This is a genomic window from Vibrio sp. S11_S32, assembly GCF_014694465.1.
GTDB classification, from domain to species: domain Bacteria; phylum Pseudomonadota; class Gammaproteobacteria; order Enterobacterales; family Vibrionaceae; genus Vibrio; species Vibrio algicola.
Genome location: NZ_JAAUWS010000004.1, coordinates 57,672 through 115,342, shown reverse-complemented (window position 1 = coordinate 115,342; position 57,671 = coordinate 57,672). Strand labels below are relative to the sequence as shown.

The 57,671-nt window shown below is 41.4% G+C and carries 47 protein-coding genes and 2 pseudogenes (2 of these 49 cut by a window edge); 38 read left to right on the top strand and 11 right to left on the bottom strand.

Going from position 1 to position 57,671, the window contains the following annotated elements; translation table 11 throughout:
- The 3 genes and pseudogenes from HC723_RS04210 to HC723_RS04200 all read left to right on the top strand — a co-directional run.
- Positions 1–124 carry the 3' end of a GNAT family N-acetyltransferase gene (locus tag HC723_RS04210; protein ID WP_190338313.1) on the top strand. It extends 323 nt beyond the left edge of the window, so the window shows 124 of its 447 coding nt (coding positions 324–447); its start codon lies beyond the left edge, outside the window; it ends in the stop codon at positions 122–124.
- 173 nt (positions 125–297) lie between these two features.
- A complete protein-coding gene (locus tag HC723_RS04205) occupies positions 298–555 on the top strand; it encodes a type II toxin-antitoxin system Phd/YefM family antitoxin (protein ID WP_190338312.1) in 258 nt (85 codons plus the stop codon).
- Positions 543–850, top strand: a pseudogene (locus HC723_RS04200) (type II toxin-antitoxin system RelE/ParE family toxin). The gene HC723_RS04205 and the pseudogene HC723_RS04200 overlap by 13 nt, the downstream one beginning before the upstream one ends.
- A gap of 79 nt (positions 851–929) precedes the next feature.
- Here the strand turns inward: HC723_RS04200 and HC723_RS04195 are convergent.
- Positions 930–1,379 (bottom strand): tellurite resistance TerB family protein, encoded by a 450-nt coding sequence (locus HC723_RS04195; protein WP_190338311.1) that lies wholly within the window; start codon positions 1,377–1,379, stop codon positions 930–932.
- Between the two features lie 241 nt (positions 1,380–1,620).
- Between HC723_RS04195 and HC723_RS04190 the strand changes: the two genes are divergently transcribed.
- The 9 genes and pseudogenes from HC723_RS04190 to HC723_RS04150 all read left to right on the top strand — a co-directional run bounded on the left by HC723_RS04190 (position 1,621) and on the right by HC723_RS04150 (position 9,856).
- Complete coding sequence (locus tag HC723_RS04190) at positions 1,621–2,310, top strand: sulfite exporter TauE/SafE family protein (protein WP_190338345.1); 690 nt, start codon at positions 1,621–1,623, stop codon at positions 2,308–2,310.
- Positions 2,311–2,464: 154 nt separating this feature from the next.
- Entirely contained in the window at positions 2,465–6,487 is a 4,023-nt protein-coding gene (hrpA, locus tag HC723_RS04185; RefSeq protein WP_190338310.1) for an ATP-dependent RNA helicase HrpA, read from the top strand.
- A 129-nt stretch (positions 6,488–6,616) separates the two neighbouring features.
- Complete coding sequence (locus HC723_RS04180) at positions 6,617–7,108, top strand: outer membrane beta-barrel protein (RefSeq protein ID WP_190338309.1); 492 nt, start codon at positions 6,617–6,619, stop codon at positions 7,106–7,108.
- Positions 7,109–7,296: 188 nt separating this feature from the next.
- On the top strand, positions 7,297–7,587 hold the full coding sequence (locus tag HC723_RS04175) for a YkgJ family cysteine cluster protein (protein ID WP_153447179.1): 291 nt from the start codon (positions 7,297–7,299) through the stop codon (positions 7,585–7,587).
- Positions 7,588–7,657: 70 nt separating this feature from the next.
- Positions 7,658–7,732: pseudogene (locus HC723_RS04170) on the top strand (VOC family protein); the annotation flags it as partial.
- Positions 7,733–8,240: 508 nt separating this feature from the next.
- Entirely contained in the window at positions 8,241–8,489 is a 249-nt protein-coding gene (locus HC723_RS04165; RefSeq protein ID WP_153447178.1) for a DUF3297 family protein, read from the top strand.
- A gap of 154 nt (positions 8,490–8,643) precedes the next feature.
- Entirely contained in the window at positions 8,644–8,997 is a 354-nt protein-coding gene (locus tag HC723_RS04160) for a YkgJ family cysteine cluster protein (RefSeq protein ID WP_190338308.1), read from the top strand.
- 36 nt (positions 8,998–9,033) lie between these two features.
- On the top strand, positions 9,034–9,396 hold the full coding sequence (locus HC723_RS04155; protein ID WP_190338307.1) for an MmcQ/YjbR family DNA-binding protein: 363 nt from the start codon (positions 9,034–9,036) through the stop codon (positions 9,394–9,396).
- A 34-nt stretch (positions 9,397–9,430) separates the two neighbouring features.
- A complete protein-coding gene (locus HC723_RS04150) occupies positions 9,431–9,856 on the top strand; it encodes a GFA family protein (protein ID WP_203218748.1) in 426 nt (141 codons plus the stop codon).
- Positions 9,857–9,902: 46 nt separating this feature from the next.
- Here the strand turns inward: HC723_RS04150 and HC723_RS04145 are convergent, their stop codons facing one another.
- Complete coding sequence (locus HC723_RS04145; protein WP_153447174.1) at positions 9,903–10,397, bottom strand: peptidylprolyl isomerase; 495 nt, start codon at positions 10,395–10,397, stop codon at positions 9,903–9,905.
- A gap of 14 nt (positions 10,398–10,411) precedes the next feature.
- Positions 10,412–11,917 (bottom strand): carboxypeptidase M32, encoded by a 1,506-nt coding sequence (locus HC723_RS04140; RefSeq protein ID WP_190338305.1) that lies wholly within the window; start codon positions 11,915–11,917, stop codon positions 10,412–10,414.
- A gap of 214 nt (positions 11,918–12,131) precedes the next feature.
- Between HC723_RS04140 and HC723_RS04135 the strand changes: the two genes are divergently transcribed.
- The 7 genes from HC723_RS04135 to HC723_RS04105 all read left to right on the top strand — a co-directional run bounded on the left by HC723_RS04135 (position 12,132) and on the right by HC723_RS04105 (position 18,664).
- A complete protein-coding gene (locus tag HC723_RS04135) occupies positions 12,132–12,773 on the top strand; it encodes a LysE family translocator (RefSeq protein WP_190338304.1) in 642 nt (213 codons plus the stop codon).
- Between the two features lie 137 nt (positions 12,774–12,910).
- Complete coding sequence (locus tag HC723_RS04130; RefSeq protein WP_178306453.1) at positions 12,911–13,069, top strand: hypothetical protein; 159 nt, start codon at positions 12,911–12,913, stop codon at positions 13,067–13,069.
- 72 nt (positions 13,070–13,141) lie between these two features.
- Positions 13,142–13,840, top strand: coding sequence for a hypothetical protein (locus HC723_RS04125; protein WP_190338303.1), 699 nt, complete (start codon positions 13,142–13,144; stop codon positions 13,838–13,840).
- A 208-nt stretch (positions 13,841–14,048) separates the two neighbouring features.
- Entirely contained in the window at positions 14,049–14,744 is a 696-nt protein-coding gene (locus HC723_RS04120) for a GntR family transcriptional regulator (RefSeq protein ID WP_190338302.1), read from the top strand.
- Between the two features lie 214 nt (positions 14,745–14,958).
- The gene (gene prpB / locus HC723_RS04115) at positions 14,959–15,825 is read left to right on the top strand and encodes a methylisocitrate lyase (RefSeq protein WP_190338301.1); all 867 of its coding nucleotides are present in this window, start codon (positions 14,959–14,961) and stop codon (positions 15,823–15,825) included.
- Between the two features lie 102 nt (positions 15,826–15,927).
- Positions 15,928–17,130, top strand: a complete 1,203-nt coding sequence (prpC, locus tag HC723_RS04110) for a bifunctional 2-methylcitrate synthase/citrate synthase (protein ID WP_190338300.1) — start codon at positions 15,928–15,930, stop codon at positions 17,128–17,130.
- 73 nt (positions 17,131–17,203) lie between these two features.
- Positions 17,204–18,664: a bifunctional 2-methylcitrate dehydratase/aconitate hydratase gene (locus tag HC723_RS04105; protein WP_190338299.1), complete on the top strand. Its 1,461-nt coding sequence runs from the start codon at positions 17,204–17,206 to the stop codon at positions 18,662–18,664.
- Positions 18,665–18,811: 147 nt separating this feature from the next.
- Here the strand turns inward: HC723_RS04105 and HC723_RS04100 are convergent, their stop codons facing one another.
- Together HC723_RS04100 and HC723_RS04095 are read right to left on the bottom strand one after the other, a co-directional pair.
- Positions 18,812–19,294 carry a YajQ family cyclic di-GMP-binding protein gene (locus HC723_RS04100; RefSeq protein WP_153447166.1) on the bottom strand — a complete coding sequence of 161 codons (483 nt, stop codon included), beginning with the start codon at positions 19,292–19,294 and terminating at the stop codon, positions 18,812–18,814.
- A 60-nt stretch (positions 19,295–19,354) separates the two neighbouring features.
- Complete coding sequence (locus tag HC723_RS04095; protein ID WP_190338298.1) at positions 19,355–20,416, bottom strand: 3-deoxy-7-phosphoheptulonate synthase; 1,062 nt, start codon at positions 20,414–20,416, stop codon at positions 19,355–19,357.
- Positions 20,417–20,620: 204 nt separating this feature from the next.
- Between HC723_RS04095 and HC723_RS04090 the strand changes: the two genes are divergently transcribed.
- The 5 genes from HC723_RS04090 (at position 20,621) to HC723_RS04070 (ending at position 25,475) form a co-directional block, all read left to right on the top strand.
- Positions 20,621–21,529 carry a putative PEP-binding protein gene (locus HC723_RS04090; protein WP_190338297.1) on the top strand — a complete coding sequence of 303 codons (909 nt, stop codon included), beginning with the start codon at positions 20,621–20,623 and terminating at the stop codon, positions 21,527–21,529.
- Between the two features lie 170 nt (positions 21,530–21,699).
- Positions 21,700–22,179 carry a PaaI family thioesterase gene (locus tag HC723_RS04085; RefSeq protein ID WP_190338296.1) on the top strand — a complete coding sequence of 160 codons (480 nt, stop codon included), beginning with the start codon at positions 21,700–21,702 and terminating at the stop codon, positions 22,177–22,179.
- A gap of 149 nt (positions 22,180–22,328) precedes the next feature.
- Entirely contained in the window at positions 22,329–23,165 is an 837-nt protein-coding gene (locus HC723_RS04080) for a CvfB family protein (RefSeq protein WP_153447162.1), read from the top strand.
- 613 nt (positions 23,166–23,778) lie between these two features.
- Positions 23,779–24,867: a porin gene (locus tag HC723_RS04075; protein WP_190338295.1), complete on the top strand. Its 1,089-nt coding sequence runs from the start codon at positions 23,779–23,781 to the stop codon at positions 24,865–24,867.
- Between the two features lie 350 nt (positions 24,868–25,217).
- Complete coding sequence (locus HC723_RS04070) at positions 25,218–25,475, top strand: hypothetical protein (protein ID WP_190338294.1); 258 nt, start codon at positions 25,218–25,220, stop codon at positions 25,473–25,475.
- A gap of 234 nt (positions 25,476–25,709) precedes the next feature.
- Here HC723_RS04070 and rsmF read toward each other — a convergent pair whose 3' ends face one another.
- From rsmF to HC723_RS04050, 4 genes are all read right to left on the bottom strand, one after another.
- The gene (rsmF, locus tag HC723_RS04065; RefSeq protein ID WP_190338293.1) at positions 25,710–27,149 is read right to left on the bottom strand and encodes a 16S rRNA (cytosine(1407)-C(5))-methyltransferase RsmF; all 1,440 of its coding nucleotides are present in this window, start codon (positions 27,147–27,149) and stop codon (positions 25,710–25,712) included.
- 112 nt (positions 27,150–27,261) lie between these two features.
- Entirely contained in the window at positions 27,262–29,901 is a 2,640-nt protein-coding gene (locus HC723_RS04060) for an MlaD family protein (protein ID WP_190338292.1), read from the bottom strand.
- The gene (locus tag HC723_RS04055; protein ID WP_190338344.1) at positions 29,891–31,117 is read right to left on the bottom strand and encodes a PqiA/YebS family transporter subunit; all 1,227 of its coding nucleotides are present in this window, start codon (positions 31,115–31,117) and stop codon (positions 29,891–29,893) included. Before HC723_RS04055 ends, HC723_RS04060 begins: the two co-directional genes overlap by 11 nt.
- A 131-nt stretch (positions 31,118–31,248) precedes the next feature.
- On the bottom strand, positions 31,249–33,081 hold the full coding sequence (locus HC723_RS04050; RefSeq protein WP_190338291.1) for an ABC transporter ATP-binding protein: 1,833 nt from the start codon (positions 33,079–33,081) through the stop codon (positions 31,249–31,251).
- Between the two features lie 67 nt (positions 33,082–33,148).
- On the opposite strand from HC723_RS04050, the gene HC723_RS04045 reads away from it, so the two are divergent.
- The 13 genes from HC723_RS04045 to rmf all read left to right on the top strand — a co-directional run bounded on the left by HC723_RS04045 (position 33,149) and on the right by rmf (position 54,895).
- Positions 33,149–33,622, top strand: coding sequence for a GAF domain-containing protein (locus tag HC723_RS04045; protein ID WP_153447157.1), 474 nt, complete (start codon positions 33,149–33,151; stop codon positions 33,620–33,622).
- Positions 33,623–33,724: 102 nt separating this feature from the next.
- Positions 33,725–34,375, top strand: coding sequence for an RNA chaperone ProQ (gene proQ, locus HC723_RS04040; protein WP_190338290.1), 651 nt, complete (start codon positions 33,725–33,727; stop codon positions 34,373–34,375).
- A 17-nt stretch (positions 34,376–34,392) separates the two neighbouring features.
- Complete coding sequence (prc, locus tag HC723_RS04035) at positions 34,393–36,399, top strand: carboxy terminal-processing peptidase (protein ID WP_190338289.1); 2,007 nt, start codon at positions 34,393–34,395, stop codon at positions 36,397–36,399.
- Between the two features lie 168 nt (positions 36,400–36,567).
- Entirely contained in the window at positions 36,568–37,236 is a 669-nt protein-coding gene (locus tag HC723_RS04030; RefSeq protein ID WP_153447154.1) for a hypothetical protein, read from the top strand.
- A gap of 289 nt (positions 37,237–37,525) precedes the next feature.
- Positions 37,526–40,132 carry an aminopeptidase N gene (gene pepN, locus HC723_RS04025; protein ID WP_190338288.1) on the top strand — a complete coding sequence of 869 codons (2,607 nt, stop codon included), beginning with the start codon at positions 37,526–37,528 and terminating at the stop codon, positions 40,130–40,132.
- A 328-nt stretch (positions 40,133–40,460) separates the two neighbouring features.
- Positions 40,461–45,341, top strand: a complete 4,881-nt coding sequence (locus HC723_RS04020; protein ID WP_190338287.1) for an NAD-glutamate dehydrogenase — start codon at positions 40,461–40,463, stop codon at positions 45,339–45,341.
- Between the two features lie 149 nt (positions 45,342–45,490).
- Positions 45,491–46,501 carry a quinone-dependent dihydroorotate dehydrogenase gene (gene pyrD / locus HC723_RS04015; RefSeq protein ID WP_190338286.1) on the top strand — a complete coding sequence of 337 codons (1,011 nt, stop codon included), beginning with the start codon at positions 45,491–45,493 and terminating at the stop codon, positions 46,499–46,501.
- 155 nt (positions 46,502–46,656) lie between these two features.
- The gene (locus HC723_RS04010; protein WP_190338285.1) at positions 46,657–47,202 is read left to right on the top strand and encodes a cell division protein ZapC; all 546 of its coding nucleotides are present in this window, start codon (positions 46,657–46,659) and stop codon (positions 47,200–47,202) included.
- Between the two features lie 789 nt (positions 47,203–47,991).
- Positions 47,992–50,130 carry a bifunctional 23S rRNA (guanine(2069)-N(7))-methyltransferase RlmK/23S rRNA (guanine(2445)-N(2))-methyltransferase RlmL gene (gene rlmKL, locus HC723_RS04005; protein ID WP_190338284.1) on the top strand — a complete coding sequence of 713 codons (2,139 nt, stop codon included), beginning with the start codon at positions 47,992–47,994 and terminating at the stop codon, positions 50,128–50,130.
- A gap of 44 nt (positions 50,131–50,174) precedes the next feature.
- Complete coding sequence (locus HC723_RS04000) at positions 50,175–50,510, top strand: glutaredoxin family protein (RefSeq protein WP_153447148.1); 336 nt, start codon at positions 50,175–50,177, stop codon at positions 50,508–50,510.
- Positions 50,488–52,434: an ABC transporter ATP-binding protein gene (locus tag HC723_RS03995; RefSeq protein ID WP_190338283.1), complete on the top strand. Its 1,947-nt coding sequence runs from the start codon at positions 50,488–50,490 to the stop codon at positions 52,432–52,434. Before HC723_RS04000 ends, HC723_RS03995 begins: the two co-directional genes overlap by 23 nt.
- 52 nt (positions 52,435–52,486) lie before the next feature.
- Entirely contained in the window at positions 52,487–54,472 is a 1,986-nt protein-coding gene (locus tag HC723_RS03990; protein ID WP_190338282.1) for a DUF3466 family protein, read from the top strand.
- 249 nt (positions 54,473–54,721) lie between these two features.
- Positions 54,722–54,895 carry a ribosome modulation factor gene (gene rmf, locus HC723_RS03985; protein ID WP_153448162.1) on the top strand — a complete coding sequence of 58 codons (174 nt, stop codon included), beginning with the start codon at positions 54,722–54,724 and terminating at the stop codon, positions 54,893–54,895.
- A gap of 127 nt (positions 54,896–55,022) precedes the next feature.
- Here rmf and fabA read toward each other — a convergent pair whose 3' ends face one another.
- Entirely contained in the window at positions 55,023–55,547 is a 525-nt protein-coding gene (fabA, locus tag HC723_RS03980; protein ID WP_153447145.1) for a bifunctional 3-hydroxydecanoyl-ACP dehydratase/trans-2-decenoyl-ACP isomerase, read from the bottom strand.
- A gap of 64 nt (positions 55,548–55,611) precedes the next feature.
- Entirely contained in the window at positions 55,612–57,285 is a 1,674-nt protein-coding gene (locus HC723_RS03975) for a S16 family serine protease (RefSeq protein WP_190338281.1), read from the bottom strand.
- Positions 57,286–57,620: 335 nt separating this feature from the next.
- On the opposite strand from HC723_RS03975, the gene matP reads away from it, so the two are divergent.
- Positions 57,621–57,671, top strand: the 5' end (the start) of a protein-coding gene (gene matP, locus HC723_RS03970; RefSeq protein ID WP_153447143.1) for a macrodomain Ter protein MatP. The gene runs 399 nt beyond the window's last position; only the first 51 of its 450 coding nucleotides appear in the window; it begins with the start codon at positions 57,621–57,623; its stop codon lies off the right edge, out of view.

The following is a 57,671-nucleotide window of genomic DNA, read 5'->3' as shown; positions in this document are numbered from 1 at the left end:
AGAGACTAATGCAATCCGCATAGAGCTAAAGACTAAGTTAAAAAACACTACTGCTAGAAGTCTTTATAAATCTATGAATTTCATAGTAGATTCAGATAATGTTTACTATAGAGTTCCGTGTTAATTCGCGTATAACAAGTCATTCAAAAGGACAAAAAACAGTTGGTTTTTGCTCCTTCGTCGCTTATTTTAACCAACTATTTTTTGCCTCTTAATGAGACGTTAGCCACAAAAAATATTTGCATAGCCTAGAGTGATAGAATAGTACCACTTTAAATTTGTTGACTGGTAATTTTCATGAAAGTTGAACTTGTTACATCACTTAAGCGTCAAGCGACAAAAATTTTAGCTGATCTTCACCTGACAAAAGAACCTGTTTTGATCACTGAACATGGAAAACCTTCAGCTTATCTTGTTGATGTTGATGATTTTGAATTTATGCAAAATCGTCTATCTATCCTTGAAGGGATAGCTCGTGGTGAAAAAGCTCTTGCAAGTAGTCAGAAATTCACGCATGAGCAAGCCAAGGACAAAATGTCAAAATGGCTAAAATAACGTGGACAGAACCTGCACTTTTTGACCTTAATAATATCGCCGAGTACATTGCACTCGATAATGTTATCGCAGCTAAAATGCTTATACAGGCAGTGTTCCATTCAGTAGAGAGGTTAGAGGTTTTTCCAGAGTCGGGCGTATTCCACCAGAATTAACCCACCTCTCTTACCGAAAAGTTGTGATAAATCCCTGCCGAGTTTTCTACAAGATAGAAAAGGGGGATGTCTTTATCTTGTTTGTTATGCGTGAAGAACGAGATCTTAGAAAATACATGCTAGGCTATGATAAACGCTGATATAAGTGGCTAACAAATAAGGATAGGTGTCGCGCAGCCGACACCTCTTTTTATTTTTTCATATTCAAATCACGTCAAGTTAAGGTGAGGGAGCAACCGATAATTTAGCGCGGATAAACTCATTATGGTTGACGTAAAGCAGTTCAGCAACGCGTCGGATCACCGCTTCTTCTATCGGGTCAAGGTAACCATCAGCATAAGCCACTTGCCACATGGCTTGGATTAATTCAAAGCGTTGTGATTGATCTAAATCTCGCAGTTGGTCGGTAAAATCATAGACCGAAGCGGAATGCTCAGAGCGAATGCTGGCTTGGCTTAGCAGTTCTTGGGCTTCACTTTCGCTGCTGCCAGTTAACTTCATTAACATATTAGTTTGGGCGATAATTTCTTGTTCATCGACCAAATGATCGGCTTGAGAGACTTGGCATAACAACGCCGCCATCGCCAATTCACTGTTACCCGTGGTGTTTGAAGCGTAAGCAGATTCTTCAACAAGTTGATTAAATAGAGTTTTTATAGATTTAAACATAACAATCTTCAATTTATTTAAAGGAACTAAAGGTATAGTTAGTTTTTTGCTCATAAAGTTCAAGTTTATAAACAAATAAATTGATATTTAAGATGAAATTTATGACTCATTTTTTATCACCATTCAGTAGAATTATTTTGATCTAGGTATGTATACAATGACTTACTCTGGTTTATCATGCATTTTTAACATTACCTTTTGAGTTAACATGTTCGATTTTAACAGCACCGTATTGATCGCAATGGCGATCATCTTCCTTGGCGCGTTTGTACAAAGTGCGATTGGTTTTGGTTTAGCCGTGGTTGCTGCGCCATTATTATTTCTCGTTTCTCCTGAATACGTTCCTGCTCCGGTTATCATTGTCGCTTTCTTTAACTCGATATTTAACGCGTATAAATACCGCAATAGCATTGCCATCGGTGGTTTAAAAATGGCGATTTACGGTCGAATTCCAGGCTCTATTGCCGGTGGAATATTGCTGTTGTATGTGTCCAGCTCAATATTGTCGTTATGGTTGGGCGGAATGGTATTACTGGCGGTATTGATCAGTTTATTGCCGATACGTTTTGAACCCACTGAAAACCGTATGGCGATAGCAGGTTTCTGTTCAGGCTTTATGGGTACCAGTTCGAGTATTGGTGGCCCGCCAATGGCGCTGATTTTACAACACCAAGACGCTTCATCGTTACGGGGTAACTTGGCGGCATTCTTTGTGCTGAGTTCATTTATCTCTTTATTTGTGCTTTATTTTGTTGGAAGTTTTCATTGGCAACATGTGATCATGACACTACCTTTATTACCAATGGGTTGGCTGGGTTATGTAGCCGCGCAAGTGGTGGTGAAATATGTGTCGAAAGAATGGATCCGTATTTTTACCTTAGTGATTTGTTTGACTAGCGGTGTTACGGCGATTGTTCGCGGCTTATCTTAACTTTCTTATCGATTTAGGGCTGTGTTATCATAGCTCTAATTTCCGTTCCAATATCCTTCGCTTTTAAAGCCACAATCTATCGATTCATTTGATTGAATCGATAGGGCGATGTTGTTACGTGCTTTCAAACTTTTAAGTCTCAATAGGAATTGCTTTGACCCAGTCTCAGCCTCATCAACCAAATTCTTCTTCTCTGCAAAGCCCATCTTCACAGAAAGGCACGTCTTCCCAACAAGGGAATAGCGCACATAGTCTGCGCTGCGCACTGAAAGACTGCATGATCCGCGATCGTTTTCGTTTAAGTAAGCGTATTCACGGTGCTAACAAGATTAAAAATCCAGACGCAAAAGCCAAAGTGTTTGATGAAATCGCGATGGATATCGCCAAGTCGATGATGGTAGTGCAAAATCGCAGTTTACAAAAACCGCATATCGAATACCCAGATATTCTGCCAGTCAGCCAAAAGCGTGATGATATCGCCGATGCGATCGCCAATAACCAAGTGGTGATCATTGCCGGTGAGACGGGCTCGGGTAAAACCACTCAAATCCCTAAAATTTGTAGTGAGCTTGGCCGAGGTCGCACTGGTTTAATTGGTCACACTCAGCCACGTCGATTAGCGGCGCGCTCGGTTGCCAATCGTATTGCCGAAGAAATGCAAACGCCATTGGGTGAATATGTCGGCTATAAAGTTCGCTTTAACGATCAGATCTCCGATAACACTCAAATCAAATTAATGACCGACGGTATTTTACTGGCGGAAATTCAGCACGACCGATTTTTAAACCAATACGACACCATAATTATCGATGAAGCGCACGAACGTAGCCTTAACATCGATTTTATTATGGGCTATTTGAAAGAATTATTGCCAAAACGCCCTGATCTTAAAATTATCATCACCTCGGCAACCATCGATCCAGAACGCTTTTCGAACCATTTTAATCAAGCGCCAATCATTGAAGTGTCAGGCCGTACTTATCCGGTGGATGTTCGTTACCGTCCGCTTAATCCAGATGACGCTGGCTCTGATGAAAAGAGAGAAGATCACGACCAGCTAGAAGGCATATTCCAAGCGGTCGATGAATTGTGTGACGAACCAGGTTTGGGCGACATTCTGATCTTTATGAATGGTGAGCGTGAAATTCGTGATACCGCCGACGCCTTAACCAAACGCGCGGTTGGCAATCGCAGCATGCGTGATACCGAAGTCGTGCCGCTGTATGCGCGTTTATCTTCAGCCGAGCAAAACAAGATTTTCCAATCCCATACTGGTCGCCGTATTGTACTGGCGACTAACGTGGCCGAAACCTCGCTGACGGTTCCTGGGATCAAATATGTGATCGATCCGGGTACCGCGCGTATCAGTCGTTATAGTTATCGCACCAAGGTACAACGTCTGCCAATCGAGGCGATCTCACAAGCCAGCGCCAATCAGCGTAAAGGGCGTTGTGGGCGTGTCAGTGATGGTATTTGTATTCGCCTGTATTCGGAAGACGATTTCAATACGCGTGATGAATTTACCGATCCTGAAATTATTCGCACCAACTTAGCTTCGGTTATTTTGCAGATGACCTCATTGGGGTTAGGCGATATTGATGCCTTCCCATTTGTAGAAGCGCCCGATAAACGCAATATTCAAGATGGGGTACGTTTACTGGAAGAGTTGGGCGCAATTAACCCCAATTCGAGCGATCCTAAAAAACGGTTAACCGCAACGGGGCGAAAATTGGCGCGCTTGCCGATTGATCCTCGTTTAGCTCGTATGGTGCTAGAAGCGGTGAAATACAATTGCTTAAAAGAAGTGATGATCATTGCGGCGGCGTTGTCTATCCAAGATCCGCGTGAACGCCCATCGGATAAGCAACAAGCTTCAGATGAAAAGCATAAACGTTTCTTCCATGAAGATTCCGACTTCTTAACCTTTGTCAATGTGTGGGACTACCTTAAAGAGCAGCAACAAGCGCTATCGAGTAATCAGTTCCGCAAGCAATGTAAGCAAGATTACCTTAACTATCTACGAGTGCGTGAATGGCAGGATGTGTATTTCCAAATCCATCAAGCGATGCGTGAAATGGACACCAAGTTAAATAGCGAACCAGCTAATTACGAAGCGGTCCACAGCGCTTTATTGGTGGGCTTGTTATCGCATATTGGTATGAAAGATGCAGAAAAGAGCGAATATCAAGGCGCGCGTAATGCTCGTTTTCATATATTCCCAGCTTCTGGCTTATTTAAGAAACAACCCAAATGGATCATGTCGGCAGAGCTGGTTGAAACCTCCAAACTTTGGGGACGGATCATTGCCAAAATCCAACCAGAATGGATTGAACCACTGGCGCCGCATTTAATCAAACGCAGTTACAGCGAGCCGCATTGGTCGAAGAAACAAGCTGCGGTGATGGCGCATGAGAAAGTGATGTTGTACGGCATTCCAATCGTGCCAAAACGCACCATTAATTATGGCCCGATTGATCCCACGTTATGTCGAGAAATTTTCATTCGTAGCGCATTAGTGGAAGGTGATTGGGAAACCAAACATCATTTCTTCAAACAAAACCGTCAGTTATTAAAAGAAGTTGAAGAGCTTGAACATAAATCTCGTCGCCGCGATATTTTGGTCGATGATGACGAGTTGTTTGATTTTTACGATCAGCGAGTGGATACCGAAGTGGTGTCCGGTCGTCATTTTGATGCGTGGTGGAAGAAGGCGCGTCAAACCGAAGCTGAACTGCTGAATTTTGAAAAAGCGATGCTGTTTAGAAATGATGCCAGTCATGTGACCGATCTCGATTATCCGAACTTTTGGCATCAAAATGGTTTAAAGCTTAAATTAAGCTATCAATTTGAACCAGGGCAAGCGGCTATTGATCAAGATCGGGATGGTGTCACCGTGCATATCCCATTGCCGATCTTAAATCAGATTAGCCAAGAAGGTTTTGATTGGCAGATCCCAGGGCTACGACATGAGTTAGTGGTGAGCTTGATTAAGTCGCTACCAAAAACGCTACGCCGTAACTTTGTGCCAGCACCAAACTATGCCGATGCTTTTCTATCAAGGGTGTCATCTCAAGAAAAGGCAATGGAATTACCACTGTTAGATGCGTTAGAAAAAGAATTGCGCCGTATTACTGGTGTTGAGATCAAACGAGAAAACTGGCAGTTAGAACAAATTCCTGATCATCTAAAAGTGACGTTCCGCGCGGTCGATCACCGTAAGCGTAAATTGAAAGAACATTCTGATTTATATGAACTAAAAGAAAGTCTTAAAGAGAAAGTACAGCAGACTTTATCCAAAGTTGCCGATGACGATATCGAGCAGCAAGGCTTACATACTTGGAGTTTTGGTGAGCTGCCAACGGTTTATCAGCAAAAACGCGGTGGCTTTGAAGTCAAAGCGTACCCAGCGCTGGTGGACAGCAAAGACAGTGTCGAGATCAAACTGTTTGAAACTGAACAAGAGCAACAACAAGCAATGAAGGCAGGACAGCGCCGCCTTATTTTGCTTAATGTGCCATCACCCATTAAATATCTGCACAGTAACTTGCCGAATAAATCGAAATTGGGTTTGTACTTTAACCCTTATGGCCGAGTGCTGGATTTGATTGATGATTGCATTGCCTGTGGTATTGATAAGCTGATCGAACAAAAAGGTGGTTTGGTGTGGCAACCAGAGCAATTCGAAGCTTTAAAAGAACATGTTAGAGCTGAACTGGGCGATACCGTGGTAGATATTGCCGAACAAGTTGAAACCATTTTAACCACCGCATTTAGTATTAATAAAAAGCTCAAAGGTAAAGTGGATTTCACTATGGCGTTTGCGTTATCTGATATTAAAGCGCAAGTGGAAGGGCTCATTTTTAAAGGTTTTGCCACCGAATGCGGTTGGAAGCGTCTGCCGGATATTTTGCGTTATATGAAAGCAATAGAACGTAGGATGGAAAAACTGCCGATCGATCCAAACCGAGATCGCTTGCATATGTTAAAAGTCGAATCGGCAGTAAAAGATTATAAACAGCTATTAAGCAAGATCCCGAAAGGGGTAGAAGTCCCTGAGAACGTTAAAGAAATTCGCTGGATGCTCGAAGAGTTACGAGTCAGTTTCTTTGCCCAACAGCTCGGCACGCCGTATCCGGTGTCCGATAAACGGGTTAAAATTGCCATTGATGCTTGTTAAGTTTAAAGGGATAAAAGTAAAAGTAATGTAATTGTTGGTGTTTTTACTTGATTTCAATAAGTAAGTCCTGAATTATATGTGAAAATAACAAAGCGCGAGGCAGCTCGCATAAATTTCGAAGGAATCGATATGAAAAGAACATTATTAGCCTTAGCTCTTGCAACGGTTGCCACCTCAGCTTCTGCTGATTCTTGGTTATACGCGGGGGCAAACTATGGTGTGGCTAATTACACCCAAAATGGTGCAGACAACCATAACGTATACGGTTTAAATGTCGGTACTGGTATTCTTCCTTTCATTGGGGTAGAGGCTGGTTATTGGGATTTGGGTGAAGCTCAAGGTTCCGATTTAAGTGCACTTTATCTTGGCATTAAACCGAGTATTAATCTTGGGCCATTTGAGTTTTATGGCAAACTTGGTGCCAATAAATACGATATCAGTGGTGGAATGCTTGGCAATGATGACGGCTACGACATGATGTATGGTGCGGGTATCGAATACACAATATTTGATAGTATTCCTGGTGGTTCATTATCAATAGGTGCGGCTTACAACAGTTTTGGTTTCGATAAATTTAAAGCCAACACCTATACCGTTAGTGCCACTTTCCATTTCTTATAAGTTAACTGACTTATAAGCGGACTGGCGATCAAATGAGTTGGTTATAAAACTTGTTGGTCAAAAGAAACAATCAAAGCGCGACTTTAGGGTGGCGCTTTTTTTTGCCCATAAAAGAGACTTTTACGTTAAAGATTGGTTTTTAGCGTAATATAGAGGGATACAAATCGAATTTAAAAATGAAGTGAATCATGACCATCAATGTTAAAAATATTCCAGATGACCAAGTTGCTTGTTCTAATTGCCAAGCCTGTTGCTGCCGATTAGAAGTCATGATCATTACCGACACTGGCGTGCCTGAAGAGCATATTGCTTATGATCAATGGGGCGGTGAAACCATGCTACGCTTAGATGATGGTTGGTGCTCGGCAATGGATCGAGATAATTACATGTGCACTATTTATGAAAACCGTCCATGGATTTGTCGTGAATTCGAAATGGGCTCACATGAATGTCTTAATGAGCGAAAGTTAATGCTCTAACCGTGTCAATTAACATCCGTCATTGCCGTGATAATCAGATCAAAAAGGAGAGACTATGGATCAGCATGATCCCGGCGGTTGTCGTTTCCATTTTACCGAGCCTAGTGGCAATGAGTTTGCTGTATGGTCGGAAAGCATTAAATAAAGAGCATTTTTTCTAAACAGGACGTTAGAATGATAAACTGCCCACATTGTAAAAAGCGTTGTAATCCAATTAAACTGCTCTTGATAACAAGATGGACGCCATATAAGTGCCCAAGCTGTAAAGGGGTATCTCAACTTAGCAATCGTACTATTATCTTTTCAGTGATACTTGGTATTGCGGGTTCTCAATTGTACCAATATCTAGTTTTAAATTATGCAATCCAGTGGTATTTCATCACGGCTCTGTTGCTACTTATGGGAGTAATAACGATAACCTTGATACTGGTGGTGTTTTGTAAATTAAAGCCGGTGTAATCTGACAACGATAAGTGCTTTGCACAGAATTAATTTTTTATAAGAATGATAAGTGTGCGTCAATGGCGTTTAAGTGAGGCCGCTAACAATCCACAAAACTGCCGCTTAAGTCTGTCAGAGACGGATACATTCCTTGAGCGTAAGGCTGATATTGACTACAATGACGCACTTTCTATCTTACACAGGTCACGAACATGAACGACACTACATCACAACCAGCTTTACCTGATCATCTTTCTGGTAATCCACGCAGCCCACACCATGTGGCTGAATGCTTCGAGCATATCATTGGTATTACACTTAATGGTAAAGAGCGTTTCGATGTTGAAGAATATTGCATTAGTGAAGGTTGGGTTAAAATCCCTTCACCTAAAGCGCTTGATCGTCGTGGTCAACCAATGTTGATAACACTAAAAGGCACGGTTGAAGCTTTTTATAAGTAAACCGTATTGCTTAAATCGTTAATGGTTACCCAAAGGAGCTAGAGAAATTTAGCTCCTTTTTTGTTGCGCTAAAATCGATGACTATACTTATACGTCAGCAGCGTACAATTAGGCGAAATAAGCAAATAGAATACAAACGAAAAAGGTAAGCCTTATGAATAACAACCGAGAAGTGATTGCGTATTTGCGTGAACGTATTCCATCGTTTGAGTGTAAACCCGGTTGTCACGACTGCTGTGGTCCGGTGACAACGTCTTCTGAAGAAATGTCTCGTCTGCCGGTGAAAACGGATGCCGAACATGATGCCGCATTAGATGACTATAATTGTGTTCATTTAGGCCCGAATGGTTGTACGGTGTATGAAGAGCGCCCGTTGATCTGCCGATTATTTGGCACGACACCGAGAATGGCATGCCCAAATAATTGCCGACCCGATGAAATGATCGATCCAAAAACCGAACGGCAGATCCATCATTACATCAAGAATACTCGTCAAGTTTTAGTGTGATTTACTGAGTTATCATTAAACATGGAATCAAAGTGTATGGATGACAATAAATTCAATCAGTTTTGTGGATCGTTGGCAGCAACCACCTATGTGATGCAATGGCATAATGCCCATGTTTGGAAAGTAGGCGGAAAAGTGTTTGCGATTGGCGGGTGGGGGTCAGATGATAATCCGGCTTATACTTTTAAAACGTCCGAGCAAAACTTTCTATTTTTGCGTGATCATGAAGGTTATCGACCTGCGCCATATTTTGCTAGTCGCGGTATGAAGTGGATACAACAAACCGATACCACCGGCGAGTTAGACGAAGAACTAAAATATTACATTACAGAATCATATCGCTTAGTGTCTCTGGGTTTAACCAAGCGGATACAACAAGAACTCGGTCTTAATCAATAAGCCACTAGGTACATACTTTAAGGATAAAATGAAAATGTCAGATTTGAATAACAATGTAGGACAATGTTTATGTGGCGCAGTGAAAGTCGAGGTTAGCGAGCTTGATCCTAAGTTTACCGTATGCCATTGCAATATGTGCCGAACGTGGGGCGGCGGACCATTGCTTGCGGTTCAATGTGGCACTGAGGTTAAGTTTGAGGGTGCTGACAATATTCAACAATACGCATCATCAGCGTGGGCAACCCGAGGCTTTTGCCGCCAATGTGGCACCCATCTTTTTTATCGTTTCAATAAAACGAAAAGCTATAATATGCCAGTTGGGTTATTTTCCGATATTGAAAACCTGGCTATGACGATGCAATATTTCAGCGACCAACGCCCAGAGTACTATTGTTTTTCAAATCAAACTCAAGAAATGACGCAAGCACAGATTGAAGCGTATTTTGCGTCGATTTCTTAATGGCTAGAAACGAACTCTAAGCTTAAAACTAAAACTAAAACTAAAACTAAAGCTGAACCGTCACTTTTTGTATGATGATGGGCTCACATGGCACATCATCATGCTCTCGTTGACTGGTGGTTTTCGCTTTAGCGATCGCGTTTACCACTTCCATTCCGGCACTGACTTGCCCAAATACCGCATAACCCCAACCTAAATTGGTGGTGGCGGTGTGATCTAAGAAGTCGTTATTATCTAAATTGATAAAAAACTGCGCAGTAGCAGAATGCGGCGCTTCGGTTCTTGCCATCGCAATACTGCCAATCACATTTTTCAGGCCACGATTGGCTTCATTGGTGATCGGATCGCGAGTGGTCTTTTCTTGCATATCCGGTGTGAAACCGCCACCTTGGATCATAAAACCATCAATCACTCGGTGAAAAATAGTGCCATCGTAAAAGCCATCCTGACAATACTGTAAGAAATTACGCGCACTGACGGGTGCTTTCGCACGGTTTAATTCAATTTCAATCTCGCCGAAATTGGTTGAGAAAGTGATCATATTATTTATCCTAGTTATCGTAAATAGCGCGTTTCTAAATGTCGTTTAAAGTGCTCGGCATTGAGTACCTCACCGGTCGCTTTCGTCACTAAATCATCAGTATTATACAAACTTCCTTGGCTCCAAATATTACTTTCCAACCAATTAAAGATAGGGGCCAGGTTGCTGGATTGGATCGCGGCGCTCACATCGACGCTTTGTTTCATGCTGGCCATAAATTGCGCCGCGTACATGGCGCCAAGAGTGTATGACGGGAAGTAACCAAATGCGCCATCGGTCCAGTGAATATCCTGCATACAACCGTTTTGATAATTGTCTTTGGTGCTAATGCCAAGGTAGTCTTGCATTTTTTGATCCCATAATTCAGGGATGTCTTGGTAGCCGATTTTACCATTGATTAAGTCACGCTCAATCTCATAGCGTAAGATCACATGAGCAGGATAGGTCAGTTCATCGGCATCGACTCGAATAAAGCCTTTTTCTACCCGAGTGTAGAGCTTTTGGAAGTTCTGTTGACTAAAGGCTGCATCGTTGTGACCACTGAACGACGATGCCGCCATATTGGATAGATGTTGAATAAATTCAGGGCTGCGGCCTAGCTGCATTTCAAAAAATAGCGATTGAGATTCGTGGATCCCCATTGAACGGGCTTCACCAACGGGCAGTCCGGCAAATTGTTTTGGCAAACCTTGCTCATATCGCGCATGACCAGTTTCATGTACCACCCCCATTAAGGCTTGCATAAAATCGGCTTCATCATAACGAGTGGTAATGCGGACATCTGTTGGTACACCACCGCAAAATGGATGCACGCTTTCATCTAATCGCCCGTGATTAAAATCGAACTGTAACAATGTCATGATCTCTAAGCCGAGCTCTTTTTGCTTGGCAGTCGAAAATGGTCCTTGCGGTTGAATGATCGTTTGCTGTGCTTGTTGGTCAATCACGCTATCAATCAAGTTTGGCAACCAAGTTTTGACATTGTTAAATACTACATCTAACGATTGAGTGGTGGTGCCAGGTTCATACAAAGACAGCATCGCATCATAAGGTGTGCAGTTTGTACCTTGGTTATTACTGTTATTGGCTTCAGCGCGGATCTGCGCTTCTTGTTGTGAAAGATTGACCACTTGCTGCCAGTTTTTAGCATAACCTTGCCAATCATTATTTTTACGTTGAGTGCGCCAAGCGTGTTCACACTTTGAACCTGCCAGTGATTTCGCTTGCACCAGATCTTGCGGCAGTATAGTGGCTTGTTGCCAGCGTTGTTTCATTTCACGCAAACTGGCTTGCTCGCGGTGATTTAAGTTTTCTTGCTCGGCTTGGGCAAACCAGTCACCAAGCTGCGGCTCGGTATTGAGTTGATGCAATAGCACCGAAAGTTCTGCCATCGCGTTCGAGCGAGCTTGATTGCCACCACTTGGCATAACGGCAGCTTGATCCCAGCCAGAAATAGCGGCTAAATGGTTAAAATTTGCGATCTTGAGAGTGTGTTGCACCAGTTTTTGATAATGGCTCATAATATCCCTATAGTCTCGGAAATGACATTGACGGTTTCGTTATTCTATTGTCTCTGCGTATCTTAGCGAAGCGGCAGTCGAACCGCTATGTATCTTTGTTGAAATGTTATTGATGATTCAGTTAAAAAAGATTTCAATCTCTCTTGCAGGCTGATATAAAACTTATTCATCCCACAACTTTTTCAATATTCAACTTAAAGGACGTGACATCTTCATGGATCTCTGCATCATCAATGCCAGTGCATTTTTAGTTACTATCACCATATTGACGTTAACCCCAGGTTTAGATACCGCCATCGTTATTCGTAACACTACTCGTAACGGCAGTGTGCATGGTTGCATAACCAGCTTAGGTATCTGTTGTGGCTTGTTTGTGCATGCGACGTTATCGGCGATTGGGATCTCGGCTATTTTGCTGCAATCGGCGCAACTGTTTCATATTATGAAATGGATTGGCGCGGCTTATTTGGTGTATTTAGGTATCACCAGTTTGATTGGTGTTTGGAAAGGGCAAGGCAAGCTTGAGATTGGAAATGTCACTATCAAACAAAGCGCCAGTATCAAGCGTTCGTTCCGCGAAGGGTTATTGTCCAACGTATTGAACCCGAAAACAGCGGTGTTTTATCTCGCTTTTTTACCGCAGTTTATCAATCCAGAATACTCTCCACTGCTACAATCATTATTAATGGCATCGATCCACTTTGTGATCGCGATGGTATGGCAATGTGGAATTGCCACTATGATCCATTCAGCTAAAAATTGGGTACAAAACTCATCGGCGATGAAATGGATGGAAGGCGTGACTGGGGTGGTGCTGGTATCATTAGGGATAAAGCTTGCGTTAGATAGCCAATAATTAAGTTGAAGTAAAAATAAAAGCGTAAAATGTGAACAAAAAAGCAAACAATCTGAAAAACTTGCGTTGAGATAAAGTAATAATACTATCAGCATGTTATACCAACACTTCATAATAATTAAGTAAGAGGGGTAACCATGATCAGACTTATTTTTATCGCTGTTTTTGCTGCTCTTGCGTATTTATTGATCCGCTATCGTGCTAATGCGAAAGTGCAGCAGTGGATCATTTACGGCTTATTAGGCTGCTTTGGGGTGTATATCTCCATTGTGGTGATAAGTGAATTAATTCGATAATGTTCAAGTTTGAGTATTGTTATTTTTACTGAATATGTAAGTAATCAATAGATAGGATGTACGGTGTCGGCAATGATCAATAAAAAACACATTAGTTTGGTAGGCCTGTTGGGTGTGATAGTCGGCTCGGCAGTGACATATTCTATTGTATCTTCAACCCAAGATGCGTCTTTACAACAAAACCAACAAGTTCAACAAAAACAGTTGCAACAAGTAAAGCAATGGCAACAAAAAGCCCAAGATTTGCAAGCGGATCTATCAAAAGAAGTGGAAGCGTTTCAAACCTATAAATCGGAAAGTAAAGATGATAAGCAAAAGATAGCAGACTTAACGGCTGAATTAGAAAAACTAAAGCAAACACAACAAAAGGTTGAAAAAACCTTAGTGGTGCAAAAGAAAAAAGCAGTAGTGCTAAAAACAGAAAATAAAGAATTAGCCAAAACCACAGAACTGCAATCGGATATGTACGAGCAGTCACATGAATTGTTTGTTAAACAAGGCGCGCTACAAACTGATATTACGAAATTGTCGACAACTCGTGAGAAGTTAATCGCCCAGACTAAAAACTTCACTGAACAATGTAAGTTATTTAAAGATGGTACCAGTTGGGATCCTAAATCAGATTCTTGTGCCAAAGAAAAGTTAGCCAAAGAGCAAACTATAAAATTGACTAATAGCTTGAATAACAAGCAGAAACAATTAGATGAACTCAATGCATTGATCAAGAAGTTGGGGGTCAAACCAGAAGCAGCGCCTAGCATAAAAGAGTAATTCTTCACCAAGAACGATGCTAATAACCAATAAACACCAGTCATGCGGCTGGTGTTTTTTTATGCGAAAAATTAGTGATTGTTATCGCATTGTCAACAATAACAGATTGATATTAACTGTTTCGTAACATATAAAGGGGTTAATCCGATAGATTGTTGACAGTCATTGAATTTATAACGGTCATTCAAACAATAGATAGAGTAGTTAAATGAATATGCCAACCCCTGATGCAATACGCCCTAATGAAACGGGTGAAAAAGATGAAACCAAATCATTTAGCCTAACGGAATACCTGATTGAAAATATTGTTGATGGCACCATTGCTCAAGGATACAAAATTTCAGAGCCAGAAGTGGCGCGACGCTTACAAGTCAGTCGAGGCCCGTTGCGTGAAGCCATTATGCGAGTCGAGGGATTAGGGCTTATTGAACGTATTCCCCATGTTGGCGCTCGAGTGATCACACTGACGCCAGAAAAATTGATTGAGTTGTATCAAGTGCGTGAAGCGTTAGAAGGCATGGCGGCGCGATTAGCGGCGCGTTTTATGACAGAAGAAACTTGGCAGCAGCTTAAGCAAGTATTAGAAGCACATGCCGAACATATTGAGCAAGTCGATGGCGAAACCTACTTCCAACAAAATGGCGACTTTGATTTCCATTATCAAATTATTCTTGCCAGTAAAAATAAACAATTAATCAATATGTTATGCGGTGAGCTTTATCATCTTGTTCGTATGTATCGTTTGCAGTCAGCCACTCGAACTGCGCGGCCGAAACGCGCATTAGATGAGCATTACTTCATTTTACAAGCACTGCGAAATAAAGATGAAGAGTTGGCTGAGATGTTAATGCGACGTCATATTGCCGCCAGCCGCAAGATAATAGAAGCGCAACTTGAGCAATAACATCCGTTTATACCCAAAGTAATTGAAGTAGCAGTGAGGCGGCAAGTAAACGAAGCCCCATGAGCTTAGCTGCCTAAGTGATTGGGGTGAGTTAGCGCAGCCAACAAAGCTGCAGCTTCAAGTAAGACGGGTATATATCTTATTCGCGTTAGCGTCAATATACACGGCACAACGATTAACAGCGGCACATCTACTAATTAATAAGGGAAACATTATGAGTCAAGGTGCAAAATTTCGAGCGGCAGTCAAGCAAGCTCAACCATTAGCGATTGTTGGAGCCATCAATGCCTACAGCGCCATGATGGCCAAACAAGCAGGGCACCAAGCCATTTATCTGTCTGGCGCGGGGGTGGCGAATGCCTCTTATGGACTGCCAGATTTGGGTGTCACCACCTTAAACGATGTGTTAATTGACGCCGAACGTATTACTAATGCCTGTGATTTGCCTTTGCTGGTGGATATCGATACCGGTTTTGGGGGCACATTCTCAATTGCCAGAACCATTAAAGCGATGGAAAAAGGGGGTGTGGCTGCGGTTCATATTGAAGATCAAGTGGCGCAAAAACGTTGTGGACATCGTCCGAATAAAGCGATTGTGTCACAGGCTGAAATGGTTGACCGAATTAAGTCAGCGGTCGATGCGCGTATTGATCCTCAGTTTGTGATCATGGCGCGTACCGATGCGCTAGCCGTTGAAGGGATGGACGCAGCAATTGAGCGTGCGGTGGCTTGTGTTGAAGCCGGAGCAGATATGATTTTTCCTGAAGCAATTTTAACGTTAGAACAATATCAGCAATTTTCCCGCGCAGTAAAGGTGCCGATCTTAGCCAACATTACCGAATTCGGCCAAACCCCTTTATTTAATCAACAAGAGTTAGGCGAGCATGGGGTTGAAATGGTGTTATATCCATTAAGTGCTTTTCGAGCCATGAATCAAGCGGCTGAAACTGTCTATCAGTCAATCAGCCAAAATGGCGATCAAAGCGCAGTGCTTGAGAAAATGCAAACTCGCGACGAACTATACCAATACCTTAACTACCATCATTATGAAGATAAATTAGATCAACTGTTTAAATCGTAATGTATTAAAGAAATGAAAAAATAACAACAACAATGACGATAAACAGAAGGCAAAGATCTTCACTGTCATACTTTGAACCAATAACGCTAAAAGGATGTTTGTATGTCTACTGCTAACGTTTCAAATTTTCAAGAATCGCTCGCGGCTTCCGATCCAATACAACAAAACACACAGTCAAGCAAAACGGCTTTATCTGGAGCCGGTTTACGCGGCCAAAGTGCTGGGCAAACAGCCTTATGTACCGTGGGGAAAACAGGGACCGGTTTAACTTATCGCGGTTATGATATTACCGATCTGGCTCAGCATGCTCAGTTTGAAGAAGTGGCGCATTTATTGTTACGCGGTCACCTTCCAAATAGTCTTGAGCTTGAAAGCTATCTTCAACAACTCAAATCATTGCGCGGTTTACCTCAAGCGTTAATTGCGGCATTAGAGTTGATCCCAGCGAATGCTCACTCAATGGATGTGATGCGCACTGGTTGTTCTATATTGGGTAATCTTGAAATGGAAGAGGATTTTTCGCAGCAATTAGATGCTACCGAGCGAATGTTAGCGTTATTTCCAGCCATCATTTGTTATTGGTATCGCTTTAGCCATGACGGTGTTCGTATTGAAACGGATGATCAAACTGAAGACAGTATTGGTGGTTATTTTCTTAAAATGCTGACCGATAAACCTAGCACCGAATTACAACGTCAAGTGATGCATTGTTCATTGGTGCTATACGCCGAGCATGAATTTAATGCCTCGACCTTTACCGCGCGAGTGTGCGCATCTACTTTATCGGACATTCATTCTTGTATTACCGCCGCAATTGGCACTTTGCGTGGGCCGTTACATGGCGGGGCGAATGAAGCAGTGATGGCGATGATCGAGCAATGGCATTCAACTCAGCAAGCCGAGCATGAATTGATGAACATGTTGGCGAATAAAGAAAAAGTGATGGGCTTTGGTCACGCGATTTATCGTGAATCGGATCCGCGTAATGCATTGATCAAGCATTGGTCAAAAGTGTTATCGGAATCGGTTGGAGATAGCCATTTGTATGCGGTATCTGAAAGAGTTGAAGCAGTGATGAAGCGGGAGAAAAACCTGTTTTGTAATGCCGATTTCTTCCATGCCTCTGCGTATCACTTCTTAGATATTCCAACCAAGCTATTCACTCCAATATTTGTAATGAGTCGCTTAACTGGTTGGGCGGCGCATGTGTTTGAACAGCGTGCTAATAACCGAATTATTCGCCCAAGTGCCGATTATGTAGGCCCAGAGCATCAACAATGGTTGCCAATAGAGCAACGGCCATAACGGTTTTCGAGATTATTTATAAAAATCGAGCTTACGCATATCACAGTTAAAAAATCGAAAGGAATTCAACATAATGACAAATCAAATCAATCAAGCTGAAGTCAACCATCGCCCACAACCGGATGCGTTATTACTGCAAATTGCCGATTATGTAACAGAGGCAGAAATCACTTCACCCGAAACTTTAAACACCGCGCGCAATTGCTTAATCGATACACTAGGTTGCGGCTTACTGGCATTAAAATTTCCTGACTGTACTAAGCATTTAGGCCCAATTGTACCCGGCACAACAGTGCGTAATGGGGTAAAAGTACCAGGTACCGCTTATGAGCTTGATCCGGTGGCCGGTGCGTTTAATATTGGCTGTATGATCCGTTGGTTAGATTTTAATGACACTTGGCTGGCGGCAGAATGGGGGCATCCTTCAGATAACTTAGGCGGCATTTTAGCCACCGCTGATTATTTAAGCCGAGTGGCGGTTTCTCAAGGCAAAGCGCCACTAAACATGAAAGATGTGCTGGTGGCGATGATCAAAGCCCATGAAATTCAAGGAGTATTAGCTCTGGAAAATAGCTACAACCGCGTAGGACTTGATCATGTATTACTGGTGCGGGTGGCTTCAACGGCGGTCGTTACTAAAATACTTGGCGGCAGTCGTGATCAAATTGTTGATGCGGTATCACAAGCTTGGGTTGATGGATGTGCGTTGCGTACATATCGTCATGCGCCAAATGCGGGTTCGCGTAAATCGTGGGCAGCAGGGGATGCCACCTCGCGCGCTGTGCGTTTAGCCATGATCACCATGAAAGGCGAAATGGGGTTACCCTCGGTATTATCCGCACCAACTTGGGGCTTTAACGATGTATTGTTTAACGGTGAAGCGTTTAAGATGAGCCAAGGCTTTGAGAGCTATGTGATGGATAATATTTTATTTAAGTTATCGTTCCCAGCCGAATTCCATGCACAAACCGCGGTTGAATGTGCGGTAACATTGCATAATAGCGTCAAAGATCGTTTTGATGATATCGCACGAATCGAAGTCACCACCCATGAATCGGCAGTGCGGATCATTTCAAAAACTGGCGATTTGGCCAACCCAGCTGATCGTGACCATTGTTTGCAATATATGATCGCGGTGCCATTAATCCATGGTGATTTAGAGGAAGAGCATTATGAAGATAGCTTCCATCAAGCCGATCATCGTATTGATGTATTACGCGATAAAATGGTGATCCAAGAAAATAGCCAATACACCACCGATTACCTTGATCCTGACAAGCGCTCAATTGCCAATGCGCTACAAGTGTTCTTTAAAGATGGTACCTCTACCGATAAGATTGAAGTTGAGTATCCTATTGGCCACCGTCGTCGCCGTGAAGAGGGGATCCCTGTGCTTGAAAGTAAGTTTGAGCGCAACCTCAAAACCCGTTTTGTACCAAGTAAAGCGCAACAGATTGTAGAAGCGTGTACCGATCAGAAAACATTAGAAGCCATGCCAGTGAATGAATTTATGGATTTATTTGTGGCGTGTTAGCCTGTGACAGGTTTTTGTTTTTAGTTGAAGCAATCTAATTCAACAAGTTTAAAGATCTATCAATATTGAGCATAGAGATAAAAAAAGCCTGACTTCAAAATAAAATGAAGTCAGGCTTTTTAGGTCCGTAAATGTTAACTAGAAAGCTTAATCTTTAAAGTTATTAAACTGGAAAGGTTGCTCTAGTTCCGACTGGCGAATCGCGCTCATAGCTTGTTGCAAATCATCACGTTTTTTGCCCGTTACCCGTACTTTGTCACCTTGGATTGACGCTTGAACTTTAAGCTTCGCTTCTTTGATAAGCTTAACCACTTTCTTGGCTACATCGGTTTCGATGCCTTGTTTAAAACTGGCTTCTTGAGTGTGCATTTTACCGGTCTGTTCTGCTTTTTTTAAATCGACCGCATTAGCATCGACACCACGCTTCGCCAATTGACCGCGCAACATAGTCATCATCTGACCCAGTTGGTAATCGTTTTCAGCAGAAAGCTTCACGATGTCGTTTTTAAACTCAAATTTTGCTTCTACATTACGAAAATCAAAGCGAGTATCAAGTTCACGGTTGGCGTTTTCCGCAGCGTTACGTACTTCAACGCTATCTACTTCAGAAATAATATCAAATGAAGGCATGGGTTTATCCTTTCTTAATTTGTTGGTTGCTATACCGGTTTTACTTTGGGTATAGGTTGGTTATTTTACAACTGTCTTTTTGATTGAAGCGGCGAGCATATCTAACATGGTTACCGTGTCATCCCAGCTTAAGCATGGATCGGTAATCGATTGACCATAAGTGAGGTTATCGAGATCCGTCATTGGTTGATTGCCTTCTTTAATAAAGCTTTCCGCCATAATACCGGCAATGTAAGTCGAACCACTTTCAATTTGTTGGCAAATATCTTGGGCAACATCCAATTGTTTACGATGCTGTTTTTGACAGTTGGCATGGCTAAAATCGACAATCAAACGCGGCGTTAATTCAACATCGGCCAATTGCTGACAAGCTTGTGCTACCGACTCGGCATCAAAGTTAGGGCCGGTATCACCTCCGCGTAAAATGGCATGACCATGTGGGTTGCCCGCGGTGCGGTAAACTGTCATACGACCATTTTTATCGGGTGAGCAAAAATAATGTGAGGATTGCGCGGCGCGAATGGCATCGGTTGAAATTTTCACATTACCGTTAGTACCGTTTTTAAACCCAACAGGGCAAGATAACGCTGAGGCCATTTCACGGTGAATTTGCGATTCAGTCGTGCGAGCGCCAATGGCTCCCCAAGATATCAAATCAGAGATATATTGACCGGTGACCATATCTAAAAATTCAGTCGCGGTAGCAAGGCCAAGAGTATTGATATCCAATAGCAATTTACGCGCTTTATTTAAACCCGCTTCTAAAGCGTAACTGCCATCAAGATTGGGATCAGAAATTAAACCTTTCCAGCCAATGATAGTGCGTGGCTTTTCAAAATAGGTACGCATGACAATCAACAATTGATCTTTATATTGTGCTTGCAGCTCATTTAAGCGTTGCGCGTAATCCAGTGCAGCTTCAGTGTCGTGTACTGAGCATGGGCCCACGACCACTAATAAACGAGGGTCATTCCCCGCAAGGATCGCTTCGATCTGACGGCGAGAATGATCGATATGCTCGGCAACAGAGTCGCACAATGGGTGTGCTTGAGTTAATTCTAATGGGGTCGGCATTGGGCCGAGTGCTAGAGTTCTTAGTTCGTCTGTTTGTACTTGTGTCATTCGACTGTCTTATTGATAAAATACACCCGCTAAAGATAACGGAAATGGCCAAGGGAATAAACGTCCAATCAGGTTTTTCTCCATAAGAATGAGTGAATTCAGGCTATTTTTTTCTATTTACTCCAATCTATTGATTTTTTCGCTTGTTTTGTGATGGTTTGATCAGTATTTTCTTTATATACAGATGTATTTAATGGAGTAGTTATGTCTCAAACAAACGATGGGAAGATCCCAAATAATTTACAGTTGGGTGATGTATTGTCATCTCACGCCGATAGCGTTCTGCCAGACGCACAGCATTTATTTGTGTCGTTGAGTGATTTGATTTGCGAGCGTATTGGTTATCATCCTGAAATTGGTTTACAGCTTGAGACGTTAAGCGTATCAGACAAAGCGCAACTGTCTGCTATCGTGGGTGAAGACACATTAAGCGCCGATGTCATTGATAAGCATTTTGTCGAAACCTTAGTCAAGGTGATCAACTCGGCGATCCAACCTTCGCATCAAGATATACGAATTTGTTTATCCGATACCGACAGCCACCGTTATAGCGCTTTATTAGGTGGTCAGATTGAAGATCAAGAAGTTAACCCTGCCATTGGTTTGCGCGGAGTCGCACGTTTTGCATCGAATCAGCATACCCACTCTTTTGAACTCGAATGTCGGGTTATCAAACAGTTGAGAGAAAAGGGACTGGATATTGACATTGTGGTGCCCTTTGTTCGAGCGTTAAGTGATGCCGCAACTATTATCGACCGTCTTGCCGTACAAGGTCTACCTCGCGGATTAAATGGCTTAAAAGTATTGTTTTGTTGTGATGCACCCGCGTCTGTTTTATTGGCTGATCGCTTATTGCAATATTTTGATGGCATGGTGGTTAATACCAATAATCTGACTCAATTAACCATTGGCGCAGATCAAACCAGTGCGGCATTAGGGTCATTATTTAACCCAGAGCATGAAGCTGTGGTGATATTGATCCATCAGGCGTTAAAATCGGCTCAACAAGCCAATAAACCTTGTGTGGTGTATTGCCAGAAATTAGCCCAATACCCTAAAATTCGAGATGTTTTACTCGAGCATGAAAGCTTGCAAGTGCTGGCCGGTTTATAAATACCGTTCCAATTTGAATGAAAGCGCTATCACAAACCGACCATTTATTAGGTCGGTTTTTTTATGCGCTTAACAACTTAGAACTTTGTCCGTTGACTTGGATGTTAATTAAACGTTAACTGGTCCGACATGGTGAGATCTTAAATCGAATAAAAATAAGAGGGATAGAAATGGATATTCTAACAACCGCAAATCAGCATCTTAGTTATTTTGGAGAGCAACTTGTGCCGATGATCGGCTATTGCAAACCTGAGATCATTAAGATCACCCAAGAAACGGTTGAAATAAAAATCCCGTTAAATAAACCGACTAAAAATCATCTTAATAGTATGTATTTTGGCGCATTGGCGGTGGGCGCAGATGCCGCAGGGGGCTTTTTAGCCATTAGTAAATCTGAGCAGATGGGGCAAAAAATCTCACTCGCATTTAAAGCAGTGAAAGCTGAGTTTTTAGCTCGGCCAGAAGATGACGTGGTGTTTGTGTGTCACGACGGCAAACTGATTGATCAAATGTTATCCGAAACAGTGAAAACGGGGGTGCGAGTTAATCAACCTGTCACCATTACCGCGCTGTGTCCTAGCTTAAATGGGGAGGATCCCGTAGCTATTTTTGAGCTGACTTTGTCGGTAAAGGCACTAGCGGCAAACTAGAAAGGTTAACAAGATAAAATAATCGGATTTACTTTACGTAATCATGAGTAAATCACGTATAATTGGATGGTCATTTTTAGTCGCCCTTTATTTCAGTATGAGCATAAAGGGCGACATTATCACTATCCGTAAAAACAAAAAGAGCCTCCATGATTAATATTGGTCAAATCAACACCCTTAATGTCACTAAAAAAACCGATTTTGGTTACTTCCTTGATGCCGATGATTTCGGTTCAGTATTACTGCCAAACAAGTTCGCACCCGATGGTATTGAGGTGGGTAGTGATGTCGATGTGATGTTGTATTTTGATTCAGATAATCAATTGTCAGCCACCACAGAAACTCCGATCGCTCAAGTAGGGCAATGGGGCATGATGCATGTGGTCGGGGTTAATAATATTGGCGCATTTGTTGATTGGGGAATTGATAAAAAAGATTTGTTGATCCCATTTAGTAACCAGCGTGTACCTCTAAACGAAGAACAAAATATTCTGGTGTATGTCTATTCGGATTCGGCATCGGGCCGCATTGTAGGTACCACTAAATTCAATAAGCTGTTAGATAAAACACCCGCCAATTATGAGATTAATCAGCAAGTTGAATTGTTGATTGCCGAACGTACCGACCTTGGTTTTAAAGCCATTATTCATGGCGAGCATTGGGGCGTGATCTTTAAATCGGATGTGTTTGGTAAGTTATTTGTTGGTAAGCGATTAAAAGGCTATATCAAAGCGATCCGAGAAGATGGCCGCATTAACTTATCGTTGCAAAAAATTGGTGTAGCAAAAATGGATGACCTGAGTGAAAAGGTGATGCATGTGCTACAAACCAAAGGCGGCTTCCTACCATTAAGTGATAAGTCGACCCCAGAAGCGATCTTTACCGTATTCAGAACCAGTAAAGGCACCTTTAAAAAGACCATCGGCGGTTTGTATAAAGACGGTAAAATTCGTATCGAAAAAGATGGTATCTACTTGAACGATTAATCTCAAGTGCAGAGTTAAGCATTGACGTTCTTGTACAAAAGCCTCTTCGGAGGTTTTTTTGTGCCTAAAAATTGAGAAATACACTGAGTATAATTACTTAGTTTCATTATTCGCATTGTAAATTATTTGAATTATAAACAATCTTATCCAGTGCAATAAAGCTCCTACGATAGGATGGATTGTTAACTAGCTCCTAAATAATCATCCATATCTTACTCAAACATTGATATTGACCTTAAATCAATTAATTCGTGACAAAAATAAACAGGTAGCTAAATTGTTAATTAATTGATCGCAATATGTGCCATTCACCGGTTATGCACGATGTTTTATTAGTTAGTGGTCACTTTTATGACACTTTTTAATAAAAAAATTTGGCAGGGAGGGGAACTTTATCCTAAATTGTAGCCATTCCAGTTCATAGCGTCTCTTTTGAAAGGCGAATAAATTATGCCTGGAATTGATAATTCTATTAGTATCAAATGGTTGCATGGAAGCGCATTCATTTTTTGAACTTAATTCATGTCAAAAAATAGAACAAGGTTTGGATAAGTCATTCGATTTTAATCAGCATACCGCTGGTTAAAACAATATAATAATTAAAGGTTTTATGATGAAAAAGTTACTACTGTCTACATTAATCCCTGCATTACTTCTCTCCACTGCAGCCAGCGCTGCTGATATCTATAAAGCAGAAGACGGTTCTCATGTAAACTTATACAGCCGTTTGGGTTACAACATCACAAACAAAGGTACCAACGATCAAGATACTCGTGGTGTGTTTGATGGACGTATCGGCCTTAGTGGTTCTCAAACTATTAATGAACATGCTGACGTTATCGGTCAAGCACAATATCAAGTTGGGGCAGCGGAATACGCTAACTCATTAGATCCAAAATCTTCTGATTTAACCGCTCGTTATGTATGGGCCGGTATCGATGGACATGAATACGGTAAAATTAAAGGCGGTCGTGTTGATTCTGGTTTGATCATGTTCACAGACATTGGTGATGTGTTTGCAACATCAGATGTTTCTATGGCGCGTCAAGCAAGTATGGTTGATAAAACAGCGGTACAAGTATTTCGTCAAGACGGCACTCTGCAATACCAAAACACCATTGGTAACTTAGACGTTTCTGGTGCATACATCTTCGGTAACGACACTTCAAATCTAGATTACGGCTACAATGCGGCGCTTCGTTACACCATCGATATGGGCGGTGCAGGTACATTGGCACCTGTTGTAGCATACCAACAGACTAAAGCTGACGATACAAAGGTTGCGGGTAAAAACGTTGACGGCGCAGAATACAAATTCTGGGGTGTGGGCACACGTTACTACCTAAATAAATTAATGTTAGGTGCATTGTATTCTCAAGATGAAGTTGATGGTATTTACGCGAACACTAGTACTGATAAAGTAATGGAGTTTACCGCGGTTTACGACTTAAATGATGATTGGGCATTCCGTGCTGGTTACCGTAATTTGCAAAATGACGGCGGTGATGAATTAGAGCTTAAGGACACTACTTTCGAAGTTCAATACAAACTAACGGCAATGTCTTCGATTTACACCACTTATGAGTTACGTAATGGTGAAAATGGTTATGCTTCAGGTACATCGGCTGGACTGCGTACAGATGGCTTCGGCGGCGATGCTGACGAAAACTTCTACAGTGTTGGTATTCGTTTCGAAATCTAAGTTTCACAAGCTAGATTTAAATACATTATCCTAAATGAAGCGCATAGCAGTCAATGTTATGCGTTTTTTCTCTTTATAAGATATTGAATCGACCAGTGACAGGTAAGCCAACTTTAAATCTAGAGGCTAAGGGTAAATCATCATGTTTAACTGTGTTTTTATTTTTAAATTAAAACGATGTTCGATTGTATCTTCATGATAAATAGATTGTTTTGTGGACATGTGAATAACGGTAAATTGTTTTACATCAATCTTTTTTCATTTAGGGTTGAAACCTGTGTGCGATTGGATTTTAATGCACACCGCTGCACCATATACGGGGCAGTATTTTTTTGAAGTAAGGGTTCTCTATGTATCTATTTTGTCGTCAATCAGTACAAGACTATCAAGTTTGGCAGAATTTTTTTCGCGTCAGCACAGTAGTTTATGAGGAAGCAGGCTTAATACTAAAAAACGTATGGAAAGGAGAGTCCAATAACGTCTTTATCATTTTTAAAGTTGAAAATGTAAAGGTGGCCAAAGCTTTTATAAAATCACCAGCAACAGAAAAACATCGTGAAAAAGCGGGTGTGTTAACCAATGAAATGCACTTTATGGAAGAAATATAAGCGTAAATTATAATGAGTATGATGGGGTTTTGGCTTTAACCTTCGCGCTCTAATTATTCCAATATCGATTGAATTTGTGTATGCCTAACACGGCATAAAGTGGTATCAATCGATATTGGTTTAAAATTAATAACGGCAAGAATTATTCGTTTCAAAATCAATCGCTTTAAAATCAATTAATTCAAGGCGAATAGGTGCAAAACTAATTGGTGCAAAGCTAATTGGCTTAAAAAATCAGAATAAGTTTTTATCTCTCACCAGTTCTCTCGGCAGCCCATTCTTGATCCGGTTGCTAACCCATTTACCTAGTCCAATCACTTGATGTTCAAAACTGACAATAACCTCACCCGAACCGGTTTGGTTAGGCCGTACATCGCGCCCCATAAACCATTCACGTGCTTCTGCTTGGCTTAATTCAACCATTGTGACATTACCTGGCTTGGCTAATGCCATAATCGCTTCATGTTGCCAGCGAAACGGTGATTGGTTTGGCTTTTTGGAAGGCTTGAGTATCTCAGCTAATTTTATCCCAATACGACCAAAGCGAAGTTCTCCGATCATGTGAGTCATAGCACTTGGGAATAACCACACTTCTTTATCTCGGATCCAAACTTCGCTGCTGTTGGGAATAGAAAGTGCGAGGGTATCGTCTAATGAGTTTTGCAGCTCTAAAACTAATTTTTCAGGCGCTTTTTCAAATGGAAACTGACCCAAACGTTTTTTGACTTGTGGCGGTGTGACAGAAGCAAGTTTTTTGATTTTAGCAACAAAAAAACCTTCACTGTCAAAGATTTGTGGGTAAATATGCAAGAAGCCTTCTTCGGTCATTGCTTGATCTGCGCCGCTAAATAATTCACCTAGAGGCTGAAACTCCACCGCATCGCCAAAGGTCTGTTTTAAATGCTGACAGACTTGTTGATTTTCTTGCAGGTTTAATGTGCAGGTGGAATACACCAGCGTGCCATTGGGCTTTAAGGCATGAAAACCACTTTCAATTAAATCTTTTTGGGTGAGGGCTATCTCGCTGACCGAAGATAAACTCCAATTGCTCATCGCATCGGCATCTTTTCGGACAGTGCCTTCGCCTGAGCAGGGAGCGTCGAGTAAAACGGTATCAAACTGTTCAGGAAGCCATCCGCCAAACACACGGGCATCAAAGTTCGTCAATGCGGTGTTATGTACGCCACAACGCTGCACATTGGCGCTCAGTACCTTTACTCGGCTAGCAGAGTATTCGTTTGCCACCAACGCGCCATCATTTTTCATTGCGGCGGCGATTTGAGTGGTTTTAGAACCTGGAGCGGCGGCCATGTCGAGAACCAGGTCAAGCTGTTGATTATTATCCAATAACGCGGTAACCGGTAACATCGAACTGGCTTCTTGAATATAAAATAAACCGGAGAGATGCTCAGCGGTATTTCCCAGTGGAACGGTTTCGTCGGCGCGATCAAGCCAAAATCCGCAATCACACCAAGGCACTGCCTCGAGAGTCCACTGTTTTTCTTCCGCTAAAGATAAAAAATCGGCAACGGAGATTTTTAAGGTATTGACGCGAATACTACGACGCAATGGACGTTGGCAGGCCGAAATAAATTCTTCCATGCTTAAGTGAGACGGCATGGTGGATTCGACTAAAGATAAAAATTCAGATGGCAGCTTAACGTTAGGGTGCAAAATAGCCTCGGGGTACTAGAAAATGACGCAGCGATTTTATGCTTTATTACGAAAAAATGCAGCCAAAAAATGGCTGCATTGTAATTATGTTATTGATTATAGTTAGCGACCATTAATGAGGTATCGCTTTTTGCCACGTTAACCATTCTGGTTGAGGTTCTTTATATAATAAGAAGGTGGTTTTAGCAACGGCTTTTGGTGCTAACTCATCTTCTTCTGGGGTTGCAAAGGCTATGCCACCGCGCAAAATACTGTCCATAGTGCCTGCTTTTACATTGGCGCCTGATAAACCAATGCTAACATTGACCCCGGAAATATCCCAAAAAACCGAGTTTTTACGCACAAGGTAAGCATATTTAGGGGAAACTTTTAAGGTTGTGATCACGCGATCGGCTAATGGTCCCAACTCCACAGCCGACACTCGGCCAACTTCAAAACCACGATATAACAAAGGAGTACCGACCTTTAATGACTTTTTGCTTAAGCTTTGTAAGTAAAAAGTCACACCCGCTGGTGATTGCGGATGGTTGTTTAAATTAAATTTATAACTGGCCGTTGTGCTAGTCGACGGTTGCACTTGAATATAAGGACTTAATAAAGTGTCGATATTTTTAGCGCCATCAAGGCCAATTTCAGGGGATACCACCCAGAACTGACTGCCTTGTTTGGCAATATTTGCTACATATTCAGGGAAGATACGCGCGGTAATATCAACATTGTTTAACTTAAAGTCAGGGCGGACAAAGGTGACTTCACCAATCGCAACACCTTGATATTTAATTGGCATGCCTTTCTTAACCGTGCTGTTGTGTTTAGTCGTTAAGGTGATTTGACGGCCAAATTGACGAGCGGATTTATAATCGTCGTACAATATCCAGTTAGCATTTAATTTGTTTTCGACACCAGTTACTGAATCGAATGCAATACCGCCCTTGATTAACGATGCTAAAGGTGACGTGGTCACGCTAACGCCGCTTAAATTGGCATCCACTTTAATACCTGAGTAATTCCAAAAAACAGTATGAGGCGTGATCAAGTGTTGATAACGGTTCTCGATACGAATATAAATTTTAACTCCGCCGTCGACCAGTTTAAAGCTTGATACTTTACCCACTTGAAGGTTGCGATAAAGGATAGGGCTGCCTTTGGATACTGAGGGAAGTTTCGGTGCAAGCAAGGTTAAGCTAGTGGTGCCAGAAGTTTCATATTTTGCTAGATCGGCTAAAGCATTGCTTGAATAAAGGTGGTATTGATTATTGATAGTGCCTGAGCCTCGGCTATCAAAGCTAATCGAACCGGCTAATAATTGTTTCATTGGTGGCATTGAAACACTGAGTCCCATACCATTAATTTGAGCATCAACACTGCCGCTAACAAAGAATCGACTTTGTGATTTAACTAATTTGGCATATTGAGAATTGACTTGGGCATCAAAGATCACTTTATCGTCTTGTAAAAATACTTTGTTTACATTGCCGACAGGGATCCCTTTGTAAAGAATTTGGGTGCCAGCTTCGAGTCCATAAGTATTATCCGAGGTTAACCTTATTGGCGTGGTGAGGTTTTTGGTGCGTAACAAATCATTTTTACGAATAACATCGAAATGGCGAATTTTTGGTCCAACGCCAGGGACTAAAGTTAAGAAGTTTCCGGTGATCAGATTCGACACATTTTCCATATCGGTTAACGACAGTTTTGGCTCTTCTAAAACAAACTGTGAGCCTTGGTTTAACACTTCATTAAAAGCAGGTTGGATGGCGGCAGAGGCTCTAACCGATTCTTTATCGTCAGATAAACGCACATTGGTGATTTGACCGATCTCGATACCTTTGTACATGATAGGAGCATTGGCCGAGACTTTACTTTTATCGGGTAATGTCATGCTGATGCGAGTACCACGCCCAGCGGTTTTTATATCTGGGTATAAACGATAAACGCTATCCGGCAAGATAGATTTGCCATCTTGGGGCGAATCGACCGCAATGCCGCCAGTGAGTAGCGCATTTAAGCTTTCTAGTTGTACGTCGATACCATTAAAACCAACGCTGGTATTCATGCCACTGACATTCCAAAAACGACTGTCAGAATTAATAATGTGAGCGTACTTCTTTTGAATCGAGACATTAATTTTAACTTCACTTGAATCTTTCGATAAAGTGAAATTAGTGACTTCGCCAATCGGGATCTTGCGATACATGATTTTAGAGCCTACCGAGATGGAGCCTAAATCTTTCGAGGTTAAGGTGAGATTAAAACCATTTTGAGCGCGAATATCCATCGGCTCTTCGGCTTGGGCAGTATAGTTGGTCGAGAAATTTTTCGACGGTTTGTTTATTTCCGAATTATTAGGATCGATGGCAATATAATTACCAGACACCAAAGCATCAAGACCTGTGATACCACTTAGGCTGGCTTGAGGTTTGACTAACCAAAAACGGGTATGTTTAGAAAGGAGTTGGCTGGCTTTTGGATAAATGTCGGCAGAAACATAAATATCTTTTAAGTTATCCGATAAACTGATTTTTTTAACAATTCCGACCTCTAAACCTTGATAACGGATCGTGGTCCTTCCTTCAACTAAACCTTGAGCATCAGAAAAGTGGATTTGTATGCGTTCACCCATTTGAGAGTAAGTCTTATAACCAAGCCATCCTGCCAAACACAGGGCAATTAATGGCAAGATCCATAATGGTGATATTTTACGTTCACTTTTGACCGTGACTTTATTCATAGGGGGCTGCTCATTTTTCATGTAGTGATTCTTTTTGTGGTGTGTTTGAAGCAGAATCATCCCAGATGAGGCGGGGATCTAAGCTTTCTGCGGCAAGCATGGTTAGGACAACAACACCGGCAAACGCAATTGCAGCGGGGCCGGGTAAAAAATCAAGAATTTGATCGCGGTCAACCAAAGCAATGGTGATGGCGATAACATATAAATCCAGTATGGACCATTTTCCTATCCACTTTACAAATAAGTAAATTTTCATCCTTCGAGTGTAATCTGTGACGTGCTTAAACTGAATGCCGATCAAAATGTAAATCAAACCAATAATTTTTGCGATAGGGACCGCTATACTAGCAACAAAAATAATGAAGGCAATTTCTGGCATGCCACTTTTCACAAACGAGATAACGCCTGAAAAAATCGTGTCTTCATAGCGTTTACCATTACTGTAGAAAATCGAAATATACAGCAAGTTTGCCGGTAAAATTAGAATCGCTGCGGTGATCAAAAATGCCCACGTCTTTTGAATTGAATTGGGCTTACGTTTATGAATGATGAAACCGCAACGCACACATGACTGGCTTTCTGGTTGAGATAAGTGGCAGTGATGACAATGAGTTTGAACATCATCAAATTGAAACTGCTCGGATGACTGCCAACGTTGCCAATAACGGCTCACACTCAAACGAGATAATAAAAAAATGGTCACAATTTGAGTTAAGAAAATACAGGCGAGGCCCATTTTTGGTGTGATCGTGGCGTACTCGCTTAATTTAAAGAAGGCGATAGCAATCCCGAGCAGGAACACATCTAGCATCATCCAGTGTTTTAAGCGTTGAAAAATCAGTAGAGAATACTTGAATATTGTAAAGTGTTGACGGGTGAGTCCCCAATGGGCTGTGATGACGGTTCCAAAGACAATTAACGGGGTTAATACACTACAAAACAACACAATAAAGCCGAGAATAACGGAGCTTTCTTTCATTAACGCGTATGAACCACTGACTAAATTAGCGGAAAAATTAATATTAAACAGTCGAATGGTCACAAAGGGAAAAAACAAGCAAGGGATCAGAAACAACAATCCCGTCAATGCGAGAAATAAGTTGTCTCTTAACGGTTTATGACTGCCACGATAAAGTTGAGTGTCACAGCGAGGACAGTGTGCATTTTTGCCTTGTGGTAGTTCGAGAGTTGAAATTTTGATCTCACAAACAGGGCAAATAATCTGTGCTTGCTTAATATTGAAAGCAGAGGTTGACGAGGAAGGCGCTAAAACAGCACCTTGCTTGTTATTGTCCTTTATATTCTCTAACTGGCCAGAGGGTTCAGAGCTCACAAAGCGATCCTAGCGAAATAACGTAGGCGTGTTTATCAGAACTGTATTTCAGTGGCAGGATTTGACTGACCATGTTCAATATTACTTGTGCCATAAAGCGCTTGATAAAGTCCTTGTTGATTGAGCAACTCCCCATGAGTGCCGGTTTGTGTCACTTGCCCATCTTCGAGTACATAGATGAGGTCGGCTTGTTTTATGGCCGATAATCGATGCGCGACAATTAAGGTGGTACGCCCAGCTAAAAATGTACTCATCGCGCGATGAAGCCGAGATTCGGTGGCAGTATCTAATGCCGAGGTTGCTTCATCGAGAATAACAAATTTCGGATCGGTTAATAACATTCTGGCAATCGACAGTCTTTGTCGCTGTCCGCCGGATAATCGCACCCCTTGACGACCGATTTGAGTATCAAGCCCATCCGACAATTGATTAATAACATCATCGAGTTGCGCCAGATTGAGTGCATGCCATAAAGCATTATCATCGTGCTTACTACCAAGGGTCAGATTTTGCCTCAAAGTATCATTAAATAAAACAGGGTTTTGCAGCACAACTGCGATTTGATCTCGAATAATTTCAAACCCTATTTTTTCGCAATCGGTATGATTGAATGAAATTGTACCACTTTGTGCGCGATAAACGCCAATAAGTAATTGGATTAAAGTGGATTTACCGCTACCACTAGCCCCAACCAGCGCCACTTTTTTGCCGGCTGGTATGGTTAATGTTAGTTGACGTAAAACTTTTTGATCGAGATTGTAAGCAAAGTCAACATTATGAAGTTCAACATCGACACTGGCGCTTGAGACAAAAGGGTTAGTGGTAGAGATAGGTCGATACTCTTCTTCCATTTGCAATAAGCTATTAATGCGTTGTAAGGCCGCTTTTGCACTGTACCAAGAGAACTGCACCGCTAATAATTCTTGTACCGGACCTAACATAAACCACAAGTAACCAAATACAGCAAAGATTTGCCCGATAGTGAGATCGCTAAACACCACCATTAGCATGGCAACCACACGAAATAATTCAAAACCGAGCAGAAACAGTAAAAAAGAGAGTCTGCCTGCGGCTTCAGATTGCCAAGCAAATTGATCGGCGTCATTACGAATGTGATTGGCTTGTTGTTTTAATTCTTGTAGGTAAATCGATTCTTTATTGGCCGCGCGCAACTGATAAATACCATCTAAAACTTCAACTAAACGATTTTGAAAACGCTCGAAAGACTGGTTCTCTTTTTGTTTTAGGTGCTTAACTTTACTGCCCAGTTTGCGTGAAAAGTAAATCACGAAAGGATTCACCAGTAAAATAAACAAGCCCAAACGCCAATCAAGCCATAACAAAACGACGGCAGTACCCAATACCGTTAAGAAACTAATGGCAAATTTACTTAAGGTGGAACCAATAAATTTATCAATAGTTTCAATGTCGGTGACTAAGTGGGCATTGATACTGCCACTACCACGAGTTTCGTATTGTTGAATGCTAATTAAGCCCAATTTATCAATCATTTTACTGCGGATCTGGTAAGTAATGGTCTTTGACACTAAAGTGAATTGACGGCTTTGTAGAATATTCAACAATTGACTGCCAGTGCGCATTAAAATGATCAATCCAAAGGCCAGCCCAATGTAACCTGCTGGGGTGTGCAATGATGTTGGCAAAATATGATCCATCACTTCAATGCCAGTCGATGGATGATTTAATAGCACTTCATCGACCATTAATGGCATTAATAACGGGATAGGGACACTGAGCATGGTGGCGACTATCGCGATTAAATTTGCAGCAATCAGTTTTCTTTTGTGCTGTTTTACTTGAGTAATAAGCCAAGACTGGTTAATTATAGGTTGATTATTAGTATTCATGAGTGATAATGATTCCTATTTGCAATATTGACATTGTACGGAATTAGTTAAAATATGGAAGTGAAGCATGTCAAATAAGTTGTACTCACGTTTAACCGCGCAAGTGGTCGCGATGATCGAATCAGAACCTGATTTTATTGCGAACCTAGCTAATATTAGCTCGATATTGAATATGGAGCTGGAATCCATTAATTGGGTCGGCTTTTATATGCTTAAAGACAATGAGTTAGTGTTAGGCCCATTTCAAGGCAATCCTGCTTGTGTTCGCATTCCGGTTGGCCGTGGTGTTTGTGGCAGTGCCGTGGCACAAAATGCAATCCAGCGAGTGGCAGATGTACATGCATTTTCTGGCCATATTGCCTGTGATGCTCAAAGTAATTCAGAAATAGTGATCCCATTCTCCATTAATAATGAGATAGTAGGGGTATTGGATATTGATAGCCCACTATTTGACCGATTTAGTGCCGAAGATGAAAAAGGCTTGTCAGATTTGATGGCACAGGTAGAAATAATCCTTCAAAAGCATATTTCACCACGATAATTTGCACATGCAGGTGGTTTTTCATTTCCATCTCACTATAATAGCCAAAATAATTTTATGAACACCCGTGCGGAAATTTACCCGCATTAACCAGGACCCCCCATGGAAAACACTGAAAAGTTAAAAAACAGCAAAGAAGTTATTGCGTATATTGCTGAACGTTTCCCACTATGCTTTACCCTTGAAGGCGAAGCTAAGCCTCTAAAGATTGGAATCTTCCAAGACCTTGCAGAGCGTTTAAGCGAAGACGAGAAAGTGAGCAAAACTCAATTGCGCGCCGCATTACGTCAGTACACGTCATCTTGGCGTTACCTTCACGGTGTAAAACTTGGTACAGAACGTGTTGACCTTGATGGTAATGCGTGTGGTGAGTTAGAAGCAGAACATGTTGAGCATGCTAAAACAGCACTCGCTGAAAGCAAAGCTCGTGTTCAAGCTCGTCGTAAAGAACAAGCGGATAAAAACCGAGAAGAAAGAATTGCAGCCGCTAAAGCGAAAGCCAAAGCTGCTCCAAAAGCGCCACGTAAACCTAAAACAGATCCAAAAGCGAAAGTTGCAAAACCAGCAAAACCTGCAGTTGTTGAAACTCGCGCGTTAAATGCTGATGAAATTGTTCTTGGTAGCGATATTAATATTAATATGGGTCAGGGCAATATGGCTGCAACTATTGTCGAAATTAACAAGGATGATGTTCGTGTTCGCCTTGCTAACGGCTTACAAATGGTCGTGAAAGCGGAGCACTTGCGCGTATAAAGGGGATAATCCTACGCATGAATTTCCGATTAAAAGCGTCACTATTTGCTGTTAGCCTTGTGCTAACAGCAAATTCAGCTTTGGCGGCTGAAGCTAAAATTAAAGAGTCTCAGATTCCGGTATTAACGGCTGAGGCTCAGCATGCTATTGCCAGTCAACGAGTGGCATCTCGCTTTACTCGTTCTCACTATAAACACTTCAAACTTGATGATGCCTTTTCAAAAGGTATTTTTGATCGTTATCTAGAATCTCTCGATTACAGTCGTAATGTTTTCACTCAATCAGATATTGATGCTTTCAAACCATTTGAAAGTGAGATTGATGATCAGCTGAAATCTGGCGACACTAAAGCCGCTTTTGATATGTTCAATTTATCGATGAAACGTCGATATGAACGTTATTCTTACGCACTAACTTTATTAGATCATGAAATCAAATTTGATACTGATGAGAAAATGGAGCTGGATCGTTCAAAAGCCAAATGGCCACAAAACGAAGCGGAAGTTGATGAGTTATGGCGCGAACGTGTTAAATACGATGCATTAAACTTAAAATTAACCGGTAAAAAATGGCCGGAAATTAAAGAGTTGCTAACTAAGCGCTATAACAATGCCATCAAACGTATTACTCAAGCGCACAGTGAAGATGTATTCCAAATTTACATGAATGCATTTGCTCGCCAAATCGATCCCCACACCAGTTACTTGTCACCACGTTCAGCCGATGAATTCCAAGCAGAAATGAGTTTATCGCTTGAAGGGATAGGTGCAGTACTGCAAGCCGATGACGATTACACCACGATACGTTCTCTTGTGACTGGCGGTCCGGCTGCGGGTTCTAAGCAATTGGCAGAAGGTGATAAAATTATTGCCGTCGGCCAAGATGGCAAGAAAATGGTCGATATTATCGGCATGCGTTTGGATGATGTGGTGCAATTAATTAAAGGGCCAAAAGGCACTAAGGTTAATCTGCAGATACTGCCAGAGGGTAAAAACGCCAAAAGTCACGTTGTCACAATTGTACGAGATAAAATCCGTTTAGAAGACCGCGCAGTGAAATCCAAAGTGATTGAACAAAACGGTAAGAAAATCGGCGTACTTGAAGTACCAAGCTTCTATGTTGGTTTATCCAAAGATACAGCAAAATTGCTGGTGGATTTGAATAAACAGAAAGTAGACGGTGTGGTGGTGGATTTACGTAACAATGGTGGTGGCGCATTAACCGAAGCTATTGAATTATCGGGATTATTTATTACTCAAGGGCCGGTGGTCCAAGTGCGTGATAGTTATGACCGAGTTAATGTAGACAGTGATAATGACGGTATCGAAAACTATGATGGCCCAATGACGGTATTAATTAACCGTTACAGCGCCTCAGCGTCAGAGATTTTTGCCGCCGCAATGCAAGATTACGATCGCGCCGTTATTGTCGGTGAAAACTCTTACGGCAAAGGTACGGTTCAACAGCATCGCTCATTAACGCATATCTATGATAACTTTGATAAGCCATTAGGTTTTGTTCAATACACGATTCAAAAATTCTACCGCATCAGTGGTGGCAGTACTCAGCGTAAAGGCGTAGCACCGGACATTGCGTTCCCAGCCGCCGTTTTACCTGAAGATACCGGTGAAAGTGTTGAAGATAATGCCTTGCCGTGGGATCAAATTGCAAAAGCAAATTATGAAACTGTGGTGACGCCAAGTGATGAACAATCGCTGGTGACCAAACTTATCGCTGAACATAAAGCGCGTATTGCCAATGATCGTGAATTTACTTTCATTAAAGAAGACATTAAAAAGTATCAGGCTGAAAAAGACGATACCACCATCTCTTTAAATGAAAAATTCCGCGAGCAAGAGTCGGATAAAGAAGATCAACTAAAACTGGATCGTATTAATGTACGTGAAAAAGCGGCGGGTAAACCAACGTTTAAAACATTAGAAGATGTTCCTAAAGATTACGAAGCTCCCGATGCTTATCTTGATGAAGCGGTAGCGATAACTGCCGATATGAGTAACAGTTAACTTTTTCTCATCGATCAAAATAAGTAAAATAGAAACGAAGCCCTCAGTGAATTTTCACCGGCTTCGTTTTTTTATGCGTCAAAAAAATTGTAGTTCAAACAAATTTGCGAGTTAAATCACATAGCCTAAACTTTAACTACCGTGTTTAAATTTGGTAGTGATAGGCGTATGTTGAAAAGTATGATGATCCTTTTATGTTCGCTCAGTTTAGGTGCTGCCACTGTTGATGCGCCAAAGAAAATGGACATGTTCTTATTTGAAAATCCATTTTTGATTGGGCAATGGGTTGTGTTAAATCCAATGCCAGACGAGTTGCCAGATGATTTTCTTTATATTCGTTTGCAACTTGAATCGAATTATCGCTTTAGCATCGCGATTAAACGTAAGGATAAATCAGTCGATAGTTGGCAAGGGGATTTTACCGTTGATGATGGGGTTCTGACATTAGGACCGAATTCGCATGATCCACAAATTTATAGTTATCGAGTCAATCCGCATAAACTACTACTCAATGGGGTCGCTTTTACTAAATTACTCCCTGCTCATTTATCGGGTTATTGGCAAAGCACTTACATTCGTGGGGTTGATGTTGCTTCGAGTCAACTCAGTCATATTACCTTGCAGTTAGAGCCCAATTTTTATTTCTCCATTCATTCCATGACTCAAGATGGAACGATAAAATCCCGTGAAGGGGTGTATTACATTGAAGATAATAATATTTCGTTTATTTTTCAAGATGGTGAACAAACCTCACAATTTAGTCTGCAAGCCAAGCAATTGATCTTGTCGAGTAATGATCTTGATATGTACATTGCCTTTCAACGAGATGATGAGTAGCAGGATCGATAATTAAAATATCCTCAGCCAAGCGAATATTTTATCTGTTGGCCAATTAGCATACTTTTACTGCTGTGAATCTGGGAATAAGCAAACAATTATGCAAGAATGGAAGTAGCAACAAATCTAACTTTTATCAGCCTATCTGTGATGGCCTTCAAGGTGATCACGGGTAAAAGGGTTAGAATTATCCGATTCAATATTGCGCCACTCTGTTTGTGAACATTTGACTTTTTTGTGATCATTTAACAAGGTTCAGACGCATGGAAACTACTCAAAAGGAAGAATAATGAGCCAGCTGCCTCAAGCAAAATTTCGTAACGATTACACCTCTCCAGAATTTACCATTACCGATCTTGATTTAACCTTTGATCTGTTTGATGACAGCACCACGGTTATTGCGGTATCTAAAGTGATCAAACTTGGCACCTGCAATAGCCTGACTTTAGATGGTGAACACATGGAATTGGTGGGCGTTAAAGTTGATGACATAAAATGGCAAGATTACCAACTAAGCAAAACAAACCTAACCATCAATAATCTGCCTGACAATTTCACCTTAACCATTGAAACCAAAACTAATCCATCGGCTAATACCGCATTAGAAGGTTTATATAAATCGGGCGGCGCATTTTGTACTCAATGTGAAGCGGAAGGATTCAGACGCATTACTTACTTCCTTGATCGCCCAGATGTGTTAGCCAAATACACCACCACAGTGATCGCTGATAAAGCGGAAAATCCATACTTATTGAGTAATGGTAACCGAATTGATAGCGGTGATTTAGAGCAAGGTCGTCATTGGGTTAAATGGCAAGACCCACACCCAAAACCTTCTTATCTATTTGCTTTAGTGGCAGGACAATTTGATGTATTACGCGATCAATTCACCACTAAAACCGGTCGAAAAGTCGATCTTGAGATCTTCGTTGATCAAGGCAATTTAGATCGCGCCCCTCATGCAATGGCATCACTTATCAATGCCATGAAGTGGGACGAACAACGTTTTGGACTGGCTTACGATTTAGATATCTACATGATCGTAGCAGTTGATTTTTTCAATATGGGCGCAATGGAAAACAAAGGGTTAAACGTGTTTAACTCCAAATATGTACTCGCCAATGATCAAACTGCAACCGATGCCGATTATTTAGGCATTGAAGCGGTCATTGGGCATGAATACTTCCATAACTGGACCGGAAATCGTATTACTTGTCGTGACTGGTTCCAATTAAGTTTGAAAGAAGGCTTAACGGTTTTTCGTGATCAAGAATTTTCTTCTGATTTAGGCTCGCGCGCGGTCAACCGTATTAACAATGTACGCATTATTCGGGGCCCACAATTTGCCGAAGATTCAAGCCCAATGTCGCACCCAATTCGCCCTGAAAAAGTCATAGAAATGAATAACTTCTATACATTAACTGTGTATGAAAAGGGCAGTGAAGTGATCCGTATGATCCACACATTGTTAGGCGAAGAGAAATTCCAACAAGGCATCCAACTGTATGTGGAACGTCATGATGGAACGGCGGCAACCTGTGATGATTTTGTCGCGGCAATGGAAGAGGCTTCGGGTGTGGATTTAAGCCAATTCCGATTATGGTATAGCCAATCGGGTACGCCAAATGTCACTGCAACCACTCAATATAATCCAGACAAGCAAACCTTTACGCTACAACTTGAACAACACACGCCAGCAACGCAAGATCAACCCCAAAAGCAAGCGCTGCATATTCCAATGAATGTCGAATTGTATCAAGCCGATGGTCAAATTATTCCATTGCAAATACAAGGTTCGCCATGTGATAACGTATTGGATTTTAAACAAGATCAACAAAGTTTTGTGTTTGAAAATGTTAGCGAGCAACCGATTATTTCTTTGCTACGTGAATTTTCAGCGCCAATAAAACTCACTTATGATCATTCAGATCAAGAGTTAATGTTCCTGATGGTTAACGCTCAAAATGAGTTTGCACGTTGGGATGCAGGGCAAAATCTGATCGCCAAATATTTACGTACAAATATCGCAGCTTATCAACAAAACCAAGCATTTGAACTGAATGATAATGTGATTGATGCGTTTCGAGGCGTGATTTTAAGCGCCGAACTTGAGCCTGCGTTTATTGCTGAAATGCTAACCTTGCCAAGTCAAAATGAAGTTGCAGGCTGGTACAAACCGGTCGATGTCGATGCCATTAATGCGGCGCTTGGTTTTATTAAGCAAACCTTAGCGGTTGAATTAATTGATGAATTAACCGCGACGTATCACAGCTTAAAGCAAAGCGAATACACGATTGAGCATGCGGCAATTGGTCAACGCTCGCTACGTAATGTATGTTTATCTTACCTTGCGACGACCGATATTGGTGAGTCATTAGTTTGCCAACAGTTTGAATCTGCCAATAATATGACCGACACTATGGCGGCAATGAGCGCGGCTAACCAAGCACAACTGACTTGCCGTGAAGCTTTAATGAAAACCTTCAGTGACAAGTGGAGTCATGATGGTTTAGTGATGGATAAATGGTTTATGTTGCAAGGTACTAATCCAGCCAAAGATGCGTTATCTATGATCCGAACCACTATGGATCACAGTGCCTTTAGCTTAAAAAATCCAAACCGTACTCGCAGTTTAGTGGGTGCTTTCTTTAATAATAACCCAGTCAATTTCCATGCTGTTGATGGATCGGGCTACCAGTTTGCCACTGAGGTTTTATTGTTCTTAAACGAAAGTAATCCACAGGTAGCGTCACGTATGATTGACCCATTACTGAAATATCGTCAGTTTGATGAGACTCGCCAGCAATTGATCCGTACCGAGCTTGAAAAACTGTCAAAATTAGATAACTTAGCCAAAGATTTATTTGAGAAAATCACCAAGGCGCTAGAAGCCTGACATTAACCAGAAATGTAAATATTAAGTTAATATGATGACAAAAATGGTGGCCACATGGTCGCCATTTTTTTATCTAAAAATCATAGTGATAGTAAAATAAATGGTTAATTAGACTTTTTTCAGCGATAAATTACGCCATTCATACAAAATCTAGCGGTATGACCATGTATTGATGTCTCAAAATCGAATTTTACTCGATTAAATAAGCTTTAAACTATTTAACTTTATCGTAATATATCTCTTACACTAAATGAGTGGTATGCAAAAAATGCCAATCATATTTATGCCAACCTCAAGTTAATTGTCTATCCAATGATGGAGTAAGAAAATGTCATCTAGTGAAAAAATTGTTCCGGTTTTACTCGAGAAAGTGTATCAGTTAATTAAGGATAAATTAGAATCACCTTCGCAACAGTTGGTGGTCCATTTAGCTGAGCATCTTTATAGTAATATTTCACACGATGATCTTTTTCAAAGGAATGAATCCGATCTCTACGGCGCGGTAATGAGTCTTTGGCAACACCTCTCAGATAAAAAAGAAGATCAAATGTCAGTGCAAGTTTTTAATCCAACCTTAAGTCGCCAAGGTTGGCAATCGACTCATACTATTATCGAAATTGTGGTGCCGGATAGTGCTTTTCTGGTCGACTCGGTCAAAATGGCGATCTCTCGTTTTGATCTTACCAGTCACTTTATGGCCAATGGTCCAACCCAAATTGAATATAACAATGGTCAAGTGTGTGGGATAAATAGCAGTGAAGGAGGAATGCAATCTTTGTTCCATATCGAAGTGGATCGTATTGCCGATAAACACCGAATGAGTGCGTTAAAAAATGAAATTTTATCGGTGATCACGGATGCAAAATTGGTGGTATCGAACTGGCAACAAATGGCAGATAAATTACAAGCTGTGATTAAAGAGACTGAAAAACAAAGAAAAAACATCCCAGTTGAAGCGGAACGTTTAGAGGCAGGATTTGCATTTCTCACTTGGCTTGGTGATCATAACTTTACCTTTATGGGCTATAAAGAATATGACTTGCAAGCGGTCGATGGTGAGTACGAACTTGTATCAGCCGACAGCGACGCATTAGGTTTACTGACACAAGAACAACGAGCGCAAAATACAGGCCGACTTTCAACCCTTTCCGATAGTGCAAAACTTGAAGCGAAAAAGCCCGATTTATTAATGCTCACTAAAGGCAGTCATGCTTCGACAATACATCGACCCGCTTATACCGATTATGTTGGGATCAAGAAATTTGATAACAAAGGTAAAGTAGTGGGAGAACATCGCTTTATCGGTTTATACACATCGGCGGTATACAACCAAAGCGTAGAAGATATTCCGCTAATTCGAGATAAAGTGTCACGAATTCTGCAATCAAGTGGTTATCTAAAAGGATCTTATTCATGGAAAGCACTGCATAATATTTTAGAGAACTACCCAAGAGATGAATTGCTTCAAGCCAAAGAAGAAGAATTATTAGAAGTAGGGATGGGCGTAGTGCAAATGCAAGACCGAGATTTATTGCGTTTGTTTGTGCGTAAAGACCCATTTGGCCGTTTTTACAGTTGCATGGTGTATGTCACCAAAGAGCGGTACAACACTGAGTTGCGTATCAAGACCCAAAGTATTTTTCAAGATCATTTTGGCAGTGACCAAGAGGTCGAATTTACCACCTATTTTTCTGAGAGTCCGTTAGCTCGTACCCAATATATAGTGCGAGTTGATAACAATGACAATGATATTAATGTTAAGGCAATAGAGAGAAACTTAATGGAAGCCTCTTTTTCTTGGGACGATCGATTAACTCAATCTGTGATCAGCAATTTTGGTGAAAATAAAGGCACGGCTTTAGCCAAAGATTATCAAGATGCCTTTCCTCGCTCGTACAAAGAAGCGACCTTGGCAGGGGGCACCGCCGTTGCCGATATTGAACAATTAGAAAAATTAGATGAAAGTAATAAACTCGGTATGCTTTTTTATCGTCCGCAAGAAGTCAAAAAAGATTCAAAAGCGGTAAAATTGAAACTTTACCATCGCGATGAACCGATTCACTTATCTGATGTGATGCCGATGCTAGAAAACTTAGGATTACGGGTGATCGGTGAATCACCCTACGAGATCCAAAAAGCAGATGGCACGGTTTTTTGGATCCTCGATTTCTCAATGCTGCATCAAAGCAAACAACAGATTGATCTTCGTGAAGCGCGCGAACGATTCCAACAAGCGTTTGCTGCTATTTGGAATGGTGATTTAGAAAGTGATGGCTTTAACCGTTTGGTGTTATCAGCAGGGTTAAGTGGGCGAGAAATAACGATTTTACGCAGTTATGCACGTTATATGCGTCAAGTTGGCTTTCCGTTTAGCCAGCAATATATTGAAGATACATTATCAAATCATGCAGAATTGGCACAAATATTAGTGGATCTGTTTGAGGCGCGCTTTGATCCTAAATTGAAGTCGCGTGCTAAAGCAGAAGATAAATTGATCGTAACGATTAAAGCCAAACTTGAAAAAGTAGAAAGCTTGGATGATGACCGGATCATTCGTCGTTACATGGAAATGATAAAAGCCACCATTCGAACCAATTATTACCAAGTCGATCAAGACGGATCGCCTAAGCCTTGGTTGGCATTAAAACTGACCCCGCGTAAGATCCCAGAAATCCCAGCGCCGGTGCCAGAGTTTGAAATCTTTGTCTATGCACCCGATGTAGAAGGGGTGCATCTACGTGCCGGCAAAGTGGCACGAGGTGGTTTGCGCTGGTCTGATCGTCAAGAAGATTTCCGCACTGAAGTATTAGGTTTAGTCAAAGCGCAACAGGTTAAAAATACAGTAATAGTTCCGGTGGGGGCAAAAGGCGGCTTTGTGTGTAAACGCCAGCAAAATTTGACTACCCGCGATGAAATATTTGCCGAAGGCCAACGTTGTTATAAGCGTTTTATTCGAGCCCTGCTAGATGTCTCCGATAATATCATTGAAGGAAAAGTGGTCGCGCCAATCAATGTGGTTCGACATGATATCGACGATCCTTATTTGGTTGTGGCCGCCGATAAAGGCACCGCAACCTTTAGTGATATTGCCAATTCTGTCGCGGCAGAATACAACTTCTGGTTAGATGATGCTTTTGCCTCTGGTGGCTCGAATGGCTATGACCATAAAGCAATGGGGATCACCGCCAAAGGGGGGTGGGAATCGGTAAAACGTCATTTCCGTGAAATGGGCATTGATACTCAAACTACTGATTTTACTTGTGTTGGTATTGGGGATATGGCAGGGGATGTGTTTGGTAATGGTATGCTGTTATCGAAACATATTCGGTTACAAGCCGCTTTTAACCATATCCATATCTTTATTGATCCCAATCCGGATGCGGCGCAAAGCTGGCCAGAGCGTGAACGTCTATTTAATCTGCCAAGATCAAGTTGGGAAGACTATGATCCGAAGCTGATCTCCAAAGGCGGTGGGATATTCTCAAGACGATCTAAGTCGATCTCGCTAACGCCTGAAATTCAAAAAATGATCGGCACACAAAAGCAATCTTTAACCCCAACTGAATTGATCAAAATGCTATTACAAATGGAAGTCGATCTGCTTTGGAATGGCGGTATTGGCACTTATGTTAAGTCCGCAAAAGAAAATAATACCGATGTCGGTGACCGAGCCAATGATGCGTTACGTGTTGATGGTAAAGATCTTAAAGCAAAAGTTATCGGAGAAGGTGGCAACCTTGGCATGACCCAATTAGGTCGGATTGAATTCGCTTTATCTGGCGGGCGAGTCAATACCGATTTTGTCGATAATGTGGGTGGTGTAGATTGCTCGGATAACGAAGTGAATATAAAGATCTTCTTAAACGGATTGGTGGCCAATGGTGATCTTACCTTTAAACAACGTAATATTATCTTAGATAGTATGGAAGATGAGATCAGTGAGATTGTATTGGATGATGCTTATTGCCAATCGGAATCCATTTCAGTCGCCCAAAGCCAAGGGACGGAACAGGTGAAATCTTTGATCCGTTTTATCCATGCGTTAGAAAAAATGGGCAAATTGGATCGAGGGCTTGAATATCTACCCGATGATGAAACCTTACTCGAGCGTGAAAAACAAGGTAAGGGCTTAACTCGTCCAGAAATCTCAGTGCTTATTTCGTATGCAAAGATGGTCCTAAAAGAACAACTGGCATGTGATGAGATTGCCGATGAAGCCTATAACGCCAAATTATTAGTCAATTACTTCCCGTCTAAGTTACGCGGTAACTATGAGGCGCAAATACCATCACATCCACTTCGTAAGGAGATCATTGCTACATCGCTAGCCAATCAAATGGTGAATGAAATGGGATGTAATTTTGTCAGCCGTTTGCAAGATGAAACCGGTGCGGCGGTAGTGGATATCACTAATGCTTATGTGGCTGCTCGTGAGATATTTAATGCTGAAGCGATGTTTGCTGAGATCCGACAACTCGACAATGTCACTAGCTGCGAAGTGCAATATCAATTGTTGATGTTGGTACGTCGGAATTTAAGACGAGCATCACGCTGGCTTATTCGTAATCAGATGGCCAAGCGAACAGTGGGAGAGATAGTTGGGCAGTACCAAGCTGGGATCGATACGGTAGAAAATGGCTTGGCACAATTTTTAGTCTCTGCCGAAATTGCTGAGCACGATACATTGGCACAAGCTTGGATTAAGCAAGGGGTGAGTCAAGCATTAGCGGAAAAGGCTTCACGTTTGAGTAGTTTATTTTCCGCTTTGGATATCGTGACGGTTTCAAATGAAGTGGGGATCACGGTTGAGCAAACCTCGGCCATGTATTACACCTTAGGCGATCGTTTATCCTTGCATTGGTTCTTAGAGCAGATTAACAACCAACCGGTTGATAATAACTGGCAAGCATTAGCTCGAGCGACATTCAGAGAAGATCTCGATTGGCAGCAACGTCAACTGACTTCGCAAGTATTAGGCTGTTCTTGCATGGAGAAAACGACCAAGGACGTCACAGTGTCACTTGATGAGTGGATTACGGCGAATAAAGTGTCATTAATTCGGTGGGAGAATATCCTCAATGAATTTAAAGTCGGTAATGCACATGAGTTTGCTAAGTTCTCAGTAGCATTACGAGAATTGATGTTATTGAACCTAAATTGTGCGGCCAATCAACCGATCGGTTCACTTAATGACCATAAAAGTCACTGATATCGCTTAAACCTTGATCTAAAACTAGAATTCGGTTTGGCTAGCCGCAATGCAACCGATTGCGGCTAGTATAATTCTAGCGAGAAAGGTATACTTCGCCCCAAATTTTAGGGGCTTTTTCTTTTGGATCGACACAGTTAGGAGCAAGCATGCTTTATCGTATTGCCAGAACAGGTTTATTTCAATTCAGCGCTGAAACCGCACATGAATTTGCGGTTAATAATATTCGCCGCTTACACGGTACACCGCTTGATTTATTTTATCGTCAAAACCTACCGACTCGTAGCGTTGAAGTTATGGGGCTAACCTTTAAAAATCCGGTTGGTTTAGCGGCTGGTATGGATAAAAATGGTGAAGCAATTGACGGTTTTGGTGCTATTGGGTTTGGCTTTCTTGAAGTCGGCACAGTAACGCCACGTCCACAACCTGGTAATGACAAACCACGATGCTTCCGTATTCTTGAAGCGGAAGGCATTGTTAACCGTATGGGGTTTAATAATGAAGGTGTCGATCAACTGGTTGAAAATGTTAAGAAAGCCAAATATGACGGTATTATCGGTATTAATATTGGTAAGAATAAAGACACGCCAATAGAAAAGGGTACTGAAGATTATTTAATTTGTATGGAAAAAGTGTACCCACATGCCGGATATATTGCGGCTAACATTTCATCTCCAAATACTCCAGGGTTACGTACACTTCAATATGGCGAAGCATTGGACGAATTACTGGCCGCATTAAAGCAAAAACAACTGGAGCTTGAAAAACAACACAATAAATACGTACCATTAGCATTAAAAATAGCCCCTGATTTAACTGATGACGAATTAGTGCAGATTTGTGATTCGTTGAAAAAACATAAGATTGATGGTGTGATCGCAACCAATACCACTTTAGACCGTACTTTAGTTGAAGGCATGAAAAATGCGAGTGAGACCGGCGGGCTAAGTGGTAAGCCATTACAATCTCGCAGTACTGAAGTGGTGCGTCAACTTTACCAACAATTAGGTGAAGAGATCCCAATCATTGGTGTTGGTGGGATCGATTCTTATATTGCGGCAAAAGAAAAAATGCAAGCCGGTGCTAAATTAGTACAAGTTTACTCTGGCTTTATTTATCGTGGACCAGAATTAATAAAAGAAATCGTCAAAAATATCTAATAAATAACGTTATTTACATTATTTCAGTCTGAAAGAGGAATTAAGTTTTCCTCTTTTTTTTTGCCCATCTGTTTGTAAAATGAATATTACCTAAGGGATAGACGGAAGAAGTAGAGTGTCTATTTTCACTTTATTTGTTTTAAAAAGGCGGGCTCATGCTAAAACCAAGTGATAGATGGAACTGGTATTATAATGAAACGGAAAAAGCCCTAATGCTAAACCTTGGGCAAGACGATATGGTTTTTAACGTCAATATCGCAAAAAAAATGTTAGTCAATACGGCCTTTGAAGCGAATGAATTCTCAATCGACGATGCCAATAGCTATCATACGTTTTGTGAGCAGGTAAATTTACTTCCTATATCCGATCCCCGTAAGTCTGAATTAGCCCTTAATGGTGTCGCAGCCCGTCGTTTTCATAAACCTGTACAACCTAAAAGCTGGTTCTTTTCATCTCAAGGTGGCGACTTTACCCCAGTAGAAGGCGAAATCGTCCATCTACGCAATTGCTACAACGACGGCCTATTTATGGTGGTTGAAGTAGGGGAAACCGCGAGTATGTGTCTTTCGGTTTCATTGAAAGATTTCAGCTTAACCGAATCGAAAATACTGCAATTTGGTGAGCCTATTAAGGTTATGCACGATAGATTTGCCAAAGCATACCTACAAACTCAAGTCGATAATTTTGCAATGGTAGGGTAGTCCGCGATTGATTTTTTGACGCTCTGCATAATTTCGTTCCTTGTTGTATTTTACGCCGGCTGATGTCGGCTTTTTTTTGTTTAAAATTTGCCTTTCTCTATTACCGCTACGGGCAGCTGCGCTCAATGGTTGCTGTTATTGTTTTCAATCAAATGGGATTACCTTCAAAAAAGCGTTAATCCACTCCCAAACAAACAAGACTATTGGCTTATATATTGCAATTATCGCGTAATGATAATCGTAAAGTGGTGAGTAAGTGACCAATGCTGTCTTAAATATGGCGTGACTAGCATCACATAGTTGTGGTGTGCCTTTATCTAATCAGCGGTTATTTGGATTTAATCCACTGGTCGCAATGGCGTAAACTTAGGCCATAAATAAAATAAATACCCCTTTTAACCGCATTTTGTAATTAATTTACACTGCAAAAGCTCTAGTGGTCTATACCAGTGTTATAATGAATATCTATGCGAATAAGCGCTTACTCTGCAGGTTGATTAATAAAAGTGATATGCGCAATGTGCATTCATGTGGTAACCACTATGGTGAAATGAACACAGTGCCAATGAGCAAGAAAATGGTAAAAAAAGGGTCAAAATCTGAAATTATTGTCAATAAACGGACATGTAAAAACAGCATTCAGTGAGCTAGTTGGATTAAAGCGCGGGTTAAATGAAAAGAAATGCTGAAATAACAAGATAAAAGGGGCTAAGTGGTGCGAGATGTTCGCATCTGTAGGGGGTTTCAGTATATAATCGCGGTCCATTTACTAAGTTACTGACCGAGATAATGAATCAATATTTAGCTATCACTTCTAACGGCCTTGAAAACCTGCTTGCTGACGAACTTACCCAGTTAGGTGTCACCGATGCGAAACCGGTTCAAGCTGGTGTTCGTTTTACTGCCGACAACGCCCAAATCTATCGTTGCTGCCTATGGAGTCGCTTGGCTTCACGCTTTGTTAAAGTGTTATCTGAGTTTTACTGCAATGATGATATGGACTTATACCTATCGGCATCGGCAGTGAATTGGTCTAACCATTTCTCGGTTGATAAACGCCTGATTGTCGATTTTAACGGGACCAACCGTGAAATCCGCAATAGCCAGTATGGCGCAATGAAAGTGAAAGACGCGATTGTCGATTGCTTTACTAAAAAAGATTTAGGTCGCCCGGATATCAGTAAAGAACAACCGGATCTTCGTATTCATGTTCGTTTGCATCGTGACCAAGCCATTTTAGGTATTGATATGGTTGGTCTTGGTTTGCACCAACGTGGTTATCGTACTGAAGCGGGCGCAGCGCCTTTGCGTGAAACGTTAGCTTGTGCGGTAATATTGCGTAGCGGTTGGGACCATTCACAACCGTTACTCGATCCTATGTGTGGCTCCGGCACCTTGCTGATTGAAGCCGCGTTAATGGCTGCTAATATGGCGCCAGGTATGCAACGTCCTAAATGGTCGTTTGAATCATTGAATGATTTTGAAGCCGAAACTTGGGCAGAAGTGAAAACTGAAGCAAGCGTACAAGGTCGCAAAGGACTTAAAGCGCTAAGCAATACTCAGTTCTTTGGTGTTGAGATCGATCGCCGCGTAATGCAAGCTGCCAAAGACAATGCGAAACGTGCTGGGTTAGGTGACATTATCCAATTCCAACTGGGTGATGCGGCCAAACTTGAAAAACCCGCAGCATTTGATACCGGGGTGGTGATTTGTAACCCGCCTTACGGTGAGCGTATGGGCACCGAGCCTGGTTTGATTGCGTTATACACTGAGTTAGGTGCACGTCTAAAAAGTGAATTTTCAGGTAGCCATGCGTCGATCTTCTCGGCCAGCGATGAGTTATTAAGTTGCTTACGCATGCGTGCTGACAAACAATATAAACTCAGTAACGGCGCGTTACCGTGTCACCAAAAAAATTATTCTATTACTGGTCGTGTTAATCCGAATGGTGAAACGCTACGTCAAGCCGATAAAGAAGAAGCGCAAGTGGCACCAGATTTCGCTAATCGCTTGAAAAAGAACATCGCAAAAATTGGCAAATGGGCCAAACGAGAGCAACTCGATTGTTACCGTGCTTATGATGCCGATCTTCCAAACTACAATGTGGCGATTGATCTGTATCTCGATCAAGTGGTGATCCAAGAATACGCACCGCCAAAGACCATTCCTGAAGAAGTGGCCAAGCGCCGTTTAACCGACATCATTCGTGCAACCATCCAAGTATTAGGGGTGGATGCCAACAAAGTGGTGCTTAAAACGCGTGAAAAGCAAAAGGGCAAGCGTCAATATCAGAAGCTTTCTCAAGATTCTGAATATTTGCAAGTTAATGAATATGGCGTGAAGTTACTGGTTAACTTACAAGACTATTTAGATACCGGTTTATTCTTAGATCATAAATTGACTCGTCGTCGTTTAGGCCAAATGTCGGCGGGCAAAGATTTCTTAAATTTATTTGCCTATACCGGCAGTGCCAGTGTGCATGCGGCGGCTGGTGGGGCTAAATCGACCACTACTGTCGATATGTCGAATACGTATTTGCAGTGGGCGCAGCGCAATATGGAACTCAATGGTTTCACCGGTGATGCTCATCAATTTGAACAAGCAGATTGCTTACAATGGCTCAAGCATGAAGATCGTCAGTTTGATTTGATCTTTATCGATCCACCAACGTTCTCAAACTCAAAGCGTATGGAAGATACCTTTGATGTGCAGCGCGATCACTTAAGCTTGATGGAAAACCTTAAACGTTTAATGCGCCCTGAGGGTGTGGTGGTGTTTTCAAACAACAAACGTCAATTCAAAATGGATTTAGAGGGTTTGGCTGACTTAGGTCTAAAAGCTGAAAATATCTCGGCCAAAACTCGTCCATTAGATTTTGAACGTAATAAGCACATCCATAATTGCTGGGTGATCACTCATCAAGCATGATGTTGTACGTGATGAAAATGGTTTCGTTTTAAAAGGATAGGAATGTGTTAACGCTGTATTCAACATCAGGCTGTCATTTATGTGAAATGGCATTTAAGCAATTACAACAACTTAATCTAACAGACAATGTTAGGGTGGTTGATATTGCTTTTGATGATGACTTATTTGCTCGTTACGGTGTCACTATTCCTGTCCTTACTATCAATTTAGCAACGGATTTAGAAGCCGTTCTAGAAACGAATGTAGACACAATAAATCCAGACACAATGAACCAAAATAGTGCTTCTCAAGCGACTCAAGTCAACGAGTTATTTTGGCCTTTTAATATTGAAGAATTACAAGTGTGGTTAAAACAAAATGGCATTAATTACCATCCATAACGGCCAATTGGCTTTTGGCGATCATCCTTTATTGGATAGAACTGACTTCTCATTACAACAAAACGAAAGAGTGTGTTTAGTTGGCCGTAATGGCGCCGGTAAATCCACCATGATGAAAGTGCTATCAGGCGAAATTCTGATGGACGATGGCAAAATTCAAGTCACTCAAGATGTAGTGGTATCACGCCTTGAACAAGATCCACCGCGTAATGCCGAAGGCACGGTATATGATTATGTGGCTGAGGGCGTGGCGGAAGTCGGTGGACTGCTAAAAGAGTATCACCATCAATTAGATATTATGATGGAAGACCCATCTGAAAAAAATATTAACCGTTTAGCGAAAGTGCAAGAGCAACTCGATCACAATGATGGTTGGCGCTTAGAAGATCGGATCAAAAATATCCTGACGTCATTAGCGTTAGATGAACATGCTTTATTGACCAGTCTATCGGGTGGTTGGCAACGTAAAGCGGCATTAGCTCGCGCGTTAGTGTGCGACCCTGATGTATTACTACTCGATGAACCAACCAACCACTTAGATGTGACTACCATTGAATGGCTGGAAGCATTTTTAAAAGATTTCCGTGGTTCGATCATCTTTATTTCGCATGACCGTGCTTTCATTCAGTCAATGGCGACTCGTATTATCGATCTTGATCGCGGTAATTTAAGTTCATTCCCTGGTAACTATGAACAATACCTGATAGATAAAGAAGAAGCATTGCGCGTGGAAGAAATGCAAAATGCCGAATTTGATAAAAAATTAGCCCAAGAAGAAGTGTGGATCCGTCAGGGCATCAAAGCTCGTCGTACCCGTAATGAAGGTCGGGTTCGCGCGCTTAAAAAATTGCGTGAAGAACGTTCCGAGCGCCGTGAAGTGATGGGGAAAGCCAATATTCAAATTGATGAATCAAACCGTTCAGGCAAGATCATCTTTGAAGCAGAAAATATCAACTATCAAATTGATGGAAAAACCATTGTTAAAGACTTTAGCTTTAATATTATGCGTGGCGACCGTATTGCGCTAATTGGTCCAAATGGTTGTGGTAAAAGTACCTTATTGAAACTACTTCTGGATAAATTACAGCCCGACTCTGGTCGTCTGCATTGTGGTACCAAGTTAGAAGTGGCGTATTTTGATCAATACCGAGAAATACTCGATCCTGAAAAAACCGTGATGGATAACTTAGCCGACGGTAAACAGGAAGTGACAATAGGCGGGCGTACGCGCCATGCTTTAAGTTACTTGCAAGATTTTTTATTTGCACCCAAACGTGCTCGTACCCCAGTAAAAGCACTATCTGGCGGTGAGAAAAACCGTTTGTTATTGGCAAAACTGTTTATTAAATCGAATAATTTATTGATCCTCGATGAACCGACCAATGATTTAGATATCGAAACATTGGAACTTTTAGAAGATTTGCTTGCCAACTATCAAGGGACTTTGCTTCTTGTTAGTCACGATCGTCAATTTGTTGATAATACAGTCACAACTAGTTGGATTTTCGACGGCGACGGTAAGATTGAAGAGTTCGTTGGGGGCTATCACGATGCTCAAGCTCAACGCTTACAAGTATTAGCCACCAGAGGTGATATTGCTGCGGCGACCAAAGAGTCACATACAGCGGTTAAAGAAGCAACAAAGGAAACGAAAACGCTTGAGCAGGCTCCCAAAACACAAACGGTAGAGAATAAACCGAAGAAGTTATCCTATAAACTGCAACGAGAACTCGAAGCTTTACCCAAAACATTGGAAGCACTTGAAGCAGAAATAGAGCAATTACAAACTCAGGTGAACCAACCTGATTTCTTCAGCCAGAGCAGCGATAAAACTCAATTAACTTTGGATCGTTTAAACGCTGCTGAACAAGAATTAGAAACTGCATTTGAGCGATGGGAAGAACTGGAATCGATGCAGGGCTAACGATGATATCCAACAATCACGGATATAAATCTATTATGGAATTAAGCTATTAATGTCAAATTCAACATTTAAATTAACTCTCATTGCTGCCTCATTACTGGCAGCACAAACTGCATCTGCTGCGATTTATAACGTCGTTGAAGTGACACCATCTACTACCGAGAATCAATATTACGGTAGTGCGATTGAATCAAAAGAGATCACAGATACGACAAGTAAAGGTTGTTTTGAATCTGATGCGTCTTGTGCCGATTATGTATTAGCCGGAGATACTCGTAATGGTACTGATGGTATCTCGTATTCGGACGAAGTCCCGTTTAATTACGACAATCGCTTTACTATTGTAAATAAAGATGACTTGGAACGTTATTGTTACGATCAGCTGGGTTATAACACTTGTGATGTGTGGGCTGATGATCAATGGTATGGCGGTGATGGCGATACTGATGGTGGATTAGAACGAGAACGTGATGCATTTTATAATAAAAATTATAAAAGCAATGCAACGGCATTTGATTCTACAGGTAGTGTGAGTATTCCAACACAATCTAGTTATCACCCTGGTAATGGAAACTTTATCCCGGATACTCAAAATGCAGTAATAACCAATTTAGATGTGACTAATCCAATAGGTATTGCAAGTAGTGGTTATTATAATGTTGATGGTAATTATGGGTTAGCATTTCGCCAGCGTGGCTTTTATGACTCAACGTTTTTAGCGCCACCGGCATCGTTACCTTTAGACACAAGTAGTAATCAGATAGTGACTAAAATGGGCCGTACCTTTGCCTATGGTTCATTTTCTTATACTGATAACAGTGGTGATACTAAAACCTATGTTGTCGGATCATCGGCGGTTGCTCCATTTGATAATGGGGATGATGATAAAAACTATTATGGTGATCTGAGTAAATGCACCAGTGAATCCGATCCTGCAGCAATAGCAGATTGTCAGAACTTTGCATTTGCGACTAAAGCAGCTTTATGGGATGTAACGGATTTGATAGATCCAACAAAGCCCAAGCCTGATGAACTTCAGGTTACAAATACTGTAGCCAATTGGAAAGAGGCGAAGGATGCAAACAGTGATGATGATTACGCTGCCCAAGCCAGTGCTCGATCGGGAGCAGTGTCCGCAATCACCAAATATAAAGGTAAACCGGTATTAGCAGGGTTTGATACATGGAAAGATGATGACCGATACTATATGCAAGCAGCGATATTTTATCCTAACTCTGATTTTGATAATACGGGTGTCAGTGATAATGCTTGGATACCTGTTTTTATCAAGAATACTAAAATTGATGATGGTGACGATTATATTTACAGTAATAGCTTAGTTAAAGCGATAAACCGTAACCTTATTGCTATTGGTGAAACTAAGCGTTTTGGTAATTCCCCTGAAAATGGTGCCGCTAATAACCGTCTATTTTATGTCGATGCCGCGACTGGATCGGCAAGTACAGAGCCTAGTGCAGTCTATTTAAGCGGTGATATTTTCTTTAAAGGTGCAGGTGGTGAAGCTAACGCAATCAATAACTTCAATGAAGTGGTTGGTTCAATTGACGCTGAGAAGGATCGTGAAGTCGATGGTAAATCTCGTCGCCGCCGTGGTTTTATCGACCCATTGAATTTGACTAACAGCAACGATGATCGAATGAAAATATTCGATAACAAAGCCTGGTGGTTAGATAACTTAACCAACGATGGAATACAATCTGGAGATAATGTAAATAACCAATACCGTATTATTAATGCTACCGGTATTAACGATGATGGAGTTATTTCAGCTACAGCCTATAAATGTGATGGTGGGTATGATAATTTGACCCATAATTCATATTGTCAAAATGGTAAGTCAGGCGCTGAAAGCTTAGTGGCGGTTAAGTTGGTACCAATTCCTGGTGCAACCAGCAAAGATATTACAACTCGTGGTGGTGAAAAAACCGACACTAAAAGAGCTGGCAGTTTAGGTGTTTGGGCTCTTATGCTATTAGGTTTTATTGGCTTTAGACGTAAAAGTTCCATTAAGCGTTAATTTAATTGGTTAAACTTTGTCAAAATTACCGGCCCATCACAGATTGATTGGTCGGTTTTTTTTCGTCTTGAGAAAATAGAGAAACTAGACGATGATTAATAGACCCCAAATATTTGGGGATATACAGTCGTTCTGTTACTGATCAAGTCGAGTGTCAATTATCTGACTAACAAGGAATGAATTGAAGGTATTGATTGGTATGACTGACAATAGTTGTTTATTAAACTAATGTATGAGGAAGATACTATGATGAAGAGACAGAAACGCGATCGTTTAGAAAGAGCGCAATCTCAAGGATACAAAGCAGGTGTAAACGGACGATCGATGGATGACTGTCCATACCAACAAATGGATGCCAAATCTAACTGGTTAGGTGGTTGGCGAGATGCTCGCGATGATAAACAATCTGGTATGATTAAATAATTCAATTCAAAAGGCATCATTGTCATATTCGATGGTGCTTTTATTACCAGCCTTAATGCACTATAACTAAATGAGTTACTGAAAATAAATCAGCGCTAAACGCTGACTTATTCACATTAAATGCTATTTAGAAAGCAGAAGTATCTTGGAACAAACCCACTTTCAAATCTTTGGCGACATAAATCTCTTTACCGTCAACCAAGACACGACCATCAGCAAGGCCCATGACTAAACGGCGGTTAACCACACGTTTCATATGGATCTCATAGGTGACTTTCTTAGCGGTTGGAAGAATTTGACCGGTAAATTTTACTTCACCTACACCGAGTGCTCGGCCTTTACCTTCACCGCCAACCCAACCGAGGAAGAATCCAACTAATTGCCACATAGCATCTAAACCAAGGCAACCTGGCATTACTGGGTCGCCAGGGAAGTGACAGTCAAAGAACCATAAATCTGGAGTGATATCGAGTTCAGCGATAATCAATCCTTTGCCGAAGTCACCAGAATCGGCTTCATCGGTGATGGTAGCAATACGATCCATCATTAACATATTAGGTGCAGGAAGCTGTGGACCAGTAGGGCCGAACAATTCACCTTGGCTAGAAGCTAATAGATCTTCACGAGTATATGAGTTACGTTTGTTTTGCATTATTAAATTACTCCAGAAATAGTCTGTGTATCTTAGCGAACGCGTGTAAGCTAAACAAGTCTGATCAGTCAATACCGATAATGTTTTTGATCTTATTCAAAAAACCTCGCGGTAAGTGATCTGGTTTATCGAAGTTTTCAATCCGCTCAGATATTTTATTGAGTATTGTGTCTTCATCCTCATCACCGCGGAAAGCTTTACCAAATATAAGCGGCAGTGCTTCATCTACCGATTCGACCGACCAAAGGTGAAATTGTTCATTTTTTATCGCCTGTACTACATCTTTATGTAATGAAAGATGTTTTAGATTAGTTTTGGGTAAAACCACACCTTGGTGACCCGTGAATCCTTGATGCTGACAGATATGGAAAAAGCCTTCAATCTTTTCATTTAAGCCACCAACGGCTTGAACACGGCCAAATTGATCGACCGCACCTGTAACGGCAATTTGTTGGTTAATCGGGTATTCAGAAAGGGCACTAACCAGTGAACAAAGCTCAGCTAATGAGGCGCTGTCGCCATCAACTTCGCTGTAAGATTGTTCAAATACAATCGAAGCGGCAAATGGCAGGGCTTCTTCAAGATCCAATGCACTGCCTAAGAAGGCTTGCATAATCATCATTCCCTTAGCGTGTAAATTGCCACCAAGCTCAGCTTTACGTTCAACATCGGCAATATCACCATCGCCAAAATGGATCACACAGGTTATACGAGCTGGTTCCCCATACGTGACAGGGTGACCAGGGATTTCAATCACGGTTAAACCATTAACTTGCCCAATACGTTGACCTTGCGTTTCGATGATCACTTGCCCATCTAAAATATCATCGAGTGCACGTTGTGGCAGATAAGATTGACGATACGCCTTGTTCTCGATGGCTTGTTGAATATGTATTGCTTCAATCGGGGCTTGCTTCGATTCAATTGCGGCTGAGGCCAGCATACCTTTTATCCAAATTGGACATAAAGGCATACGTTGTTGATCTTCGGTTTGTCTTGCCGCTTCATTTAATAACTCTTTCCACGCTAAACTATCTGCTGGTAAAGGCAGATTTGAGGACATAGCAAGGCCGGTGACATAAGAAAGATAAGTCGCGAATGAATCAGGTTCTAGTTTGAAATCTTCTTCAATTTCAGCAAAAAGGCACAATTGGGTGCGAATATCAGCATCAAACATGTCGAGATCGCCAAGTTGCATCCGGTCGCCTACAATCACTAACTTAATATCATAGGTTTGGCTTGGCTCTTGATTGAGTATTTGTCTTGGATCGGATGAGATTGGTGAGCACGGGTAGCCCAGTACCGCCGCTTTTAGTATTGGCCAAATTCTAGGGTTCGCTAAGATTAAGTTCGACGAAATAATCAAATAACCATGGTTTGCTTGCTGCAATAAACCGGCAGATTGCTGAGTGTTTTTCCCATCGATGACTTGATATTGACCAAATAACACTTCAGGTTCAATACTTTCTGAACAAACGATAGCGGCGCTTTTATTAATATGACCGTCGTTTTGTAACTCGATAAGCGAGTCTTGGATGTATTGTCGATAGACTAGATTATCGGGCGAGTTAATCAGTAAGAAACGGGTAAAGCCATTTAACTGTTCAAATTGGTTAAATGCTGCTTTTAATCTAGGTTGGACGGTTAAAAAACTGACAGCATCATGAGAAGATAAACAAAGAGTATCTTCATATTCAGAAAAGTTAGGTATTGCAGATTGCCAAGGCTCTTTTATCATTCGTATTTGAGTTCAATAAGTCGGTTAAAGGTAGGAAGTATATAGAAAAACGTTCTGACCTAATAGCGGTTTGTATCGTAATTGTCTGCATTTAAATAGAAAATCAAACCAATTAACCCTAACATATAGTTAAAGTTATGAAGCTTGCCATTAAGCGACAAGTTAACGGCGTCAATAAAGTGGCTCTTTCATGTTAAAAAAGACAACTAAGACGATTAGAGCAATAATCATTTTAAAACATACCATTATGTGAACACAAGCATTGAGAAAAAATACTAGAATGGTTACGCTGTCACTATAGATGATGAGGTTTGATACACCAGAAGGATCATAATGTGAAATATCAACAATTAGAAAATTTAGAATGTGGCTGGAAATGGCAATAC

Bases quoted from the DNA above. Each gene is read 5' to 3' on its own strand.
- HC723_RS03995 (WP_190338283.1), top strand. From the start codon at position 50,488: ATGGCATTAATTACCATCCATAACGGCCAATTGGCTTTTGGCGATCAT.
- HC723_RS04030 (WP_153447154.1), top strand. From the start codon at position 36,568: ATGTTGAAAAGTATGATGATCCTTTTATGTTCGCTCAGTTTAGGTGCT.
- HC723_RS03990 (WP_190338282.1), top strand. From the start codon at position 52,487: ATGTCAAATTCAACATTTAAATTAACTCTCATTGCTGCCTCATTACTG.
- fabA (WP_153447145.1), bottom strand. From the start codon at position 55,547: ATGCAAAACAAACGTAACTCATATACTCGTGAAGATCTATTAGCTTCT.
- pepN (WP_190338288.1), top strand. From the start codon at position 37,526: ATGAGCCAGCTGCCTCAAGCAAAATTTCGTAACGATTACACCTCTCCA.
- HC723_RS04140 (WP_190338305.1), bottom strand. From the start codon at position 11,917: ATGAGCCATTATCAAAAACTGGTGCAACACACTCTCAAGATCGCAAAT.
- HC723_RS04070 (WP_190338294.1), top strand. From the start codon at position 25,218: ATGTATCTATTTTGTCGTCAATCAGTACAAGACTATCAAGTTTGGCAG.
- HC723_RS04105 (WP_190338299.1), top strand. From the start codon at position 17,204: ATGACAAATCAAATCAATCAAGCTGAAGTCAACCATCGCCCACAACCG.
- HC723_RS04080 (WP_153447162.1), top strand. From the start codon at position 22,329: ATGATTAATATTGGTCAAATCAACACCCTTAATGTCACTAAAAAAACC.
- proQ (WP_190338290.1), top strand. From the start codon at position 33,725: ATGGAAAACACTGAAAAGTTAAAAAACAGCAAAGAAGTTATTGCGTAT.
- prc (WP_190338289.1), top strand. From the start codon at position 34,393: ATGAATTTCCGATTAAAAGCGTCACTATTTGCTGTTAGCCTTGTGCTA.
- HC723_RS04120 (WP_190338302.1), top strand. From the start codon at position 14,049: ATGAATATGCCAACCCCTGATGCAATACGCCCTAATGAAACGGGTGAA.
- HC723_RS04095 (WP_190338298.1), bottom strand. From the start codon at position 20,416: ATGACACAAGTACAAACAGACGAACTAAGAACTCTAGCACTCGGCCCA.
- HC723_RS04085 (WP_190338296.1), top strand. From the start codon at position 21,700: ATGGATATTCTAACAACCGCAAATCAGCATCTTAGTTATTTTGGAGAG.
- HC723_RS04165 (WP_153447178.1), top strand. From the start codon at position 8,241: ATGAACGACACTACATCACAACCAGCTTTACCTGATCATCTTTCTGGT.
- HC723_RS04075 (WP_190338295.1), top strand. From the start codon at position 23,779: ATGAAAAAGTTACTACTGTCTACATTAATCCCTGCATTACTTCTCTCC.
- prpC (WP_190338300.1), top strand. From the start codon at position 15,928: ATGTCTACTGCTAACGTTTCAAATTTTCAAGAATCGCTCGCGGCTTCC.
- HC723_RS04195 (WP_190338311.1), bottom strand. From the start codon at position 1,379: ATGTTTAAATCTATAAAAACTCTATTTAATCAACTTGTTGAAGAATCT.
- HC723_RS04020 (WP_190338287.1), top strand. From the start codon at position 40,461: ATGTCATCTAGTGAAAAAATTGTTCCGGTTTTACTCGAGAAAGTGTAT.
- HC723_RS04205 (WP_190338312.1), top strand. From the start codon at position 298: ATGAAAGTTGAACTTGTTACATCACTTAAGCGTCAAGCGACAAAAATT.
- HC723_RS04155 (WP_190338307.1), top strand. From the start codon at position 9,034: ATGGATGACAATAAATTCAATCAGTTTTGTGGATCGTTGGCAGCAACC.
- HC723_RS04010 (WP_190338285.1), top strand. From the start codon at position 46,657: ATGCTAAAACCAAGTGATAGATGGAACTGGTATTATAATGAAACGGAA.
- HC723_RS04130 (WP_178306453.1), top strand. From the start codon at position 12,911: ATGATCAGACTTATTTTTATCGCTGTTTTTGCTGCTCTTGCGTATTTA.
- prpB (WP_190338301.1), top strand. From the start codon at position 14,959: ATGAGTCAAGGTGCAAAATTTCGAGCGGCAGTCAAGCAAGCTCAACCA.
- HC723_RS04090 (WP_190338297.1), top strand. From the start codon at position 20,621: ATGTCTCAAACAAACGATGGGAAGATCCCAAATAATTTACAGTTGGGT.
- HC723_RS03975 (WP_190338281.1), bottom strand. From the start codon at position 57,285: ATGATAAAAGAGCCTTGGCAATCTGCAATACCTAACTTTTCTGAATAT.
- rmf (WP_153448162.1), top strand. From the start codon at position 54,722: ATGAAGAGACAGAAACGCGATCGTTTAGAAAGAGCGCAATCTCAAGGA.
- HC723_RS04045 (WP_153447157.1), top strand. From the start codon at position 33,149: ATGTCAAATAAGTTGTACTCACGTTTAACCGCGCAAGTGGTCGCGATG.
- HC723_RS04145 (WP_153447174.1), bottom strand. From the start codon at position 10,397: ATGATCACTTTCTCAACCAATTTCGGCGAGATTGAAATTGAATTAAAC.
- HC723_RS04135 (WP_190338304.1), top strand. From the start codon at position 12,132: ATGGATCTCTGCATCATCAATGCCAGTGCATTTTTAGTTACTATCACC.
- HC723_RS04160 (WP_190338308.1), top strand. From the start codon at position 8,644: ATGAATAACAACCGAGAAGTGATTGCGTATTTGCGTGAACGTATTCCA.
- HC723_RS04100 (WP_153447166.1), bottom strand. From the start codon at position 19,294: ATGCCTTCATTTGATATTATTTCTGAAGTAGATAGCGTTGAAGTACGT.
- HC723_RS04190 (WP_190338345.1), top strand. From the start codon at position 1,621: ATGGCGATCATCTTCCTTGGCGCGTTTGTACAAAGTGCGATTGGTTTT.
- HC723_RS04150 (WP_203218748.1), top strand. From the start codon at position 9,431: ATGTCAGATTTGAATAACAATGTAGGACAATGTTTATGTGGCGCAGTG.
- rlmKL (WP_190338284.1), top strand. From the start codon at position 47,992: ATGAATCAATATTTAGCTATCACTTCTAACGGCCTTGAAAACCTGCTT.
- HC723_RS04050 (WP_190338291.1), bottom strand. From the start codon at position 33,081: ATGAATACTAATAATCAACCTATAATTAACCAGTCTTGGCTTATTACT.
- HC723_RS04125 (WP_190338303.1), top strand. From the start codon at position 13,142: ATGATCAATAAAAAACACATTAGTTTGGTAGGCCTGTTGGGTGTGATA.
- HC723_RS04180 (WP_190338309.1), top strand. From the start codon at position 6,617: ATGAAAAGAACATTATTAGCCTTAGCTCTTGCAACGGTTGCCACCTCA.
- pyrD (WP_190338286.1), top strand. From the start codon at position 45,491: ATGCTTTATCGTATTGCCAGAACAGGTTTATTTCAATTCAGCGCTGAA.
- HC723_RS04060 (WP_190338292.1), bottom strand. From the start codon at position 29,901: ATGAAAAATGAGCAGCCCCCTATGAATAAAGTCACGGTCAAAAGTGAA.
- HC723_RS04175 (WP_153447179.1), top strand. From the start codon at position 7,297: ATGACCATCAATGTTAAAAATATTCCAGATGACCAAGTTGCTTGTTCT.